Genomic DNA, 56,652 nt, shown 5'->3' with positions numbered 1-56,652 from the left:
GCCTCATCGAGCGCCTCTGCGAGCCGGAGCGTCAGATCATCTTCCGCGTCCCGTGGATCGACGATGACAACAACGTGCGCGTCAACCGCGGCTTCCGTGTCCAGTTCAACTCTGCACTTGGCCCCTACAAGGGCGGTCTGCGATTCCACCCGAGCGTGAACCTGGGCATCATCAAATTCCTTGGCTTTGAACAGATCTTCAAAAACTCGCTCACCGGTCTGCCCATCGGCGGCGGCAAAGGCGGGTCCGACTTCGACCCGAAGGGCAAGTCCGACGCCGAAATCATGCGCTTCTGCCAATCCTTCATGACTGAACTGTGGCGCCACATCGGCGAATACCGCGACGTCCCCGCGGGTGACATCGGCGTGGGTGGGCGCGAAATCGGCTTCCTGTTTGGCCAGTACCGCCGCCTGGTGGACCAGCACGAGTCGGGCGTGCTCACCGGTAAGGGGCTGACATGGGGTGGCTCCCTCGTGCGCAAGGAAGCCACGGGGTACGGCGCTGTGTACTTCACCGACGAAATGATGCGTACCAACGGCGAATCCATTGACGGTGCACGCGTGATTGTCTCTGGCTCCGGCAACGTTGCCACCTATGCGATCAAGAAGGCGCAGGCGCTTGGTGCAACTGTCGTTGGCTTCTCCGACTCCTCCGGTTGGGTGGAGACCCCGAATGGGGTTGATACTGAGCTCCTGATCGACATCAAGGAAAACCGTCGCGGACGCGTTTCCGACTATGTCGCAGAAGCCACCGGGGCGACCTACCACACCGACGGCTCCATTTGGGACCTCGAAGCTGACGTGGCGTTGCCGTGCGCAACCCAAAATGAGCTCAACGGCGAGCATGCCCAACGCCTCGTCGACAACGGTGTGAAGTACGTCGCGGAGGGCGCCAATATGCCGTCCACGCACGAAGCGACCGAGGTCTTCCGGGCTAATAAGGTCTCTTTCGGCCCAGGTAAAGCGGCTAACGCCGGTGGTGTTGCTACCTCTGCGCTGGAGATGCAGCAAAACGCTTCCCGTGACTCCTGGTCCTTCGAATACACCGACGACCGTCTGCAGCGCATCATGTCCAACATTTTCAAGACCGCTGCACGAACCGCGGAAGAATATGACCGCGCGGGCGACTATGTTGTGGGCGCAAATATCGCTGGGTTTAAAAAGGTTGCCGACGCGATGCTGGCGCAAGGCGTGATTTAGAGCTTCATCCAGTACGCTGTGCAACTATGTACCGCGTTTTTGAAGCCCTCGATGAGTTAGTGCAGACGATGGAGCAGGCCTACGGCGTGCCGATGACCTCCAACTGCATGGTGCCCCGCAATGAGATGCTCGCTCTTCTCGACGACCTCCGCAACGCCCTGCCCGGCGATCTAGACGATGCCCAGGACGTTCTGGACAAGCAGGACGAAATCCTGCGCGGGGCCCAGGAACGCGCCGACGTTCTCGTTGGCGACGCCGAAGAGGACGCCCGTCGCATCGTTTCCGACGCCCAAGCCGAATCGGAGACGGTGCTGTCGGACGCCCAGGACCACGCAACTCGACTCGTCTCGGGCGCCGAGGAAGAGTCGAACATGATGATCACCCGCGCTCGCGACATTGCAGAAACCACCATCAACAGTGCTCAGCGCGAAGCCGATCACCTTGTGGAAACCGGCAACGAGGAATACCAGCGCTCCGTCGACCAGGGCCTGAAGGAGCAGAAGCGCTTGATCTCCGAGTCTGAGGTCATGCGTCGCGCAGACGAAGAGGCACATCGCCTCGTCGAAGACGCACACGCTGAATCCTCCCGCCTGCGCGCAGAGTGCGACGACTATGTCGACTCCAAGCTCGCAGAGTTCGAGGAGACCCTCAACACCGTGCTGCGCACTGTCTCCACCGACCGCTCCGCGCTGCGTCGTGGGGCGGGCGTCTCCGGTGCAGACCGCGCTCGCCGTGGCCAGGGTGAAGCCGACGAGTACTAGCAAGGGAAGCGATTCGTTGTAGTCTGAAAGGGCTATGGCTAACAATCCTTTCGTATTTGATGTTTCCGGCGTCCTCAAAGGCGACGGACTGCCGGAAACCCTGACGCAGACGGGGCCATCCCCGTCGCGTATCGGCCCGGAAATGATCGCTATTCCTGAAGGCCGAGAGGTCAAGATAGAAGCCACCCTGACCCCACTTGGCTCCGGCATCATGGTCGATGCGACCCTGACTGCCGAATTTGTAGGCCAGTGTGTGCGCTGCCTTAAAGATCTGACCCCCACCGAAACGCTCCAGATCTCCGAAGTGTTTTCCACTTCAGATGATTTCATCACCGGAGACGCAGAGGAAGAAGAAGACCGTGGCTCGGGGGACGAAATTGCCCGTGTCGAAGGCGATACTGTCGACCTAGAGCAAGGGTTTGTGAACGAAGCTGGGCTTAACCTGCCGTTCAACCCGTCCTGCCAGCCAGAATGCGCCGGAGATACCGACGTTCCCGTGCCGGACGGTGTATCGGGTGAAGAAAACAACCTCGTCGACCCGCGTTGGGCAGATCTGGAGAAGTTCCTGTGAGCCGTTCACGCAGGAAACCCGCCAACGCCGAACAAGCATGGGAAGACGCCTATGGGGCAGTAGACCATGCGCCACTGCTGGAAAAACTGGGCGTCAACATCGAGCGCGACAATCTCAAACTTGCGCTGACTCACCGCTCGTTCGCCAACGAACACAACCAACTGCCCAACAACGAGCGACTCGAGTTCGTCGGCGACGCCATCTTAGGTCTGACCGTGGCAACTAAGCTCTTTGAGCTTTACCCGTCGCGTCCCGAGTCCGATCTTTCTCCAATGCGCGCAGCGATTGTGTCGCGTTACGGCTTGTCCGACATCGCCCGTGAGATCAACCTCGGCCAGCACGTTCTCATTGGCAAAGGTGAAGAACTGACTGGTGGGCGCGATAAAGAGTCGATTCTTGCCGACACAACAGAGGCTGTGCTCGGCGCGATATATCTCGAGCATGGATTCGCGACTGCCCGCGACGTGATCCTGCGGCTTTTTGACGAGAAACTGCGTCACGCCACGGTAAGCAAAAAGAACAAGGACTGGAAGACCGCACTGCAAGTTCGTGTGGCAGAACTGAAGCTCCCTGTTGCAGAGTATCGCTCTGAGGCGACCGGTCCGGACCACGAGCAAACCTTCCACGCCGAAACGCTGATCAACGGTGTCGTGCGAGGTAAGGGCGTGGGGCCGAACAAGAAACTCGCGGAACAGGAAGCAGCGCAACAGGCACTGGTATACCTGCGCGACCACGCTGCCGAGGCCACCCTGGGACATGCCTGAACAGCCAGAAGTAGAGGTGGTCCGCCGAGGGCTCCAACAACACATAGTCGGCCTCACGTTCGGCCGCGTCGAAGTGCTTCACCCACGTGCATCGCGTGGCAACGAAGTTGATCTTGAGCGAGTGCTGCCGGGACGTACCGTCGTGGATACGGGCCGACGGGGCAAGTACTTGTGGCTACTGCTGGACAATGGGGCAGCGGTGCTGGTGCATTTGAGGATGAGCGGGCAGATGCTCGTCGCAAAGCATGGCGAAGTGACATCGCCGCATTTACGAATTTGCGCAGACATGGGCACATGCGAGCTGTGTTTCGTCGACCAGCGCACGTTCGGATTCTGGCAATACACCGACCTTGTCGACGGGGTGCCATGTCCTGCGGGCCATATTGCGCCGGACCCTTTCGAGGATGCATTTGATGTGCGAGAGACAGCGCGCGCGATGCGCCGAAAAAACTCGGCTCTGAAAACGGTGCTGCTCAACCAAGAAATCGTCAGTGGAATCGGCTCGATCTACGCCGATGAAGCAATGTGGTCTGCAAACCTCAAACCCTGGCGTAAAGCGCGCACCATGCGACAACGCGACGCCGAAGCAGTGCTTGAGGCATCGCGTGACGTAATGGCCCGGGCGCTCGAGCAAGGCGGAACGAGCTTCGATGCCCTCTATGTCAACGTCAACGGAGCCTCCGGATACTTCGCACGCTCTCTCAATGCATACGGTCAAGCCGGAAAACCCTGTGCGCGATGCGGAACGGAGATCGCCCGCACCGTGATCAACGGCCGTTCCAGTTATTACTGCCCGGTTTGCCAAGTGCTCTAGGTTAGAAGACATGGTTGATCAGCAGACGTTCAAAGTCGCGATGTCCCAGGTTGCCGCTGCAGTTGCCATTGTGACGACAGGGACGCAAGCATCGGCACACGGCACAACGGTCAGCGCATTCATGTCACTTTCTCTCGAACCACCGATGGTGCTGGTCTCGCTAGACCAGAAGTCATCGCTGCTCGCGAGGTTGGAGATCGGCTCACCGATCGGTATCAACGTGCTGTCCACCGAACAGAACGAGTTGGCGCGCAGGTTCGCTGACAAGCTCGAGGATCGTTTCGCGGGGGTGGATTGGCGCATTGCCGACGGCGCACCGAAACTTGCCGGCGACCACACCTGGATCGCCGGCAACGTTAGCCGCATCATCGAAGCAGGGGACCACTTCCTCGTCTTGGTTGACGTCACTGCCACCGAAGTTACCGCAAACTGCCCGCTGCTGTACTGGCAACGCGAGTTTGGCACCCACGGGCCAATCCAACCCGGAGAGGTACAGACCAAATCCATAGAGGGGTAGTGCGCTCGATCACGTTGGGTAATTGAGACAACCCAGGGATAAGCTGCCCGCCATGGATTCAGCTACCTCATTTGTCGAGGGATCGCTCAATGGCGTGATTTGGAGCCTCGTACCGTGGTTCCTCGTTGCTGCCGGCATCTACTTCGGCTTGCGCACATTATTCGTTCAAATCCGCATGTTCCCGGACATGCTCAAAGCCGTTGCAGAAACCCCGAAGGGCAAAGACCGCGAAGGTCGAGACCTCGATGAAGAGTACGGTGGCTTGTCGGCCTTCAAGGCTTTCACCATCTCTGCCGCCTCTCGTGTCGGCACCGGCAACATCGCCGGTGTCGCACTGGCAATCTCCATCGGTGGCCCGGGTGCCGTGTTCTGGATGTGGATGCTCGCCTTGCTCGGTGGTGCGACCGCATTCGTCGAATCCACGCTGGCCCAGCTGTGGAAAACCAAGGACAGCGACGGCAACTACCACGGCGGTCCGGCCTACTACATGACCCGGGGCCTCGGATGGAAGCCACTCGCGGTGCTGTTCTCTGCCTTCCTCGCCATCACTTACGGCTTTGTATACAACGCCATCCAAACCAACTCGATTGCTGAAGCGGTTTCCGGTTCGTTGGGCAACGACTCTGTCGCTGTGAAAACCATCGTGGCGGGTGTCGTCGCCGCACTCACCGCGCTCATCATCTTCGGTGGCGTTACCCGCATTGCATCTTGGACCCAGGTGATCGTTCCGTTCATGGCCGGTGCCTACATCTTGATTGGCCTCGCGGTGCTGGTGATCAATTGGCGCGAGATCCCAGGCATGTTCGAACTCATCGTTGGCCACGCTCTCGGCCTCAAGCAGGTTGCGGGCGCGACCGTTGGCGCAGCCTTCGCACACGGTATGCGTCGTGGTTTGTTCTCCAACGAGGCAGGCATGGGTTCGGCACCAAATGCTGCCGCGACTGCGACCGTGTCTCACCCCGTTAAGCAGGGACTTGTGCAGGCCCTCGGCGTGTACTTTGACACCCTGCTCGTGTGCTCCATCACCGCGTTTGTTGTGCTGCTCGGCCCCGCAATCACCTATGGCCGCGATGACATCCAGGGTGCCTCGCTGACGCAGTCTGCACTCGCCGATTCTGTCGGCGCCTGGGGCGCACACGCCATCACGTTCATCCTGTTCTTCCTGGCGTTTTCTTCCGTGATCGGTAACTACTACTTGGCGCAAGCTAATTTGCAGTACCTCACCGACTCCAAGTCCGCGTTGACCACGTTCCGCATTGTTGTTCTCGGCTTCGTCATCTTCGGTGCGTTCGGATCTGTGCCGCTCGTTTGGGCCCTCGGCGACACGATGGCCGGTCTTCTGGCGCTTTTCAACATCATCGCAATCGTTCCGCTCGGCGGGGTAGCGCTGAAGCTGCTGAAGAACTACAACGAACAGCGTCGCCGAGGAGAAGACCCTGTCTTCCACCGCGACATGCTGCCGGAAGTCAAGAACGTTGAGTTCTGGGACGGCTCCGACCCCGTCACCCGACGCAGCGCAGACGACCGCATCTAAGTTGTATTCTCGGGCGGTATGGCTGAGAAACGCATGACCGCCCACGTCCACGGCGAAGTCCAGGGGGTTGGGTTTCGCTGGTGGACACGCTCCCGCGCCCTCGAACTTGGGCTTGCGGGATACGCCAAGAACCTTGCAGATGGCCGCGTTGAAGTGGTTGCGGAGGGGGAGCAGGGTGGCGTCGAAAAGCTTGAAACGCTCTTGCGGGAAACACCCTCTGGTTCGGGGCGCCCTGGGCGCGTGAACCATGTGCAAGCCCAGTACAGCGCACCGAAGGGTGCGGTAGGGTTCGACGAACGCTAAAAGCCGCGCCCGAGCGGGTAATATTGCGCGAATGCACCTGAAATCGCTGACGCTCAAAGGATTTAAGTCTTTCGCGTCCGCGACAACCATGAAATTCGAACCGGGCATTTGCGCCGTCGTCGGGCCGAACGGCTCGGGAAAATCCAACGTCGTCGATGCACTCGCGTGGGTGATGGGCGAGCAAGGTGCGAAAAACCTGCGTGGCGGGAAGATGGAAGACGTCATCTTCGCCGGTGCCGGCGGGCGCAAACCACTCGGACGTGCCGAAGTCACGCTTACTTTCGACAACACCGACAAACGATTGCCCATCGACTACACCGATGTAGCAATCACTCGCCGCATGTTCCGCGACGGTGCGTCCGAATACGAAATCAACGGCTCCAAAGCACGTCTCATGGACATTCAGGAGCTGCTGTCCGACTCCGGTATCGGCCGCGAAATGCACATCATTGTCGGCCAGGGCAAACTCTCCGAAATCCTTGATTCGCGCCCTGAAGAACGTCGCGCGTTTATCGAAGAAGCCGCTGGTGTACTGAAGCACCGTCGTCGTAAAGAGAAGGCACAGCGCAAACTTGTCGGCATGCAGGCGAACCTGGATCGCCTCACCGACCTCACCGACGAACTGGGCAAGCAACTCAAACCGTTGGCGCGGCAGGCAGAAGCCGCGAAGCGTGGGGCGGCGGTGCAGGCCGAACTGCGCGACGCCAAACTCAAACTCGCAGGTGACCAAGTCGTGCGTTTGCGAGCGAAGCTTTCCGACGCCGCCCGCGCCGCCGAACTCCTCGAAGAACAGGTAGAAACCGTTACCGCGCAACTCGAGGAATACACCGAAGCGCAGGAGAGCATCGAAGCACAGCAGCAGGAAGTACAGCCCAAAGCACAAGAAGCACAGCAGGTGTGGTTTGCGCTATCGACGCTGGCGGAACGGGCGAGTGCTACGGAACGCATCGCATCGGAGCGTGCTCGGAGCCACAACGCCGATGTTGCCTATGCCGGGCAAGACCCGGAAGACCTCGAAGCACGGGCACGGATTGCCGACGAACGCTACGCGGAAGCCGTCGAAGCAGCCGAAGAAGCAGCAGAACAGCTGGAAACGGTACGAGAAGAAGTCGCGGAACGACAGGAAGCTTTCGATGAAGCTGAGCGCGAACACATGGCGCAGGTGCGTGCGATCGCGGACCGTCGCGAAGGCGTAGTGCGACTGCTTGCTCAAGAAGAATCGCAGGCGCAAGCGGTTGAAGCTGCTGAGGAGGAGATTCGGCGTTTCGACGAGACGCTTCAAGAAACCCGTGAACGTGCACGCCAAGCTGACGCTGAGGTTGTGTCCGTTGAGGAACGCATCGCGGCGTTTCAGGCGGAACGCGCTCCACTCGACGCCGCATTCGCCCGCGCCCACACCGAATCTGACGCTGCAGAGAAGCGCCTAGAGCAACTTCGTGCTGAGCAGCGCGAACACGAACGCAACGTAGCAACGCTTGAATCGCGCATTGCAACGCTGTCTGAGCAGACGCCGAAAATGGATGCCGCCGAATTGCTCGACGGTTTCTCACCGCTAGCGGGTTTGCTGACTACAGAGGCAGGTTTGGAAACAGCGCTTGCGGCGGCCCTCGGCGACTATGCCGAAGCGCTCGCAGGTGATGTGTCCGACGAGACCGTGTCGCGGTTGGGGAATGCGAGTCGTACGGTGGTCGTCGATAAGCGAGGCGGCTCCACATGGCGCCTGGAGACCGACGTTGAGGTGGACTGGCTGCTCGACCACGTCACGCTGGACGATGCAGTGGCTGGTCCGGTGACACGTTTGCTCGCTGACACTGTGGTCGCAAAAAATGTTGAGCTGGCTCGTGCCGTCGTCGAACAAGACCCGAGATTACGAGCCGTCACACACGACGGCGTACTTGTCGGCGAAGGCTGGATCGCAGCCGGCTCCGGGCATACAACCACGGTTGAAGTCTCCGCCCGCATCGAGGCTGCTCGCGTGGAACTTGAAACGGCCCGCCAACAACTCAGCGAACTCGCAGGCACGTTTGAAGGTGCGAAGGTTGCGGCGGAAGAAGCCCGAGTCAACGCCGCGTCGGCGCGTGCGTCTCTTCGAGAACACGACACCGAACTCGAAGCCTGGCGACGCGATCGCACCCGCTTGGTCAAGCAAGCTGAAGCGAACAAGTCGGAGCACGAACGAGCTGCGCAGCGCGCCAACGAAGCTGACGCACGGCTTGCGCAACGCCGCACCGAACTGGAAGAAACTCGCGACCGCCTCACCCGAGTGGACACGGACGTATCCGCCTCACCCGAGGAGCCGTCATCTGCCGAACGCGACGCTGCCCGAAACGCGCTAAACCACATCAAATCCATGGAAATGGAGGCCGTTCTCGCCGCGCGTACTGCACAACAGCGGGCAGAGGCGGAAGTGGGCAAGGGAGACGCGCTACGCCGCCAAGCCGAGCAAGAACGTCAGGCGAAAGCCCGCCATGACGCTGCGATGGCAAGGCGTCGAGCAGAGGCAGAGCTAGCGGGGGTCGTCGAGAAGCACGCGCGCGACCTTGCCGCCCGAATCGAGGACGCGTTGGCACGCGCGACGGCGCAACGCGATGAGCTCTCCGCCCAGACGGCGAGCCTGCAGGGACAGTTGCAGCAAGCTCGTCAGCAGGTCAATGCCACGCGCCAACAATTGTCTCGATTGACCGACAACGCACACGCATCCGATATTGCCCGCTCGCAAGCACAGGTGCGTATCGACGAAGCCGAAGCCAACATCACCTCCACCCTGGGCATCGCCGTAGCCGATCTGCTTGATGGGTACACCCCAGGTGAGGACTTTGACCGCGAAGCAGAAGAGAAACGTCTCAAGCGGGCAGAAAAGGATCTGCGCGCGCTGGGTAAGGTCAACCCGCTGGCCTTGGAGGAATACAAGGCGTTGGAGGAGCGGTATTCGTTTCTTTCTACGCAGCTTGATGATGTTATTCAGGCGCGCAAAGACCTCACTGGTGTGATCGAGGACGTTGACGCACAGATCTTGCAGTTGTTCACCGATGCCTGGACGGATGTGGAGGCCGAGTTCCCGCGAGTGTTCCAGACGCTCTTCCCGGGTGGTGAGGCGCGCTTGGTGCTCACCGAGCCAGACGACATGTTGGCCACCGGCATTGAAATTGAGGCCCGGCCACCGGGGAAGCGTGTCAAGCGGCTTTCGCTGCTTTCCGGTGGTGAAAAATCGCTGACAGCCTTGGCGTTTCTGGTCGCTATCTTCCGTGCGCGTCCAAGTCCGTTTTATGTGCTCGACGAAGTTGAGGCGGCGCTCGACGACGTCAACCTGCGCCGGCTCATTGCCCTTCTGGAGGAACTCCGTCAGGATTCGCAGCTCATTGTGATCACGCACCAGAAACCAACGATGGATGTTGCGAACGTGCTTTATGGCGTGACTATGCGTGGCGATGGCGTCACTCGAGTGCTGTCTCAACGCATGCAACCTGCCGGTGCAGCGCCTGGGGTGTAGCATCTGGGGCGTAGCACAGCGCAAGATGGCTACCCGGTGTCCGGTGCGAACAGGGGTGGATCTGTTCCCGGTAGTTCTTGGTCGTCGAAACTTGGGTGTTTGTCCCGAATTTTTCGTTTATGCCGCTGACCGGGTGACTGTTCGAACTGCCATGTGCTGGTCGTGGTCGGTGGCCCGCCGTCGGCTGGATGGTGGGTGATGTCCCAGGTGTCGGGGTCTTTTTCGAAGTGTCCCTTACCACCGGCTCCGTCTCTGTTGTCGTTGTTGCATCTGTGGTGTTCGCGACATAGCAGTATCAGGTTATTGAGGTCAGTGACACCTCCGTGGAGGTAGGACTGCAGGTGGTGGGCTTCGAGTTCGACGCCAGGTTTGGTGCACCCGTTCCAGGCGCAGACACCTTGGGTAGCGAGTAGGACGAGGCGCTGTTCAATCGACGCGAGGCGGGCGCGTCCGAGTGATAGTGGCACACCGGTTGCAGAGTCGAGTTGGAGAGCAAAAGTGTCTCCTGCTAAGCCCAGGTGAAGAATGTCGAGGGCAGTGAGATCCACACTGGTATTGGTGGAAAAGCGTGTTTGCCAATCAGCACCGACCAGATCTTCCAGGGTCAGTGTCACCACAACGGTTCCGATGCCGCGGTCGCGCGTGATACGTGCCTGGGAGTAGTTATCCAGGATGTGCATGAGTTGGTCGAAGCGGCGTTGTTGTTTCGTGCGGGTGTCTTTGGAGCCGTCGGGTAGGTGAGAGCCAGGGGCTTCTCCGGCGGCGAGGGCTGCTTCGAATTTTGCGCGTGATGCGGCGTCGAGGTAGAGCCGGGCGTAGGAGCCGCCGTCTGCATCGGTGGGTCCGAAGGAGATGCCTCGTTTTTTAAACGCGGCTAGGGGGTCCTTTTTCTTTTCGTAGTCCAGCCCCGCGCGGTTGGCTTTGCGGACGAGGTCGGTGACGAACTTCCGGAGCTCTTCGGGGGTCATGCGTGCTGCGGCTTCCATGGCTTGGGAGTAGCACTCGAGGTAGCCCGGGTTGGCGTGTTCGTTGAGGTCCTTGAGCGCGTTGGAGATAATGCGCTTCTTTTCTTCGGAGGCTTTCTTTTCTCGTGCAGCCTTGCGGGCGCGTTCCTGGGCTTTCTTTTCTTGTTCTTTGCGTCGTTGTGCTTCTTCTTCTGCGGCGCGCTTTTCCTCTTCGGTTTGTTCCGGGTTAGTTGGTGGGGCTGGGATATCGGGCTCGCCGAAGAGGCGCTTGCCGTGGTTGAGGAGGTCGAACGCCTGAGCACGGGAGAGGCCGAGGCGTTGCGTGAGGTATTCCACGGGATGGTTGGCGCCGACCAGGGATCCGGCGTTGTCCCTTGTGCAGAGATGTGCGAAGGCGGCGTTGACGTTTCCGAGCAGTGGCAATGAGCCGTGTAGCCGCTCTATTGCTTGGTGGGTGCCGAGGAGGTGGAGGGAGTCGGGTTCCATCATGAGGTTGGATAGCGCTTCTAGTCCAGCGGTGATCTGGTTGACGTGTTGGTCGATGATGGTTGTCATGGGTCCCCCTCTCGGCTACGTGTGCTGCTAACTGAGTTGAAAATGAAGCTACAGACCAGGCCGACACGATCGCCACGCATTCGAACACCCGTTCGTATGGATGGGCCTGACCTGCAGCGTTGATTCGTCGATAAGCAATGTGTCTATTGCTGTTCCACCTTGTGTCGTGGCGGCTGGCACACTAGAACGCATGAATACCACTGAGTTGATGAACTCCCCGGCCCTTTGGGTGGCGGTTGCGGTCGTCGTTGCCGTGCTGATCATCGTGGGCATCGTCGTTGCGGGGAAGAAGCGCAAGGAGTCGAAGACCGTTTCGTTTGAGAAGCCGGAGGAGCCGAAGGAGCTCACTCAGCAGGAGAAATCCGGCAATTATCAGGCGAAGGGCGGTTTCAATTTCGCACCGGCGGATGCTCAGCCGAAGCAGCCGGAGCCGATTCGTCGTGACCAGCCGGTTCTGCCGGTAGTCGAGCCTGAAAAGGCCGAGCAGGAGCCGAAGACTGTTATCGAGAAAGCAGTTGCGCCTGATGAAGAGCCATTGCTTGTCGACGACACCACCAGCACGGAGGTAGATCAGCCAGAGCCGTCCGAGCGGCCTGTGGAGGAGCCTGTCGTTGAAGAATGTGCCGTGCCAGAACCGGAGCCGGCACCAGAACCTGAGCCGGTAGCAGAGCCGAAGCCAGCTCCAGAGCCGGTGGAGGAACCCGTCGCAGAGTCGGCGCCAGCTCCAGAACCGGAGCCGGAACCTGCTGTCGATGAGGCAGAAACCCCTGAGGCCGAATCGGAAACGCCCGATGCGCCAGCCACACCAGACACGGCGGAGGCAGAGGAGGCTGCTGCGGCTGCTGTAGTGGCTCAAGAGGGTGCTGAAGAGGCGCTCCAGGATGGCGCTGAGGTTTCCGATGAGGCTGTCGTTGTTGAGGCCCCCGCGAGCGAACCGATCGATGACATCGCTCCAGCAGCAGGTCGCATGGGCAAGCTTCGTGGCCGCCTTTCCCGTTCTCAGAACGCCATCGGCCAGGGTCTGCTTGGCATTCTTTCCGCTGGCGATCTGGACGAGGACGCGTGGGAGGAGATTGAAGACACGCTGATCTTGGCCGATATCGGTGCGGGTCTGACGATGAAGATCACGGACAACCTGCGCGAGAAGATCGCTGAGCGTGGTGTGGAAAACGAAGCGCAGGCTCGTGGGATGCTGCGCGAAACTCTGATTGAGGCTGCCCGTCCGGAGCTCGACCGTTCGATTAAGGCGATGCCGAATGACGGCAAACCGGCCGTGATCTTGGTTGTCGGTGTCAACGGCACCGGTAAGACGACGACTACCGGCAAGCTTGCTCGTGTGCTCGTGTCTATGGGGCACTCGGTGGTGCTTGGTGCTGCGGATACGTTCCGCGCGGCGGCTGCGGACCAGTTGGAGACCTGGGGCAAGCGCGTCGGCGCTTCCACGGTTCGTGGCAAGGAGGGTGCGGACCCGGCTTCGGTGGCCTTCGATGCTGTGGCAACTGGTGTTGACGAGGGTGCTGATGTGGTGCTCGTCGATACGGCGGGCCGCCTGCACACCTCCACGGGTCTGATGGATCAGCTGGGCAAGGTCAAGCGCGTCGTGGAGAAGAAGAGCAACGTCGATGAGGTGTTGCTGGTGCTCGACGCGACGGTGGGGCAGAACGGCATTGCGCAGGCGCGTGTCTTCCGTGAGGTTGTTGACATCACGGGTGTGGTGCTGACCAAGCTCGACGGCACCGCCAAGGGCGGTATCGTTTTCCAGGTTCAGGAGGAACTTGGTGTGCCGGTAAAGCTGGTTGGTCTTGGTGAGGGCGCGGACGATCTTGCGCCGTTTGAGGTTGAGAGTTTCGTCGACGCTCTTCTCGGCTAAGCGCTTGCTTGTCGACGACCCCGCGCCCCCGGTGATGTGCCCATCACCCGGGGCGCGCGCTAGTCTTGTGGGGATTCTTTTCCGCTAGAAGCAAAAGGGAGCGTGCACACCGTGTTCGAGTCACTGTCCGACCGCCTCCAATCAGCCCTGGGTGGTCTGCGAGGCAAGGGCAAGCTCACCGAGGAGGATATTAACGCCACGGCTCGCGAGATTCGTATCGCGTTGCTGGAGGCGGACGTGTCGCTTCCGGTTGTGCGTGCGTTTATTAAGCGCGTCAAGGAGCGTGCCCTCGGTGCCGATGTTTCGGCAGCGCTGAATCCGGCGCAGCAGGTCATCAAGATTGTTGATGAGGAACTGACAAACATTCTCGGCGGTGAGACTCGCCGGTTGAATTTGGCGAAGAACCCGCCGACCGTGATTATGCTCGCCGGTCTGCAAGGTGCTGGTAAGACCACCCTGGCAGGTAAGTTGGCTAAGCACTTGGCTAAGCAGGGCCACACCCCGATGTTGGTGGCGTGTGACTTGCAGCGTCCGGGTGCGGTGCAGCAGCTTCAGATTGTTGGTGAGCGCGCTGGTGTGCCGACGTTTGCCCCGGATCCGGGTACGTCCATCGACTCGTATGAGCACGAGATGGGCACCTCGCACGGTGATCCGGTTGCGGTGGCGCAGCAGGGTATTGAGCACGCCAAGCAGAACAAAAACGATGTGGTCATCATCGATACTGCGGGCCGCCTCGGTATCGATGAGACCCTGATGACTCAGGCCCGCAACATCCGTGATGCAGTGAATCCGGATGAGGTCATTTTCGTTATTGATGCGATGATCGGTCAGGATGCGGTGTCTACCGCCGAGGCGTTCGCTGCTGGCGTCGACTTCACTGGTGTTGCACTGACCAAACTTGATGGCGACGCCCGTGGCGGTGCCGCGCTGTCCATCCGTGAGGTCACGGGCAAGCCGATTCTGTTTGCGTCGTCTGGCGAGAAGCTCGACGACTTCGACGTGTTCCACCCGGACCGCATGTCCAGCCGTATTCTCGGCATGGGTGATCTGCTGTCGCTGATTGAGCAGGCTGAGCAGACTTATAACGAGCAGGACGCTGAGGCAGCCGCAACCAAGTTGGCTTCCGGCGAACTCACACTGGAGGACTTCCTCGACCAGTTGCTCATGATTCGTCGCATGGGGCCGATTGGCAACCTGCTCAAGATGATGCCTGGCGGCAAGCAGATGAACCAGATGGCGGACATGGTCGACGAGAAGCAGCTCGACCGTATCCAGGCCATCATTCGCGGTATGACTCCTCAGGAGCGCCAGGATCCGAAGATTTTGAACGCATCGCGCCGCAAGCGCATCGCTAACGGTTCCGGTGTGAAGGTCTCGGATGTGAACCAGTTGGTGGAGCGCTTCTTCGAGGCGAAGAAGATGATGGGGCAGATGGCCAGCCAGTTCGGCTTGCCGGGTATGCCTGGCATGGGCCGAAGCGCTACCAAGAAGAAGCCGAAGGGGCGCCGGGGCAAGAACGGCAAGCGCAAGCCGGTGAAGCGCGGTGGAAATCAGGGCATGCCGAAGATGCCAGGGATGCCAGGAATGCCAGGAATGCCGGGCATGGGTGGCGGTATGCCGGATATGAAGGATTTGGAAAAGTTGCAGAGCCAGCTTCCTGCGGGCATGCAGGGCATGGATCTCAACAACCTCGATTTCAACGAGGCGATGAAGCGTATGCAGAAGGGGAAGTTCTTCTAGCGCGCAGCGCGCCGCAGCGCGAACGCTTCACAGATCAAAGGGGGGAGAGGCCAGCACTTTAGAGGGTGTTGGCCTCTTCGCCATCTTGGGCAGAGTCGGTGGCGGTTTCGGGGGCCAGCGTGGTGTCGTCGATAAGCCCAAGCTTGTTGAAGATCGGGGTGAGCTCTTCCCACATCAATGGGGCGAGCGATTCGGCGTACGCGTTGGAGATGTGATTCTGGTCGCGGTAGATGTAAATGTTGCCGATCTGTGGCGGGCAGATGCCGTCGATGCAGTACCAGCTGGCGGTGTCGATTTCCCACTGGTTGTAGCCGCCGTCGAGGAAGTACTTCGCAGGGTCTTCAGGGGAGTAGACCACGTGTGCGTCCATGGAGCAGTCGGCTTCGGAGTATCCGGCTACGAGGCACAGGTTGGGGTCCATTGGGTCGCCGTCGGGGTCGAACATCCATGGGTTGTCGCGCAGGCCGACGAATGGGATGCCGTATTCAGCGAGGCGTTGCCAGAAGTTTGCGTATGCGTCAGGCACGTAGTCCTGAGAGGCGATGCCACCGCCTGCGTGACCTGCGGGGCGTGTGGAGGTGGAGATCACCATGGCAGGGTTGAGTTCGACGAGTTCTGCGAACGCGTTCTCGCCCCATTCTGCGCATTCTGGCGAGACAATGTCGGCGTTGGCGGGGTCCCAGGGGCCTCCGACGACGAGTGGGCATTCTTGGCGCACGAATGTTGCAACTTTGAAGCCGTGGCGTTTGCCAAGGATGTCCAGTGGGATGCCGAATGGTTCGATGTGGGAGCCGCCGACCAGTGCGATGGTGGTGTCGGCTTCCAGGTCACCGTATACGCAGTGAGGTCCCGGCATGATGTCTGGGCCTTCGGGGAGGAAGACCATGCAGTTGTCCAGCCCGATTGGTGGGTAGATGCCTGCAACCAGGTTCGGGTCTGGTCGGGCTTCGACGTCGGGGACTTCGGCGCCGGCGAGTGCGAGTGCGCCTGGGTAGATGGCGGGGTCGAGGGGTTTGTCGGCGTCGTCGATACGATCGTTCCAGATTGGCTGGATGGCAAGTGCTGCGGCAAACAAAGCGGCGGTGAGCACACCACCCGTTGCGCGGAATTTTCCGGGCCACGTGCGTAGCGACGACCCCGCGTCGCGCACCGGCGTATCCATGGCACGCGGGCGCGCACGATGCTGGCGTAGTGGATCTTCCACCAGCATGTGGGTGATGTGTGCGAGGGCGAGGGACACGGCGATGACACATGCGCCGAGCCATGCTGGGGGAACGGCGTATCCGCCGAGGGCGGTGACGATGATCAAAAGCGGCCAGTGCCAAAGGTAGAGCGAGTAAGCGATCTTGCCCAGCCAGGTCATGGGTGCAGATGCCAGCACGCCGGAGACAGCGTTGCTGTTGCCTGACAGGATGACCAGTGCGGCACCGGTCAGTGGCAGCAGTGTGAGGGGGGCGGGGAATGCGAGCGACGTTGGGATAACGATGCCGGTGATGGTGATCATTGCGACGCCGAGTAGCGCAGTGAACCAGGCGAAACGCTGTGGGAAGAATCGCTCGGCTGGTACGAAGGCGAGCAGTGCGCCGAGGGAGAGTTCCCATGCGCGAGAGAACGTGGAGTAGTAGTTGGCGCCGGTGCCGACGAAACCGAAGCGGGAGGCCCAGGCGAAGGAGGCGATAGTGATGAGCGCCAGCACCCCGATAGCTACGCGCCGTGCCCAGACAGGGTTGGCTTTGAGCTTCGATACTGCAACAGCCAATAGGGTGCCCATGAGGATGCCGAAGATGTAGAACTGGCCCTGGACCGACATTGACCACAGGTGCTGTAGCGGGGATGTTTCCTGGCTTGCTGCAGCGTAGTCGGCATTTTGGGCGATGAGTTCCCAGTTTTGGTAGTACAGCATCGACGCTGTGACTTGGCTCGCGAGCTGCTGGCTCATCAGTTCTGGCGTAAACGCGAGAACGAGAAGGACAACGCTAACGATGACAAGTGCGAGCGCCGGTACGAGTCGGCGGATGGTGCGCCACAGAGGCCACCACGGGTTCAGGTTTGGGTTCGGACGCAGGGCGTATCGCAGTTGCCCGCCAAGGAAAAAGTAACCGGACAGCAGCAGGAAGACGTCGACGCCACCAGAGACACGTCCGACGAAGACGTGGAACAGGACGACGAGTGCGATGGCGTATCCACGCAGCCCATCGAGGTCGACGCGGTATGCGGTCGAGCCTTTTGTCGACTGTGCCGATTGTCCTGCCATCGTGTCCAACCTTGTCAACTACTTCTATTTCGTTACAGGCGACGTGTATTGCAGCTGGCAATGCGCGTCGCAATCGGTAAAGACCATACAGTCTGAACTTTGCATGACCGAACCAGCCACACCGGGGCATTGCAAGGCATTGCCGTGTGGGAGTTTGGTGTCTTGGGGTTTTAGCCCGTAAGGTGTCAAAGGTTGTCTGACGTCATTGTTGGCGTTTGGCACGACAAGTCTATAACTGCGTACGCGCCGGATCCGTCTGGATCCTTCCCAGGTTGCCTGGGAGGGGATGGTCGACCGGCCAGGCACGCGCAGGGTAAATAAGAAGGGTTGAACCGGCTCGTCGAGAAGCGGCGGGTGTCTGCACTGCCCAGTGACCTAAAGGAAGTACACCATGGCTGTCAAGATCAAGCTGCAGCGCGTTGGCAAGATCCGCAACGCTCAGTACCGTGTCGTCATCGCTGATGCTCGCACCCGTCGTGACGGTGCTGTCATCGAGAACATCGGCATCTACCACCCGAAGGAAGAGCCGTCGCTCATCCGCATCGATTCCGAGCGCGCTCAGTACTGGCTGGGTGTCGGCGCACAGCCGACCGAGCCGGTGCTCGCGCTGCTGAAGGTGACCGGCGACTGGCAGAAGCACAAGGGCCTCGACGGTGCTGAGGGCACCCTCAAGGTTGCTGAGGAGAAGCCGTCCAAGCTCGACCTGTTCAACCAGGCTCTGGAAGAGGCTAAGAACGGCCCGACCGCTGAGGCGATCACCGAGAAGCGCAAGAAGGCTAAGGAAGACGCTGAGGCTAAGGCAGCTGCTGAGGCTGCAGCTGCCGCAGAGGCCGAGGCTGCAGAGGCTGAGGGCGAGGCTGCAGAGGCTGAGTCTGAGGAGGCTCCGGCCGAGGAGGCATAAGCCTTTCGCTTATCGACGACACCCCGCACCGCACACATTTCGTGCCGGTGCGGGGTTTTTCGTGCTGCGACTTTGTAAAACTTGCGTACGGTTGGGCATGCAGACATTTCCTAATCGAAAGGGGAGCGGATCATGGCTCGTACGTTTTTGGTGACTGGTGGCGCGGGCGGCATTGGCAAGGCCACTGCGGAGTTGCTTACCTCTCGCGGTCACAAGGTGATTACTGCCGATATTGCGAATGCGGATATCAATGCGGATCTGACCACCGCAGAGGGCCGTCAGGCGCTTGTCGAGGAGGCCACCAAACTTTCTGATGGCAAGCTCGATGGCGTCATTGCGAATGCCGGTATGCAGGCGCCGACCCCGAAGACCGCACAGGTGAATTACTTCGGTGCGGTTGCGACGCTTGAGGGGCTTCGTCCGCTGCTGGAGAAGTCGGATGCGCCGCGCGCTGTGGTGACGGCGTCGATCGCATCACTGCAGCCGGCGGATGACCAGTTGATTGAAGCGATGCTTGCTGGTGATGAGGAAGCCACCGTCAAGCGTGGTCAGGAACTTGCTGACCAGGGCCCCGAGGTTGCATACCTTAACTACTCGTCCTCTAAGCAGGCCATTGCTCGTTGGGTGCGCAAGAACGCGATCTCCGAGGAGTGGGCTGGCAAGGGCATTGCGCTCAACGCTATTGCGCCGGCCGTCGTGATTTCCCCGATGACTGAAGAGCTGCGCAACACCGACGAGGGTCGTGCACAGTTGGCGCAGGTGCCGATGCCGCTGAACGGTTGGATGCCGGCAGAGGCCGCGGCCAGTTTATTGCATGGCTGACCAGTGAGGAGAATACCCACCTGTGCGGCCAGGTTGTCTTTATCGACGGCGGCTTCGACGCCACGGTTCGTGGCGACAAGGTCTGGTAGGCCGACAAGGGCAATTTGTGGGGCTGCTACCGTAGCCGATTATGGAGCTCAATATTGGCCGCGTCGTGAAGTCGCACGGCGTGAAGGGTGAGGTAGCAGTCGAGCTCCTCGCCGACGAGTCTGAAGACCACATTGTTGTCGGCGAGGTGCTCACCGGCCGCCAGGCTGGCAAGGAACAGCACTTGACTGTGAAGACGGTTCGGCCTCATCAGAAGCGCCTCCTCGTCAGTTTTGAGGAGGTGCCAGACCGCACCGCTGCGGACAGTCTGCGTGGCATGAAGTTTTTTGCAGAACCTCTGGAGCGCGACGAGGATTCCGACGAGTACTACAACCACGAACTCATCGGGTTGAAGGTCCGCCATGACGGCGATGAAGTTGGCGCTGTTACTGGCGTGATGGATGCGCCGAATCGCAAGATTCTGGAGATCGACTATCACGGCAAGGAAGTCCTCGTGCCCTTCGTTATGGAGTTTGTGCCGGATATTGACCTCGCTGATGGCTACCTGGTGATTACCCCGCCGGAGGGACTGCTTGATGTCTAACCCGAAGCCGGTGCTTCGCCTCGATGTCGTCACCATTTTCCCGGAGTACTTGGACCCGTTGCGCCACGCGCTGCTGGGCAAGGCGATTGAGCAGGGCATCCTCAACGTCGGTGTGCATGACCTGCGTGATTGGGCGACGGGTAACCACAAGTCGGTAGACGCGCCCCCTCTGGGCGGTGGTCCTGGCATGGTGATGAAGCCGGAAGTGTGGGGGCCGGCGCTCGACGATATCGCTGCGGGACGCACAGGCACGGAGCTGGACTCGGCGGCCAAGCACCGGAATGACAAGTTGCGTCACGACGATGTCGCAAACGTTGCACCACGCCCTTACGAATCCCCAGTGGCAGGCGATGACGCCTCAAAGCCGCTGTTGCTCGTTCCCACTCCGGCAGGTAAACCATTTACGCAGGCGGATGCCCGTGCCTGGTCGCGCGAGGAACACATTGTGTTCGCTTGCGGGCGCTACGAGGGAATCGACCAGCGTGTCTTCGAGGATGCGAAGCAGCGCTACCGGGTGCGTGAGGTGTCCATTGGTGACTATGTACTCATTGGTGGCGAGGTCGCCGTACTGGTCATCGCGGAGGCAGTCACCCGGTTGATCCCCGGAGTGCTTGGCAACACTGAAAGCCACGAGGAGGACAGCTTCTCGGATGGGTTGCTTGAGGGCCCGAGTTATACAAAACACGAGTATGGCGGGGGATCGAGGCTCCGGAGGTGCTTACCTCTGGCGACCACAAGAAGGTTGAAGCGTGGCGCCGTGAGCAGTCGCTGAAACGCACCCGTGCCGTCAGGCCCGAATTGCTCGAACAGGTGGAGCTCAGTGAAGAGGACCGGTTCATGCTGGATTCGCGTGAGGTTGTGTCGGTGTTCGAGGTGGGCGGACAGCGGGTCGTCGCAAAGCAACTGCGACGGGCGCTGAAACAGGCAGGCTACCGCGCGGAGACGATCGAGCGGAACGAAACGACGCTTACGGTAAAAGGGCGAACCGCGCTGTCGCTGGAGGATGCGACGCAAGCGGTTGCGGATGCGTTGCCGAAGGGCACGCAGTGGAGCGGGTACACGGCAGGGTAATGCCTGCTGAGGTGGTGAAAATCACCCCACAATAATTTAAAGGTCAGATCATTGTTCGCTTAGAGTTGGGTGTGTTACACGCGTTGCAAAACGAAAGGACACCCATGCTCGCGTCAGTGCTCGACCCCACCTCGGGGCTCGCAATTGTCCTTCAAATCGCCATCATTCTTGGTGCCCTGCTGCTCGGCACACGGTACGGGGGCCTTGGGCTCGGTCTGATCTCTGGCATCGGCCTTATGCTCATGGTCTTCGTCTTCGGTCTGGAGCCGGGCGAACCACCGGTGGGCGTTATGCTCACCATCATCGCAGTCATCGGCTGTGCGGCGACCCTCCAACAATCGCGCGGATTGGAGGTGATGATGCAGCAAGCCGAGAAGCTCCTTCGCGCCCACCCCGAACGGATCACCCTGCTGGCTCCGGTGACCACATGGTTCCTCACCGTGCTGTGCGGTACCGGCCACGTGGTGTACACCATGTTCCCGATTATCGAGGACATTGCGGTGAAGAAAGGGATTCGCCCAGAGCGTCCTATGGCGGTGGCTTCCACTTCTGCGCAGATGGGTATTACAGCCTCGCCGGTGTCGGTGGCCACTGTGTCGCTTGCGTCGATTTTGGCGGAACACGCCGGTGTCATCGATAAGGCGTACTCGATCCCGCAGATTCTTATGGTTGCCATTCCGGCTTCGCTTTCCGGCGTGATCTTGGCCGCGCTGTGGTCGCTGCGTCGTGGCAAGGACCTGGACAAAGACCCGGCGTTCCAGGAGCGCATGCAGGACCCGGCGTTTGCAGAGTCCATCAACCAGTCCAGCCACTCGCTTCTGGACGAAGTCTTTCCAAAGTCCGCCCGCAACGCGGTGTGGGTCTTTCTTGCCGCGATCGCGTTCGTGGTTGTTCTCGGCGCGTTTGAGGGCCTGCGTCCCACGTTCGACGACGGCGATGGTGGCATGAAGCCCCTGTCGATGAACCTCGCCATCCAGATGGTGATGCTCTTTGCTGGTGCGATCATCTTGCTGTTCTGCAAGGTGGATCACAAGAAGATTGCTTCGACCCCGGTGTTCAAGGCGGGCATGACCGCGGTGTTCTCCGTATTTGGCGTGGCCTGGATGGCGGATACGTTTTTCGCGGCGCACATTGACCAGTTGGAGGACAGCCTCGGCTCGGTTGTGGAGGCTGCCCCGTGGGCGTACGCCATCGTGTTGCTGATTGTGTCCAAGTTGGTGAACTCCCAGGCTGCGGCGCTGGTCGCCATCGCCCCGATCGGGCTTGCCTTGGGCATCGACCCGAAGGTCATTGTCGGCTTCTACGGCGCGGCGTATGGCTACTGGATCCTGCCCACCTACCCGTCCGACCTGGCTTGCATCGGCTTCGACCGCACTGGCACCACCCGAATTGGCAAGTTCGTGATCAACCACTCGTTCCTGATTCCGGGTGCGATCTCGGTGTTCACTTCGTGCGTGGTGGGCTCGATTCTGGCGCAGGTGCTGCTGTAAAGCTCCCGTGAGTACGGCGCGACTAAGATCGCCCGAATGACATCAATCGCAGTCACCATCGCGAACGAACTCAACATTCGGGAATCTCAGGTCGAGCAGGCGCTGAAACTGCTCGCCGAGGGCAACACCGTGCCGTTCATTTCCCGCTACCGCAAGGAAGCCACCGGTGGGCTCGACGACGGGCAGTTGCGCCACATTGAGGAGCGCAACATCTACCTCGTCGAGCTCGCTGAGCGCAAGACCGCGGTGCTCGAAAGTATTGAGGAGCAGGGCAAACTTACCGACGATCTCAAACGCGAGATTCTCGCAGCCGATACGAAGGCGCGCGTTGAGGACCTGTACTTGCCCTACAAGAAGCGTCGCAAGACTAAGGCGGATATCGCCCGCGAGGCGGGTCTTGAGGATTTGACGCAATTGCTTATCGACGACCCCACCGCCACCCCCGAAACCCTCGCCGAGAGGTACCTCTCCGAAGGCTTCCCGGATGCCAAGGCTGCACTCGACGGTGCTCGTTCGATTTTGGTGGACCGGTTCGCCACCGACGCCGACCTTGTTGGAGCCGTGCGCGACCGCGTGTACGAGCAGGGCACCATGCGCTCCTCGGTTGTTGAGGGCAAGGAGCAGGAAGGCGCGAAGTTCGCGGACTACTTCGATTTCTCGGAGCCGTTCGACAAACTGCCCAGCCACCGCATTCTGGCGTTGCTGCGTGGTGAGAACGAGGGCGTGCTCACGCTCAACCTCGACCCGGGAGACGAGGCCGTCTTTGAGGGCATGATCGCGGATCGTTTTGATCTGCCGGTGAAGGATTCCGCGTGGTTGGCCAAGGCGGTGCAGTGGGGTTGGCGCACGAAACTGCAGGTGTCGGCCAACCTGGATACCCGCATGCGGTTGAAGGAAAAGGCCGAGGAGGGCGCGCTGCAGGTGTTCAAGACCAACCTGCGCGACGTGCTGCTCGCCGCCCCCGCAGGTCAGCGCGCAACGCTCGCGCTTGACCCGGGCTATCGCAACGGTGTGAAGTGCGCGGTTGTGGACGGCACCGGCAAGGTGCTGGCCACGACAATCGTCTACCCGCACCAGCCGCAGAACCGTTGGGACGCGTCGCGCGCCGAGTTAGCGTCGCTGGCTGCCCAGCACGGAGTCGAGCTCATCGCTATTGGCAACGGCACCGCTTCGCGCGAATCGGAAAAGCTCGCCGGCGAGGTAGCGGACCTCATCGCACAGGCTGGCGGCAAGCGCCCGACTCCGGTGGTTGTGTCCGAATCAGGCGCGTCGGTCTATTCGGCAAGCCCGATCGCAGCCGAAGAGTTCCCAGACATGGATGTCTCGCTGCGCTCCGCAGTGTCCATTGCGCGCCGCCTGCAGGACCCTTTGGCGGAACTGGTCAAGGTTGACCCGAAGTCGATCGGCGTAGGCCAGTACCAGCACGACGTGAATCAAACGGCGCTCGCACAGACGTTGGACGCTGTGGTGGAGGATGCGGTGAACTCAGTTGGCGTGGACGTCAATACCGCTTCGGCACCGCTGCTTGAGCGTGTCGCTGGTCTGTCCGGCACGGTGGCGAAGAACATCGTGGCGTACCGCGACGAGCACGGCAGTTTTGCTACCCGCAAGGAGTTGGGCAAGGTTCCGCGTCTGGGGCCGAAGGCATTCGAGCAGGCCGCTGGCTTCCTGCGTATCCAGGGCGGGACGAACCCGCTCGATGGCTCAGCGGTACACCCGGAGGCTTACCCGGTGGTGGAGCGCGTCGCCCAGGCGACGGGTCTGAACACCGAGCAACTCATTGGCAACACGGCGGTACTCACCAAACTCAAGCCGGCGGATTTCGCTGACGACACCTTCGGTGTGCCTACCGTGACCGACATTCTCGCCGAGCTGGACAAGCCGGGGCGCGACCCGCGCCCTGAGTTTAAAACTGCGGAGTTCAAGGAAGGCGTCAACGAGGTCAAGGATCTCAAGCCCGGCATGATCCTCGAGGGAACCGTGACCAATGTTGCGGCTTTTGGCGCGTTCGTGGATGTGGGTGTGCACCAGGATGGTCTGGTTCACGTCTCCGCGATGAGCCACAAGTTTGTCTCTGACCCGCACGAGGTGGTGCGCTCCGGCGAGGTGGTCAAGGTCAAGGTGATGGATGTGGATGTCGCTCGCAACCGCATCGGGTTGAGCCTGCGGCTTGACGACGAGCCCGGCCAGCCCGGCCAGCCCGGCCAGACCACCAGCCAGAAACAGCGCAGTGGCCAGAACCGTGGCCAGAACCGTGGCGGTCAGAAGCAGCGCCAGGGGCGAAACCAGAACCGGGGCGGTGATCGTCGTCAAGCATCTGGCTCGATGGCGGACGCGCTCAAGCGTGCCGGATTTGGGAAGTGACCGGGCAGTATGTAGAATGCTGCAGGTTGTTGTAATCGACACGAACCGGCCGAGCGCCCTGATTAGGGAAGTGCCGCCAGGGTCCTCTGTCCGAAAACGAAAAGGATTGCTTTCATGAGCAACGGCATTATTGATCTGGTTGACGCAGGCCAGCTCCGTGACGATATCCCGGACTTCCGCCCGGGCGATACCCTCGACGTTCACGTTAAGGTTATCGAGGGTTCTGTGACCCGTACTCAGGTGTTCACTGGCTTCGTTGTGCGTCGCCAGGGCAGCGGTATCCGCGAGACCTTCACCGTCCGCAAGGTTTCCTTCGGCATCGGCGTTGAGCGTACCTTCCCGGTGCACTCCCCGAACCTGGAGAAGATTGAGGTCGTCCGCAAGGGTGACGTCCGTCGTGCGAAGCTGTACTACATGCGCGATCTGCGCGGTAAGGCTGCTCGTATTAAGGAGCGTCGCTAGTTTTAGCCGCACCACGTGCCCCGTCCGAGTTTCTCGGGCGGGGCACGTTGCGTTCTCAGGGTGTCGGGGTGCGGTGCTAACCTATCCGGCGTGACCAACGCGAATGTGCCCGCCAACGGGCAGCCCCAGACCCCTAAGCCGCACAACCCGTACGCTGCCGAGGATGCATCGTATGAGGTGAACGCTGCAGACCGCCCTACAAACGGCGCTGCAAATGGCGCTGACAGCAGCGACGAGAAGCAGAACCTTCCCTGGTACGTCGAGATCCCGGTGGTAGTTGTGCTCACGTTGGTGATCATGTTCGTGCTGCAAACGTTTATCGGCCGGCTGTATGTCATTCCGTCGGCGTCGATGGAGCCAACGCTGCACGGCGAGGACGGTTCGGGCGACCGCATCTTTGTAGAGAAGGTCAGCTATTACTTCTCGGACCCTGAGCCGGGTGATGTCATCGTGTTCGCCGGTACGGATTCGTGGAACACGGGTTTTTCCTCCAACCGTTCTTCGAACCCTGCGATTCGTGGGCTGCAGGAGGTGGGTTCCTGGGTTGGTTTGGTGCCCAAGGATGAAAACACGTTGGTCAAGCGCATCATCGCTACCGGCGGACAGACTGTCTCGTGTCAGGCGGGCGACCCGGCGGTCATGGTTGATGGTAAGCCGATCGATCAGTCGTACATCTTGCAGCCGAACTTCTACCCGGTGGATGAGGAGACCGGTTCGGATGCGTGTGGTGGTCCGTACTTCGGCCCGGTGACGGTGCCGGAAGGTCACTACTTCATGATGGGCGATAACCGCACCAACTCGCTGGACTCTCGCTACCACTTGGGGGATCAGTTCCAGGGAACTATTCCGGAGGAGAATATCCGCGGCAAGGTGCAGGCGGTTGTCTTCCCGCTGAACCGCCTTCAGGGTGTGTCGGACCCGGACATTCAGCAGTAGGGTAGTGCGCCGTCTTAAGCAGTTACGCACCTACGAGGTCGCGTTGGGCAAGGCCGGGCTGGGGCCGGTGGCGGGGGTCGATGAGGCTGGCCGGGGTGCGTGCTTTGGCCCTGTAACCATCGCTGCGTGCGTCTTGCCCATCAAGCCGATTGCTGCGCTTGAGGGGTTGACGGATTCGAAGAAACTCTCGGCGAAAAAGCGCGAGTTGCTTTTCGACGAAATCCGCAACGTCGCCGTCTCCTACCACGTCATTCATATCCCCGCGGCAGAGATTGATCGGCGCGGGATCCAACACGCCAACCTTGATGGGGCCCGGCGCGCCGTCGCAGGCTTGGATGTCGATCCGGGTTACGTGCTCGTGGACGCGTTTCGTGTGCCGGGGCTTCGCGCACCGCAACTGCCAGTTGTCGGCGGTGACTACACCGCGCGTTGTATCGCTGCGGCGAGTGTGCTGGCAAAGGTGAGCCGCGACAGGCTCGTTGTGGAGATGGCTCGGGACTATCCGCAGTACGGGTTGGAGGGCCACAAGGGCTATTCAACAAAGGTGCATATGGATGCGGTGCGCCGCCACGGGGCGAGCCCGGAACATCGTTATAGTTATGCGAACGTCAGGGACGCTGACAGGTTTCACACTGAGCTAAGGGGTCATGTATGAGCGCCGAGGATCTTGACAACTACGAGGCAGAAGTTGAGCTGTCCCTGTACCGCGAGTACCGCGACGTGGCGAGCCAGTTCTCCTACGTTGTGGAGACGGACCGCCGCTTCTACCTGGCTAATGCGGTGAAGCTGATTCCGCACACGGAGGGTGGCGACGTCTACTACGAGGTCCTCATGTCGGATGCGTGGGTGTGGGACATGTACCGTGCGGTGCGCTTTGTGCGTTACGTGCGTGTGATCACCTACAAGGACGTCAACATTGAAGAGTTGGATAAACCTGAGCTGACATTCCCGGAGTAGGGAACCGGGGCGTGCATTTGCCCGTCTAATAGGCACCAGATGTTTTGGTCCTAAAAGACAATAAGGGGGAATGTATGCACGCCAGGTATGCGGCCCAACAGGAGTTGGGCGTATTGGGGGAACGTGCTGCGGCTCGCTGGTACGCGGAGCAAGGGTATACCGTCCTTGGTCAGCGAGAACGCGTTGCTGCGGGGGAGATTGACGCAGTCGTTGAAGACGAAGACGGCACGATTGTGTTCGTCGAGGTGAAGTCGCGCAGGGGTGGCGCGTTCGGTGCCGCGGAGGCGGTCACTGCGAAGAAGTTGCGCACGATGCGTCGTTGCGCTGCGCAGTGGATGCGAGAGCATCCTGCGTTGGGGGTTCGCGCTATCCGTTTCGACGTCGTGGAGTGCGTCACCGATGGCGATGATTTCGTCCTTCGTCGTTACTTGGGGGTGGAAGATGCCGCTTGCTAGCACGATCAGCGCAACAGTTGAGGGCATCACGGCTCGGCTTGTCACTGTGGAGGCCAACGTCGGCCCGGGTCTTCCGGGGATCCACATGGTGGGGTTGGGCGATGCGGCGGTGAAAGAGTCGCGCGACCGGATTCGCACTGCGATCTCCAACTCGCAGCTTCCTTGGCCACGTACGAAGATCATGGTGTCGTTGTCGCCGGCGCATTTGCCGAAGACGGGCTCGCACTTCGACTTACCGATTGCAGCTGCCGTCTTGGGCAGTTTGGATCCGCGGGTGCAGCGCAGACTAGAGAGCACAATGCTGCTCGGAGAGCTGGCGTTGGATGGTTCGTTGCGCCGAGTGGACGGCGTGTTGCCGATGCTGATTGCAATGCTTCACGACGACTCCACCACCGGACCCGACATCGTCGTCGTTCCACGAGAGAACGCCGCAGAAGCCTCACTGCTCGGCATGAAGAACATCCTTGTGGCAGATTCGCTGGCGCAGGTGTGGCAGTGGCTCATCGGGGAGACAACGCTGGATACCGTCGGCGAGCCGGAGGTCCAACACGCTGCAGCGGTCGCGGACTTCAGTGACATCGCCGGAATGACTGTGGAGCGCGAGGCCCTCGAGGTCGCCGCAGCCGGTGGGCACCACGTGATGATGATCGGCCCGCCTGGCTCCGGCAAGTCGATGCTGGCAGAGCGGCTGCCTTCTATCTTGCCGCCGCTGAACATCGAGGAGATGGTGGAAGTCACGGCGCTGCACTCGGCTGCGGGAATTTCCAGTGGCGGCATTGTGTCCAACCGGCCGTTTATCGCCCCACATCCGTCGTTGACCAGGGCGGCGCTCATCGGCGGCGGTTCAGGAGTGCCTCGCCCCGGGGTGGTCAGCCAGGCCCACCATGGGGTGCTGTTCCTCGACGAAGCCTCGGAGATTTCTGCGCACGTTCTCGACGCGCTTCGGATCCCGCTAGAAAAGCGTGAGGTGCGCCTGACGCGCTCGCGCCGGGAAGTTGTCTACCCGGCTGATACGCAAATCGTTCTGGCTGCGAACCCGTGTGCGTGCCAGCGGGTCAACGGCAATTGCACGTGTCGGGTGGCTGAGCGGGCCCGGCACTTATCCAACGTTTCCGGCCCGTTGCTCGACCGGCTGGATGTGTTCATCCAGACCTCAGCGGATTCCACGGTGGTTACCCCGGGTGACGCGGAGTCGTCGGCAGTCATCGCCGAGCGTGTCATGCAGGCGCGCGAGCGTGCCCAAGAGCGCTGGTCGCAGGCTGGTATCGACGAGTCCGTCAACGCTCGCGTTGCCCCAACTTTGATCCGCAAGCAATTTCCCGCGGACGAAGCAGCGATGGCCTACCTGTCCTCGCTGCTGCGCACCGGAAGTATCACGCAGCGTGGCGTGGATCGGAGCCTGAAGGTGGCGTGGACGCTTGCGGATCTGGAAGGCGTGGCGCAACCGGATATCGACCATGTGGCTCGCGCCGTCGATATGCGCACCGCACCAGAGGAGGTGGCGGCATGAGGAATGTAAGTTCGCCAGAATCCTGGGCGTATCTCAGCCGTGTTGTCGAGGGACCCTCGATCCACATTCAGGAGTTCATTGCCAACGGGCGAAGCGCAGACGAGATTGCCCACGGTGTGCGCACACGCGCGAGTTGGATCGGTGCCCTAGGGCCGCAGACACAGAACCGCTACACGTGGGACCAGCCAGAAAAGGACCTCGCGCGCGCCAGGGCCGCCGGATATACGTTGCTGACCCCCGATTCGCCAGGCTGGCCTGGAGAGAACATCAAGCCGACCTATCACGTGAAGTATCCGGATGACGGCCGAAAACTTTCCCTGAACGAAGACGCGGTTGCGCCACACGCGCTGTGGGTAAAAGGTGAAGCAGACCTTGCGAAGCTACTTGCACAGTCGGTCGGCGTTGTCGGTACACGAACAGCAACGCAGTATGGACGTCACGCTACCGATGACCTTGTGCGGGGTTTGGCAAAACACCAGTACACGATCGTCTCTGGTGGTGCACTGGGCATCGACACGATCGCACACCAGGCGGCCCTCGACTGCGGCGCACCCACCATCGTGGTCGCTGCCTGCGGGCCGGGGTACGTCTACCCGCTGAGCAACGAGCCACTCTTCGATCGGGTTGTGCGCGCCGGGGGAGCCATTGTCACCGAGTACCCACCCGGCACGACCCCGGACCGGCACAGGTTCCTCACCCGTAACCGTCTCGTAGCAGGGCTGACCCAGGGCACCCTGCTGGTGGAAGCGGCGTTTCGCTCAGGTGCGTTAAACACGCTGAAGTGGGCCAATGCAATGAATAAACAAACGATGGCAGTGCCGGGCCCCATTACTGCAACGGAGTCGCTCGGCACGAACCTCGCCATTCAGAACAAGCAGGCGGCGATGGTGCTCAACGCCGACCAGATTCACGAGCACATCGTGCATACGGGGGATTTCGATGCGGGCGAGCAGATGGAAATGAAGTACCCGCCGACATTGACGCAGCAACTCAGCCACAACGAACTACGCATTTACGACGCACTGCCACGAGCAGGCGAAGGATCGCGAACGGCTGAAGAGATCGCGGCAGACGCTGGCCTTTCCATCGGACTGGCGGTGCATATCCTGATGGATCTCGCTAAACGGGGAGTGGTGCAGCGCGAGCGGAAGGAATGGTCCCGCACCGAGTGAATAACCAAGTGAATATTGGTTAGCGAGTAAACTCCTGCGACATGAGTGAAAGCGTAGGGCAAGTGCAGGCTGCTGTCGACGACTTCGCCGACTACGCCTCGCTTGTCCTCGGGCGCTCCCCGAACACAGTGAAGGGATACGCCTCCGATCTGGCAACACTGCACGGGTACGCAGACACCTTCGACGCGTTCACCCTGGAGGCGCTTCGCACCTGGCTGGCCGACGCACTGACCGCCGGGCGCAGCCGAGCCACCCTTGCGCGCCGTACCGCAGCCGCGCGCGCATTCTCTACCTGGGCGTACCGCCAGGGCTACATCGACCACGACGCAGCAGCCCGCCTCAAAGCACCAAAAGTGAATCGCGCGCTGCCAAACGTCGTGCGAGGAGAGCGTGCCACAGAACTCGTCGAGGCGGATACCGCCGACGACGCCCACCCCGCCGAACACCTCCGTGACCGAGCCATGCTCGAGCTGCTCTACGCCACCGGCATGCGTGTTGGCGAACTCACCGGTCTCAACCTCGCCGACATTGACCTGGCTCGCGGGCTTGCCCGCGTGACCGGCAAAGGCAACAAACAACGCGTGGTCCCATTCGGGCGCGAAGCAACACTGGCGCTCAACGAGTGGCTCGAGTTCGGGCGCTCCGAACTGGCCAATGGCAAAGCAGAGGATGCGGTATTCGTCGGATCCCGTGGCGGGCGCATCGACCAACGCCAAGTGCGCCGCGTTGTCGAGCGCGCCGGGCAACGTGCCGGTGTCAGCGACATCAGTCCGCACACCCTTCGCCACACGGCCGCGACGCACATGCTCGAAGGCGGAGCGGATCTGCGTGTTGTGCAGGAAATGCTTGGGCACTCAAGCCTGCAAACCACGCAAATCTACACGCACGTCTCGGCGCAGCGGCTCAAAAACGTCTACGACCAGGCGCATCCACGGGCTTAAGTCGTATTCTCGGTGGCTCCAGCAGTGTGAGCGGATCGATGTACTTGTCAGGTCCTGTAAGCGCACCCCAGTGCAGTCCGTCGTGTTCGCCAGCAAAGTGGCTTGTGGCGCGCGCAAGTCTGCCAATGATGTGGCCTTCCGTAACGTTGTCGCCAGCCTTGAGGTCTGAGCGCACTGGCTGGTAGGTCGTGCGAATGCCCCCTGGGTGGTCAATCGAGATAACAGGAGTGCCCGCGACAGTGCCGACGAACGCCACAACCCCGTCGCCCGCAGCGAGCACAGGCGCGTTGAGCTTCAAAGGCAGATCCACGCCACGGTGGCCAGGCTTCCAATTTTCCTCCGGGATTGACGCAGGACGGGATACCGCGCGGGGATACGGTGTGCCTGCCGCGGGATCGACCCAGGCAAGGGCGGTGGCGGGGGAGCACCACAGTAGGGCTCCGAGCAGGATGGTGGCTGTGGTGGTGCGTGGCGTCGTCGATAGGCAATGCATGCTCTCAAAGGACCATTGCGGCGCGGAAAAAACCAGGGTTCGCGCAAAATCTGTGGATAACGGGAGTGGTTAGTGTGACTCTAGGGGAAGTTATCCACAACGTCGCAGATGAGTTTAGGTTTTTAGGGCTCATGCGGGTAAGGTTGCCGGGGCAGTTTGTGCAGCACCGTAGAGCGCCGCATAAATTGACTACGCGCGCCGAACAATGGCTGCTCAGCAACGGTCCCTCTCACAGGGGTGCGGGGCAGGCACGGTGCCAGGGTGAGGGATAAAAACCCGCACGTGAGACTTATAAGTAACCGAACTACTTTCTCCGAAGGAGACATTCCCATGGCAGTTGTAACCATGCGTGAACTCCTCGACGCAGGTGTCCACTTTGGTCACCAGACGCGTCGCTGGAACCCGAAGATGCGTCGCTTCATCTTCACGGAGCGCAACGGCATCTACATCATCGACCTGCAGCAGACGCTGACCTACATCGATGAGGCATACGAGTTTGTCAAGGAAACCGTCGCACACGGCGGCACCATCCTGTTCGTCGGCACCAAGAAGCAGGCACAGGAACCGATCCAGGAAGAGGCGCAGCGCGTCGGCATGCCGTACGTCACGCACCGCTGGCTGGGTGGCATGCTCACCAACTTCCAGACCGTATCCAAGCGTATCGGTCGCATGAAGGAACTTCAGGCGATGGACGCAGCCGAGGACGGCTACGCAGGTCGCGGCAAGAAGGAAATCCTCATGCTGACCCGCGAGCGCGTGAAGCTCGAGCGTGTCCTGGGTGGCATCTCCGAGATGACCAAGGCTCCGTCCGCTCTGTGGATCGTGGACACCAACAAGGAGCACATCGCCGTCAACGAGGCGCAGAAGCTCCGCATCCCGGTCGTCGCTGTTCTGGACACGAACTGCGACCCGGATGTTGTCGATTTCCCGATCCCGGGCAACGACGACGCCATCGGCGCTGTCAAGCTGCTCACCCACGTCGTGGGCGAGGCTGTCATCGCTGGTAAGCAGCAGCGCGAAGAGCGTCAGCTCGCAGCTGCACGTGACGCTGCAGGCGACACCGACGCGAAGCGTCAGGCTGAGGCAGCCGAGGCTGCTGCACAGGCCGCCGCTTCCGACGAGGTTTCCGCAGCCGATGCTGCTAAGGCCGCTGTTGCTGCAGAGACCGCTGCTCCGCAGGAAGTTGCAGAGGTCGAGCAGCCGGCAGCCGTCCGCGCTGCTGAGCAGGCTGAGGGCAAGGACGCCTAAGTCTCAAGGACACTGCAAGTCCGCAACCCAGGCGTAAGCCGCCTGGCTTCGGCCAGGATTCACGCACACCCCGCGTTCCGCTCACGTCCGCCGATTACCGGCCGGGACGCGGCGGACCGGGGTGTTCGTATTTTCCACACGTGGCAAGTCATGCCGCCGGCCAGATCGTCGGCTACGCTTGAAACGGTTGAATACCTTTACGTAAAACTTTCACGAGGAGGATCGCCCAATATGGCGAACTACACTGCTGCTGACGTCAAGAAGCTCCGCGAGATCACCGGCTCCGGCATGCTCGACTGTAAGAAGGCACTCGAGGAAACCGACGGCGACTTCGACAAGGCCGTTGAGAACCTCCGCATCAAGGGTGCGAAGGACGTGGGCAAGCGCGCTGAGCGCAACGCCCTCGAGGGCCTCGTTGCTGTTTCCGGCAACACCATCGTGGAGATCAACTCCGAGACCGACTTCGTGGCGAAGAACCAGGAGTTCAAGGACATCGCCAGCCAGATCGCTGAGGCTGCTGCTGCAGTGAAGGCGAACTCCCAGGAGGAGCTGGCAAAGGCCGACGTTAACGGTGAGACCGCACACGAGGTGCTGGAGCGCCTCTCCGCAAAGATCGGCGAGAAGCTCGAGCTGCGTCGCGCTGCCACCATCGAAGGCGACAACATTGCCAAGTACCTGCACCAGAAGGCTGCTGACCTTCCGCCGGCAGTTGGCGTACTCGTTGCCTACAACGGTGACAACGCTGAGGCTGCACACCAGGTGGCTCTGCAGATCGCTGCAATGAAGGCTCGTTACCTCAACAAGGAGGCTGTCCCGGCCGACGTTGTTGAGAAGGAGCGTGCGGTTCAGGAAGAGATCACCCGCAACGAGGGCAAGCCGGAAGCTGCCATCGAGAAGATCGTCGAGGGCCGCATGGGTGGCTTCTTCAAGGACGTCGTCCTGCTCGACCAGCCGTCCCTGGCTGACTCCAAGAAGACCGTGAAGCAGTTCGCTGACGAGAACGGCATCGAGATCACCGACTTCGTCCGCTTCGAGGTCGGCCAGGCATAAGCCAGGCGAGAGGTTTCATAGCCTCACACGCGGTGCAACCCCGTACTGTCTGTCCCGATTAGGGGGACGGGTGGTGCGGGGTTGTCGTCGTTAAGCAAGCAGTTCTGAACTCAACGCGTTGCGTGGCTAAGATCGGTTCCGAACATTTTGCAATTGGCTGATCCGCGCAAAGGAGCGTTTTCGGTGACTGACCTCAACCCCAACCGCACAGGTTTCAAGCGAGTCATGCTGAAGCTGGGGGGTGAGATGTTCGGCGGCGGCAAGGTTGGCATCGACCCCGACGTAGTCGAGTCCGTCGCCCGCCAGATCGCAGATGTCGCGCGCTCCGGCACCGAGGTCGCTGTCGTGATCGGTGGCGGCAACTTCTTCCGCGGCGCTCAGCTGCAGCAGCGCGGCATGGACCGTGCGCGCTCGGACTACATGGGCATGCTCGGCACTGTCATGAACTGCCTTGCGCTGCAGGACTTCTTGCAGCAGATGGGCATCGATTGCCGCGTCCAAACTTCGATCAACATGGCGCAGATTGCAGAGCCGTACCTGCCACTGCGTGCAGCACGCCACCTGGAGAAGGGCCGCGTGGTCATCTTCGGTGCGGGTATGGGTATGCCGTACTTCTCCACGGACACCACGGCCGCGCAGCGTGCGCTGGAGATCGGCTGCGAGGTGCTGCTCATGGCTAAGGGTGTGGACGGTGTCTACGACTCCGACCCGCGCGAGAACCCCGATGCGAAGCTCTACTCCGAGATTTCCCCTCGCGAGGTCATTGAACTTGGCCTCAAGGTTGCGGATGCCACCGCATTTAGTCTCTGTATGGACAACAACATGCCGATCCTGGTGTTTAATCTGCTCAAGGAAGGAAACATCGCCCGCGCGGTTGGCGGCGAGCAGGTAGGTACGCTAGTCGCCTAACAGCGTCTCAATATGCTGCGCCACCGTGAGCAGTTCCGGCCCGGTGAGCGTAAGGCTGCCAAGGTGCACCCCGCCGAGTGCAATCGCAGGGGTGCCGAGCATGTTGTACAGCGAGCACCACGGTGACCATTCGGTTTGCGCGTGGAAGCTCGCTTCTGGCGTGAGAGAGGGGAAATAGCCGATCCGGGGTGGTGCGAATGCGAGCGTGGGGGAGAGCACTACATCGACGTCCCATTGGGAGGCGATGAGGTGAGGCAAATCCCGGCGGTGTTGCTCGGCGGCGTCAAGGTCGCTGTTGGTCAGCTTGTGGGATTGCTCGACGAGCCAGCCGATGTATCCGCTGTCGAGCGGATCCGTCAGGTTGAAACTCGCGGTGATTGTGGTCGTGAAGTGGGCGTAGGTTTCCAGCGATTCGCGATACGGCTTGAGCTGCACCACTTCAAAGTCGAGAGCACTCGCAAGCTTTTCGACGAGCGCACCTCGCCGATCCTCCACATCCGGCCGCGCGAAGATACCGTCGGTAAGCACACCGATTCGGAGCCGCTTGCCTTTGATGCGGCGGTGCCAACCCCACAACGTGAATTGATCCGCGACGTCTTGGGTGAGAAACCCATGTGCGGCGATACCTTTGCTTGCGGGTTTGAAGCCGACGATCTCGCACGCTGCAGCTGGCACGCGTATGGATCCGCCGGCATCGGTGCCGTGTGCGGCGCGAACGGTGCCGTCGGCCACCACAACTGCGGCGCCAGTAGAAGAGCCACCTGGGGTGCAGCCGGGGTAGGCCGGCGACTCGAGCACGGGAACGTCAGGGCGCTCTGCGTAGCAGGTCGCGCCCAGCTCCGAGGTCAGCGTCTTGCCGTGGATGGCGACGCCCTGCGCCAAAAGATTGGAGATAAACGGATCGGTTGCTGTTGCGGTGTAGGCGCGTGCAGGGCTGCCGTGGGTAGTGGTCATGCCAGCAACGTCGGTGCCGTCTTTGACCGGAATCTGCCAACCAGCCAGACGTCCAACGTTTGGGCGCGGCCGCGTGTGTGTGCTTGGGGGCAACGTGAACGCGGGATGCAGCATGGCGCCAGTGTAGGTGCCAGTCGCGCTGGTAGGTTAGTAGGGACGCCGAATAGAGAAAAGGTAGGGTTTTCCCCATGATTGATGACGTTTTGCTGGATGCCGAAGAGCGCATGACCGCCTCTGTTGAGCACGCTCGTGACGAGTTGGCCACGATTCGTACCGGACGTGCGAACCCGGCGATGTTCAACGGTGTGATGGCTGACTTCTACGGTGCACCGACGCCGATTAACCAGATGGCGACGATTTCCGTGCCGGAGCCGCGCATGCTGCTGATCAAGCCGTACGACATGTCCACCATGGGTGAGATCGAGAACGCAATCCGTAACTCTGATCTCGGTGTGAACCCGACGGATGACGGCCAGGTCATCCGTGTGTCTATCCCGCAGCTCACCGAGGAACGCCGCCGTGACCTGGTCAAGCAGGCGAAGCAGAAGGGCGAGGACGGCAAGATTGCCATCCGTAATATCCGTCGCCAGGGCATGGAAGCGCTGAAGAAGATTCAGAAAGACGGCGACGCTGGTGAGGATGAGGTCGTAACCGCCGAGAAGGCGCTGGACAAGACCACCCAGTCCTACGTTGCTCAGGTCGATGAGATCGTTCAGCGTAAGGAAGCCGAACTGCTGGAGGTCTAGCGTGCCTGCTGCTGATCAGGAGGAGCGCGCCACGCCGAGCCGCTGGACGGTGCATGCGCCGAAGCCGAAGAACAACCCGGGGCGTGATCTGCCGACCGCCATTACGACCGGTGTTGTGCTCGGCGCGATTGTCATTGCCGCCGTATGGGTGGGGCCCAAAGCCTGGTACCCACTTGTCGCCGTCGCTGTAGCAGGAGCGATGTGGGAGGTGATGACCCGGCTGCGGGAAGCTGGTTACCAGCAGCCGCGCACACTGCTGATCATCATGGCCCAACTCATGCTGTGGTCCTCCGTGCCGTATGGCACTACAGGGCTCGTGGCGGGTTTTGCCTTCACCGTTCTCGTTGTCATGTTCTGGGGGATGTTCCACCAGGGCAGGAACAAGCGACCAGAGAACTACCTGCGCGACACGGCAGTGAGTCTGTTCGTGCTTGCGTGGATTCCGCTGTTTGGCACGTTCGCCGCAATGATTTCCTTGATTAGCCAAGGTGGGGTGGATGGTTCCGCCTACATTGTGGCGTTCATGCTGTGCGTTGTTGCCAGTGATGTGGGTGGTTTTGCTGCAGGCGTGATGTTTGGCTCGCACCCGATGGCGCCGGCAATTAGCCCGAACAAGTCCTGGGAAGGCTTCGCTGGGTCGATCGTTGCCGGAAGTATTACCGGCATCTTGGTGGTCACGCTGCTCATTCACGGCCCGTGGTGGATGGGCGTTGTGCTCGGCATCGCTTTAGTGATTTGCGCAACGATGGGAGATTTGGTGGAAAGCCAGTTCAAGCGTGAACTGGGCATCAAAGACATGTCCAACCTGCTGCCAGGGCATGGTGGCATCATGGATCGACTTGACGGGATGCTTCCCGCAGCAGCGGCGACCTACATCTTGCTCACGACCATCACGCTTATGAGCGCCTAAGCACAGACCTAGTAATTCGAAAACATTCGTGCGACATGCAAAGATGGGGCGCACTATGAGTGATTTTCCCGAGATCAAACTGCTCGCCCCAAAGCGTGGCATGCCGCCAAAGCACTTCGCTGATCTGTCGGCACAGGAGCGAATCGACGCGTTGAAGGAACTCGGGCTGCCGAAGTTCCGTGCTGATCAGATCGCGCGTCACTATTACGGCAAGTTTGAGGCAGATCCGCTGACGATGACGGATCTGCCCGAGAACCAGCGTCAGCTTGTCAAGGACGCACTTTTTCCCACGTTGTTGACCCCCGTGCGCACCGTGGAGACCGACAACGGTGATACCACGAAGACGCTGTGGCGTCTGCACGATGGCATCTTGCTGGAGTCGGTGCTGATGCGTTACCCAGGTCGCGCGACGTTGTGCATCTCCTCGCAGGCTGGCTGCGGCATGGCATGCCCGTTCTGTGCGACCGGTCAGGGTGGCCTGGACCGTAACCTGTCCACCGCGGAGATCGTGGACCAGGTGCGCGCTGCGGCCGCAATGATGGAGGCAGAAGGCTCCCGCCTATCCAACATTGTGTTTATGGGGATGGGGGAGCCACTGGCTAACTACAAGCGTGTGGTCTCTGCTGTTCGCCAGATTACGCAGCCGTCGCCTGCTGGCTTCGGCATCTCCCAGCGCAACGTGACGGTATCCACTGTCGGACTTGCACCGCAGATTCGTATGCTCGCGGATGAAGGGCTGTCCTGCACACTCGCAGTGAGTCTGCACACACCGGACGATGAATTGCGCGACGAGTTGGTCCCGATCAACAACCGCTTCGAGGTAGCCGAAGTGCTTGATGCGGCCCGCTACTACGCGGACCAGACGGGGCGCCGTGTCTCCATTGAGTACGCCTTGATTCGCGACATGAACGATCAGAACTTCCGCGCTGACATGTTGGGCAAGAAGCTTCACAGCGCGTTGGGTTCGCTGGTGCACGTCAATCTCATTCCGCTCAACCCGACACCGGGATCGAAGTGGGATGCGTCGCCGAAGGATCGGCAGGACGAGTTCGTCCGCCGTGTGATCGCCCAAGGCGTGCCTTGCACGGTGCGCGACACCAAGGGCCAGGAGATCGCGGCTGCCTGCGGGCAGTTGGCAGCCGACGAAAAAACTGGCTAGTCCGCTCAGGCAGACGGCATGAAAATACCGCCGCACCTTCGTTGGAAGGTGCGGCGGTATTTCGTCGAAAAGAATTTAGAGGGCGTGCTTGCCGGTCTTGGACTCGACCTCGATGACCTCTACGTTTTCGCGTGCCTGTGCCGGTGCGGCGTTGCGCAGGTGTGCAACACGGCTCGGCTCGATGTTGAGGGCGCGCAGCTGGCTATCGGTCAGCGACTCGTAGACATCGCCGGAGAGGGTGGCCTGGTCGTAGGTCCAGTCACGCTCCACGTAGCCGACCGGCTTGTTGTGTGACGTCACGGTACGCACCTGGTTGAGCTTCGGCTTGGTAGCCAGAAGGATCAGGGCGAGAGCAATGAGGACGGCCAGTGCGATGAGCCAAATGGTCTCAACGTGGCCCTGGTGGTTGCCAAAGTTGTAGGCGACGAGGAACGCGACGGAAATCCAACCTGCCAGCTGGATAGCGCGGTCGCTCAGCGCACTCCAACCAAATTTGGCGGACGGGACGTCAGCCTCGGATACACCGTTGTACACCTGGGGTGCGCTTTCCTTTGCGTGGGCCACTGCAACGCTCCTTGTTAACACGGGATCGATCGCAAACACGATCACCTGGAAATGATGAAACTATCGCTGCCCATCATCGCACACAGAGCGCGAAAAAGGTGACAATAGCCCCCAATGTGTTCAAACTTTCGCACCACCTCGGGGGTTTAATCCTGTTCAAGTGCCGAAATGAATCAAAACGTGTCACAATGGTTGCGTGCGAAACGTTGTAATTTTAGGTTCGACCGGTTCCATTGGCTCACAGGCTGTGGAGGTGATCCGCGAAAACCGCGACAAGTTCAACATTGTCGGGATTGCCATTGGTGGCGCCAATCCTAAGAGTGCCATTGAGCAGGCGCAGGAGTTTGGCCTGAGCGCCGACCAGATTGCCGTGCGCAATATTGAGGGTGCGAAGGAAGTCTCCCGTGCGCTTGGTGGTTACGTGATCACTGGCGAGAACTCCGCTGCTGCGCTCGTTGAGTCGCAGGAGGCCGACGTGGTGCTCAACGCACTCGTTGGTGCCTCGGGCCTGCCGGCAACCATGGCTGCGCTGCGCTCGGATGCGACACTTGCGTTGGCTAACAAAGAATCGCTTGTGGCTGGTGGCCGTATCGTGCTCGATGCTGCAAAGCCGGGTCAGATTGTTCCGGTTGATTCGGAGCACTCGGCAATGGCGCAGTGCATGCGCGGCACTCGCCGTAGCGAAATCGCTCGCCTTGTTCTTACCGCATCGGGTGGTCCGTTCCGTGGCTGGGAGCGCGAGGGTCTCATGGAGGTGACCACGGAAGAAGCCGTGGTACACCCGACCTGGTCGATGGGAACGATGAACACCATTAACTCTTCGACTCTGGTGAACAAGGGCCTTGAGCTGATTGAGGCGGCCATGTTGTTCGACATGGATCCGGACAAGATCGACGTCACGATTCACCCGCAGTCCGTGATTCACTCGTTGGTCACGTTTACGGACGGTGCAACGCTTGCGCAGGCTTCGCCGCCGTCGATGAAGCTGCCTATCGCGCACGCGCTGGATTGGCCGAACCGTGTGCCGGATGTGCAGGAGCCGTTGGACTTCTCGCAGGCATTCTCGTGGGAGTTTGAGCCGCTGGACAACGAGGTGTTCCCTGCTGTGCGTCTGGCCCGTGAGGTGACCAAGAAGGGTGATCCGTACCCGGCTATTTACAACGCTGCTAACGAAGCAGCGGTAGAGGCGTTCTTCGCGGGTCGCATTAAGTTCCCGGAGATCGTGGACATTATCGGGGAGGTCCTGGACGAGGCCGACGAGTTCGCCGCAGTCCCGAGCGATGTGTTTGATGTGATGCGGGTTGAATCCCGTACGCGTGAGCGAGTCGCCGCGGCGATTGCGCGCATTGAGCGTTAGACCCTTGAGGTGCGGGCGGTGTGCCCGCACCTCTTCGCTGTGTGTGCTGTGGGGTGACGCGCGATGAGTGTGTTGGGGATTGTGCTTTTCGCGCTTGCAATCACTGCTTCGATTGCGCTGCACGAAGCAGGCCACATGTTCACTGCGTGTGCGTTTGGCATGCGAGTGCGCCGGTTTTTCGTCGGTTTCGGGCCAACGTTGTGGTCGGTGAAACGGGGCGGCACAGAGTATGGGGTTGCTGCGCTGCCGTTCGGTGGGTTCTGTGACATTGCCGGGATGACGGCGATGGATCCGGTCACCGAGGAGGAAGCGCCACACGCGATGGTGAAAAAGCCTGCGTCGCAGCGTATTGCGGTGCTCTCCGGCGGGATCGTGATGAACATCTTGATCGGCGTCGTGATCATTTTTGGGGTTGCTGTCTCATCAGGTATCCGGAACCCGTACGCGGATTTCACCCCGAAGGTGGGCCAGGTCGTCTGTGTTGCCGACCAGGTGGATGAGAAAACTCTGGCGGAGTGCAGCGGGCCTGGTCCTGCGGGCCAAGCGGGTGTTCGCATCGGCGACACTTTGGTGGCGGTCGACGACGAACCAATCGAGACATTCGCGGACCTGCGTACTTATGTTGCGCAGCGTCCGGGGGAGACGGTCGCGCTTGAGGTGGAGCGCGGTGGGTCGTCGCAAAGCATTGATGTCCCCGTGGCGCGGGTCGAGCGCATCGATCCTTCGACGGGCGAGCGTATCGACGTCGGCGCGGTGGGCATCGCCGCAGCTCCGGTCAAGGATGCGGTAAAGCAATTCGGGCCTGTCGAGGCGGTGCCGGCGACGGCCAAGTTCACCGGTCAGATGCTTCGAGCATCTGTTGACGGGTTGATGGCGTTTCCGGGGAAGATCCCGGGGGTTGTCGCGTCGATCTTTGGCGGGGAGCGCGACATTGAGGGCCCCATCAGTGTGATTGGGGCCTCGCGCACCGGCGGTGAGCTGGTGGAACGCGACCAGTGGCCGGCGTTTTGGATGATGCTGGCCAGCCTGAACTTCTTTCTGGCGTTGTTTAATCTCGTGCCGCTTCCACCGCTTGATGGTGGGCATATTGCGGTGGTGATTTACGAGAAGATTCGCAATGCTTTGCGACGACTCCGTGGCCTGCCACCAGCCGGCCCGGCAAACTACGAGAAGCTGATGCCACTGACCTATTTCATGGCGGCGCTGCTGCTTGTTGTCGGTGTGTTGGTGATGGCGGCAGACGTGGTCAACCCCGTCAATCTTTTTGGGTGACGGTGCTAGAGTTATCCACCATGAGTACCCCCATCGGATTAGGCATCCCTGAAGGTCCGGCACCCACCCTGGCCCCACGTCGTAAGACCCGCCAACTGATGGTTGGAGGTGTCGGTGTTGGCTCCGATCACCCGATCACGGTGCAGTCGATGACCACGACGAAGACGCACGACATCAACGCCACCTTGCAGCAGATTGCGCAGTTGACCACGGCTGGCTGCGACATTGTGCGTGTCGCATGCCCGAAGACGGTCGATGCGGAAGCGTTGCCAGCAATTGCTGCAAAGTCGCCGATCCCGGTGATCGCCGATATTCACTTCCAGCCGAAGTACATCTTCGCTGCAATCGACGCCGGTTGCGCAGCTGTGCGTGTGAACCCGGGCAACATCAAGGAGTTCGACGGCCGCGTCAAGGAGGTTGCGAAGGCAGCCGGTGACGCAGGCATCCCGATCCGTATCGGCGTCAACGGTGGCTCGCTGGATAAGCGTCTGCTGGAGAAGTACGGCAAGGCCACGCCAGAAGCGCTGGTGGAGTCCGCGATCTACGAGGCTGGCTTGTTCGAAGAGTACGGCTACGGCGATATTGCGATTTCCGTAAAGCACTCGGACCCGGTGCTGATGGTCGAGGCGTACCGCCAGTTGGCAGAGAAGACGGATTACCCGTTGCACCTCGGTGTGACGGAAGCTGGTCCGAAGTTCATGGGCACGATTAAGTCGTCCGTCGCCTTCGGTGCCCTGTTGTCGCAGGGTATCGGCGACACGATTCGTGTGTCGCTTTCCGCTGATCCGGTGGAAGAGATCAAGGTCGGTGACCAGATTCTGCAGTCGATGAACTTGCGTCCGCGCAAGTTAGAGATCGTTTCCTGCCCGTCCTGTGGTCGCGCCCAGGTGGACGTGTACAAGTTGGCCGAGGAGGTCACCGCTGGCCTGGATGGCATGGAGTTCCCGCTGCGTGTGGCCGTCATGGGCTGTGTTGTCAACGGTCCGGGCGAGGCACGCGACGCTGACCTTGGTGTAGCTTCCGGTAACGGTAAGGGCCAGATCTTTGTCAAGGGCGAGGTTGTGGAGACCGTGCCGGAGTCGAAGATTGTGGAAACGCTGATTGCTCACGCGCTGCGTATTGCTGAGGAGCAGGGCCTCGAGGAGGTCGCTGGCGCCAAGGCTGAGGTCAAGGTCACCCGCTAGTATGCGTCGTGTCGTCGCAGTTGTTGCCGGGGTGGTGCTTGCGTCGTCGATAAGCGCATGCACCCCGCGCCCCAATGATGCTGAGCCAGCAGCGAGTGCGTTTTTGGAGGCGCTGGAGCGTCGCGACGTCGAGTCGTCTGCGATTGACAATCCGACGTCCGCGGCTGATTCCACGAACGCGACCTGGGATGGTTTGCAGGCAGAAGACGTCACGGCGACGCTGAAAGATGTGCGCCAGGAGGAGAATCTAGCCACCGCGACGTACGAGTTGGCGTGGCAATTGCCGCGTGACCGTGAGTTGAAGTACGACGCGCAGATGACGCTGACACAATCTGGCGAGAAGTGGACTGTGCGCTGGCAGCCGTCGGTGTTGCACCCGCGTCTGGGTGCGCACCAGCATTTGGAGCTGCGCGCGATCGCTCCCGCACAGGCGAGTGTCGTGTCCTCTGATGGGGTGGAGTTGTTAAAGCCCGGCATCGCGTATCGGGTGTTGGTGGATACCAACGAGATGCGCACCGCCGGTGCTGCGGCATCTGCGATCAGCGGTGCTCTCGCCCGGGCGCACGAGCAGGACCGTGGCGTGCCGCTCCGCGATGCAGACACGTTGAAGGACGAGCTCGAGCGCGCCTCCGGTGTGTATTCGGTGGCGGTGGTGCCGGCAGCAGCGCGAGATGCTGTTGAAGCAGCGCTTAGCGACGAACCCGGTGTCCGGCTCAACGAAGAAGCCGCCATGGTCAACGCAAAGCCGGGTTTCGCGCCCGACATTATGGCGCGCGTGGGCGAGTTGGTGCGCGATGATCTGGTTGGTGATTCCGGCTGGAGCGTCGACATTGTCAACGAAAATGGTGCGTCGTACGAGGAGATCACCCGTCAGGATCCCGCACCGGCGCCGGCGGTGCACATCAGCTTGGATCACCGCGTCCAGGAAGCCGCTGAGCGTGCGCTCGAACCCGTTGCCGGGCAGCAGGCCATGATTGTGGCCATCAGGCCGTCTACGGGTGGGATTCTGGCTATTGCGCAGACCCCGGCTGCGGATGCGCAAGGCAATCTGGCGACGATGGGCCAGTACCCGCCTGGCTCGACATTTAAGATCATCACCGCAGCGGCGGGGCTTGCACGGCAGGGGCTCACACCAGGTTCGCCGGTACCGTGTCCGGGCACGATGAACCTGTATGGGCGCATCGTGACCAACTACGCAGGCTTCAGCCTCGGCACCGTGCCGTTGGAAACAGCCTTTGCGCGTTCGTGCAACACCACGTTTGCGGACATGTCGACGCGCCTAGGACCAGGTGAGCTGCAGGACGTGGGCAAGCAGTTTGGTCTCGGGCTCGATATGCAGATTCCAGGGGTAGAGACAATCACTGGTTCGATCCCGGTCGGGGAGGAACCCCTCGACCGAACTGAGGCCGGCTACGGCCAGGGCCTCGACCTTGCCAGCCCGTTCGGCATGGCTCTCGTTTCTGCAACGGCCGCGCGTGGATCCTTGCCGGTGCCGTACTTGGTACAGGGTGAGGAAACGAAACTCAGCGAGGACGTGCAGCCTCTTCCGCCGGAAGCGATTGATCAGCTCCGCCAGATCATGGCTGCCGTGACCGGGCCAGGCGGTACCGCAGGCGGAATGAGTGCCGGTGGCGATATTCGCGGCAAGACCGGCGAGGCCGAAATCAACGGTGGGTCCCACTCCTGGTTCACCGGCTACCGCGTGGAAGACGACATCGCGTTTGCAACCCTGGTGGTCCTCGGCGGTGGTTCTGAAGCGGCAGTCGCGCTGACGAACACGATGCTTGCCAACTTGCCGCTGGGGTAGATCAGAAAGCTGGCTAGCTGCCGCAGGGCCAATTTGCTCGCGGTACTACCATGGCGTTTATGAATCCAAGAGGACTACTTACACCAGGTAAACCGACCCCAGTGCGTAAGGTCCCGGACCACATTGAGCGTCCGGAATACGCCTGGAAAGACGACGTCCAAGAAAACGTCGGCGAACCGGTCATCCAAACGCCCGAGACGATCGAGGCGATGCGCGAGGCATCCAAGATCGCCGCGAACGCCCTTGCCCTTGCCGGTGCGGCGGTTGCTCCGGGCAAAACCACAGATGAGATCGACGGCATCGTGCATGACTACCTCATCGAACACGGTGCGTACCCCTCCACGCTTGGATACCGCGGCTTTACAAAGTCTTCCTGTGTGTCCCTGAACGAGATCGTGTGCCACGGCATCCCGGATACGACGGTGATCCGGGAGGGCGACATCGTCAACATTGACGTCACTGCTTACAAGAACGGTGTGCACGGCGACACCAACGCCACGTTCTTCGCGGGCGAGGTCGCCCAGGAGCACAAGGATCTTGTGGACCGTACCTACCAGGCTATGATGCGCGGCATTAAGGCTGCAAAGCCGGGCCGTGAGATCAACGTCATCGGACGCGTGATCGAGGCGTACGCGAAGCGTTTCGGCTACAACGTGGTCACCGACTTCACCGGACACGGTGTGGGTACGACGTTCCACAACGGTCTCGTCGTCCTGCACTATGACTCGGATGCATACACGGATGTTCTCGAGCCGGGAATGACGCTGACCGTCGAGCCAATGATCAACTTGGGTGAGTTGCCGTACACCGTGTGGGACGACGGCTGGACGGTACAGAACGTCGATGGTGAGTACACCGCGCAGTTCGAGCACACCATCGTGATCACTGACGATGGCAACGAGATCCTGACTATCCCTGATGCTGATGTAGCAGCAGGCCAGCACATGCTGGGGGAGTAGGCATTGCACCTGTAGATGCAAATGCGCCCCGCGGGAATGATCCCTGCGGGGCACATTTTTGTAGGTTGCAAGGCAGACACTGACCAAAGCAAAAACCCGCTGCCGAAGCAGCGGGTTTCTATCGTCCTACGACGAAGTTGACTTAGAACTTCGGCAGCTGGATGAAGCCGTTGTAGGAAGCGAAGTTGATGCCAGCGATCACGAGGCCGACGAGAGCACCGATACCAGCGACGATGGTGCCGTCGATCCAGTAGCGTGCCCACTGCGGAACAGCCTCAGGGTTGGTCTTCTTGCCGAAAGCATCGGTCGGGTAGAAATCGCGCTTGGTGTCCTTCTCGTCGAAGTACTTGGAGGAACCCTTGCCGTTGAACAGGCCCGCGGTGCCGTCCTTGACAACGTCGCCGAAGGACTTGTCGCCCTCCTGCTTGCCAGCGAAGATGACCTGCTTGTCCTTGTCGGACTTCTTCTCTTCCGGCTTCTTGGTGTCGTCCTGGCCGTTCTGCTCGGCAGTAGCGGTGGTCTCCGGATCCTTGTTTTCCTCAGCGGAAGCGATAGCGGTGCCGCCAACGAAGACGGTCAGAGCGGTTGCGGAAGCAACTGCAGCGGTGCGGAAGTTACGCATCTTTTTCCTTCTTTCGAAATGTGAATTGGAAGTGGTTAGCGGAAATCCGCGTTATTAGAACTTGACCGGGCCGTGAACGATGAAGTTGTACAGCGGGCCAACAATGAGGCCGATGACTGCGGAAACAGTGGCGAAGATGGTTGCACCGTACGCCAGGCGTGCGTAACGCGGCTGCTCACCGAAGTTATCCTTCTTGCTGCCGAAGATCTCCTCGCCGTCGGTGCCGCGCAGGTTGCCGTCCTTGTCGCGGAACTCGAGCCACTCGGACTGGACGATCTTGTTGGAGGAAGCCGGCTCAACGCCGTCCTTGCGGTCCTTGTCTGCGACCGGACGGGACGGTGCGACGTAGGTGTTCTCTGCCGCGGTGTTGTCCTCAGTGGTCTCGGCGGTTGCGACTGCGGTGGAGCCGAATGCCACAGCGACGGCGGTTGCGCCGGCGAGGGCTGCCTTACGGAAATTACGCATGAAACGAAATCCTTCTCTGATAGTTCTTGCACGACGTCCGGGTGGAATTCAAAGAAGTCCAGGGGCATTGAGCTCCTAGGACCGATAGCAAGCCTTAGAGGCTCGGTCCCGGTGTCTGCAACGACAATAGCCGATCGTTTCCAGCATCGTGCAAGTTTGGTGTGCGATTTGATGCAAAGATCATCAAAAGGTTGGAGTCTCTGTGTGTCCGCTGGGAATGATTGCGGGTTGATAACAATCGCAACGTGCGCTTTTCGCTTCTTGGGCAGTTGTCCCAGCGGCTTTGTTGAATGGCCCCCAAATTAGGGGGTAAAGGATAGGTTTAGACTTCTTTGAAAGTCAGATCAAGGCCCAGGATCGCGTTTTCCGTCACTTCGGCCAGTGCTGGGTGGATCCAGTATTGGCTGCGTGGGAACTCTCGAAGGTCAAGGTCGTAGGCCATAACGGTGATCATTTGCTGTATCAGGGTGGAAGCCTGTGGGCCCATATAGTGCGCGCCAAGCAGTTTGCCGGTGGTGCGGTCGGCGATGAGCTTCACCAGTCCGGTGCTGTCCTCCAGCGCCCAGCCGTATGCAACGTCGCCATAGTTCTGGACCTTGACGGTGACATCGTGGCCGGCCTCGATTGCTTGCTGCTCGGTCAGGCCGACGGTGGCGATCTGCGGGTGAGTGAAGATCGCCGACGGCACGTGGTCGTGCGGCATTGGGACGAGCGCGCCGTTGCCGCGCCACGTGGCAAGCACGTTGTGGGTCACCGCGCGCATCTCGGCGTTGGCAACGTGCTTGAGTTGGTAGGGGGAGGAGAGATCGCCAAGCGACCACACACCCTCAGCGGTCGTGCGGCCGAACTCGTCGACCTTTACGCGGCCGTCGTCATGCGTTTCGATGCCACCCGTAGCAACGTTGAGGGTGTCACTGTTCGGGATGCGACCGGTGGCGATGAGGAGGGCGTCGGAGGTGACCTGAGTGTCGTCGTCAAGCGTGAGCGTCACCTGGCCGCCATTCTCGGTGGCTGATGCGACCGTGCGGCCGATGTGGGTGGTGTAGCGCTGTGTGGCGATCTCGTTGAACGGATCGCGCAGATCCTCGTCGAGCGGACGCAGCAGGGGAGAGCGGCTGATGATGGTTACGTCGGTGCCCAGGGCATCGAAGACGTGAGCAAACTCCATCGCGATAAAGCCGCCGCCGACGATGGTCATCGACTTTGGCAGTTTGTCGAGGCGCATGACGTCCTCGTTGGTGTGATAGGTGACGCCCTTGGCCCACTCGGGGATAAACGGACGCGCACCGGCGGCGAGAATGATCGTGTCTGCGGTAATCGTTTCCTCTACGCCGCCGCGACCCGTCTTTAGGGTCTTCGGCCCGACAAAGGAGGCCTCCATGTCGTAGACGGTGACGTTGTCGCACTCGTTGCGACGGTAGTTTTCGCCGCCCTTGGCGATGAGGTCGATCCGGTTATCAAAGACACGTTCCTTGATGGCATCCCAGTCGGCGCCATGGAACTCAAGATCAACACCGAGTTTGCCGGCCTCTCGTGCGGCCAAGGCGTGCTCGGCGGCCAGGACGTACATCTTCGTCGGGATGCAACCCACGTTCAGGCACGTTCCACCAAATTTGCCCTTTTCGACGATAGCGACCTTCTTGTCATCGAAGTCCGGGGTCAGGATCGAGTTGCCGGAACCGGTGCCCACGATAATGAGGTCGTAGTGGGTGGAATTTGTCGCCACAGCAGACATGCTCGTCTCCTCTATATATATGTATGGATTGGGTTTAGACGTTACTGCGCCCCGGTGAGATCGTCTAGCCACGTAAACGTCGCCTTGAACGCGGACTCGCGGGCATGGCGTTCGGAGAGGAAAACGTCGTGGCGGGCGCCGTCGATAACTCGCACTTGTGAATCTTTCCCAAGTGTCGGGGCCCAACGCTGGATCTGGTCGACATCAAGCACGGTATCGGCCGTGTCGGCAGCGGGGGAGTACTCCTTGCCCAGGTATGAGTGCGAAGAGCACAGGGTCAGCGTTGGCACGCCGGTATCAACGTTGCCCTTGTGGATTTGTTCCTGTCCTTTAAGTACTGCCCGGATCCAGCCGAAGTACTTGCGGTGACCGACCAGCGGTTTCCAGGTGGTGTTGAAGCTCCATTCGCCGTGTTTGCTCTCGTGGATAGAGGTGCCATAGGTGCCCAGCCCGCCGCCCGGCAGTGGGATAGACGGGAAAATGGCTCCAAGCGTGTTCAGTACTGGGCGCAGGAGCTTCACCTGCCAGGTCGGGTACTGCAGGTCCAACCACGGGCTGTTGAGCGCGATTCCTTGAAGCAGTGCATGATCCGCGGGCGATTCTCGTCGTAAATGATCCGCCCACAGCGGAACAATCAACCCGCCAGTGGAGTGTGCGAGCACAACGACCGAGCCATGCTCGCGCGCGATGAGCCGCAGCGCCGTCGTGAGTTCCTCGAAGTAACGACGCATATCCAGCGTGAAGTGGAAGCGCTGGCCCTTCGTGTGCGCGCGGCCACAACGGCGCAGATCCAGCGCGTAAAAGGGGTAACCGCGTTCCACGAACTCGTCGGCAACATGGTTGTGGAAGAAGTAGTCCGACATGCCGTGGACCCACAGCACCGCGGGCTTATTGCTTGTCGACGACCTCACGTCCCGGACCAACACCGCCTCCGGTGCATGTCCCGTGTCGGGGTCCTTATCTAATTGCAGACGCGCATGCTCGTAATTTTTACCGAGCACGTCCGGTTTCCAGGTAAGTGTGTCGAGGGATGCTTCTTCTGTTTGATTCATGGGGCTGATGATACTGACCCGAAAGCGGGTGTGGGCCGTGTCATAATTCGGGCCTATGCACGTTCCGGTGCAGATAGACGTAGAATGTCTGTACTCCAAAAATTGTCGAAACACTATAAGGATGACTACGCATGTCTGACAACGGTGGTAATAAGTACGCGGACGAGGTGGACATCCTGCACGTTGGCGCTGGCATTATGAGCGCCACCCTGTGCTCGATGTTGCACGAACTGGAGCCCGAGTGGAGCCAGGTGATCTTCGAGCGCCTCGATGGTCCCGCCGAGGAATCCTCGTACGCGTTCAACAACGCTGGTACGGGTCACTCCGCTCTCTGCGAACTGAACTACACCCCGGAAAAGAACGGTCGAATCGACGTCTCTAAGGCGATGGCGATCAACGAGAAGTTCCAGGTCGCCCGCCAGTTTTGGTCCCACCAGGTAGAAAACGGTGTGATCAAGGACCCGCGCGCCTTTATCAACCCGGTGCCGCACGTTTCCTTCGCCCAGGGCGAAGACCAGATTGCATACCTGCGTAAGCGCTACGACAAGCTTTCTGCGAACCACATGTTCCCGGAGATGCAGTTCACCGATGACCGCGAGAAGTTCGCTGAGAAGCTGCCGCTGATGGCGCAAGGCCGCGACTTCGACGCTGAGCCGGTCGCAATTTCCTGGACTGATGCCGGCACTGACATCAACTACGGTTCCCTGACCAAGCAGTTCCTGGAGTCCGCTCAGGAAAGCGGCACCAAGATCCGCTACGGCCACGAAGTGCTCAACCTCAAGCGTGAGGGCAACTTCTGGAAGGTCACCGTGAAGAACGTTCGCACCGGTGACAAGCAGGTCGTCCGTGCACGCTTCGTGTTTATCGGCGCTGGTGGCTACGCCCTGGACCTGCTGCGCAAGGCAGGCGTTCCAGAGGTTCACGGCTACGCGGGCTTCCCGATCTCCGGTTTGTGGCTCAAGACCACCAACCCGGAACTCGTCCAGCAGCACAAGGCAAAGGTGTATGGCAAGGCCAAGGTCGGTGCTCCGCCGATGTCCGTTCCGCACCTGGACCTGCGCGTTGTCGATGGCGAAGAGTCCCTGCTCTTCGGCCCATACGGCGGCTGGACCCCGAAGTTCTTGAAGGAAGGCTCCTACCTGGACCTGTTCAAGTCCATCCGTCTGGACAACATCCCGTCCTACCTCGGTGTCGCGGCAACCAATATCGGCCTGGTCAAGTACCTGGTTGAAGAGGTTTTCCGTAACTTCGACGGCAAGATGGACGTGCTGCACGAGTACTACCCGATGGCAGACGGCAAGGACTGGGACGTTGTCGTCGCCGGCCAGCGCGTGCAGGTGATCAAGCCGGCAGCATTCCCGCGTTTCGGCACCTTGGAGTTCGGTACCGCTCTGGTCAACGACCAGAACGGCACCATCGCGGGCATCCTCGGCGCATCCCCGGGCGCGTCGATTACCCCGGCTGCGATGCTCGAGCTGTTGGAGCGTTGCTTCGGCGAGCGCATGATCGAGTGGGCTGACAAGCTCCACGAGATGTTCCCCACGTACGGCAAGTCGCTCAAGCACGACCAGAAGGCGTACGAGGAGCAGTGGGCATGGACCCAGAAGACGCTGAAGCTCGAGGATTAATCCCCGCGCTCAACTGAACTAGCTGCCCTACGTCCCGCAGAAGGTGACGTAGGGCAGTTGTCCTTCCGGCCGGGCCATCCATTCGGGCCCGGCCTGCTCGTTGTACGGGTCGGATACTGCCGCGAGCAGTTCGTTGTAATTCGCGTAATCACCGTGCAACTCAGCGGCGTCTATCGCGTCCTGCAGCATGTGGTTGCGCGGGACGAAGATCGGTCCTGGATCGCCGTTGATGCCGTGTTCGCGGTTGTAGGTGGTGATGTCGGTGGCGTTGTTGAGCCCCTCGTGGTCGTCGCCGATCCAACGCTGCCACGCCTCGTCCCAGGTTGGCTGGACTGTTTTGATGTAGGCGTCAACATAATCCTGGCCCAGTAAGGGGTAAAGCGCCTCTGCCAGGCGAGCCATGTTCCAGGCGATGATGCTCGGTTGGTTGCCAAAGGCGTAGCGGCCTTGCCTGTCGATAGATGAAAACGACGCTGCGGCATCGAAGCGCTCAGTGAACGCGCATGGCCCGTAGTCGATCGTTTCGCCTGAGAGTGTCACGTTGTCGGTGTTCATTACCCCGTGGACGAAACCGATGCGCATCCAGTGCGCAACCAGGTTGAAGTGGCGGCGGGTGACGGTTTCGAGCAGGTCGGCTGCATTGTCGAAACCGGCAGCGGTGACGATCTGGCGTACAAGGTCCTCGGATTGCGTTGCCGCGTACTGGACGCTGCCGACACGAAGATGGCTTTTCGCCACGCGGACCACGATGCCGCCGGGTACGGCGCCGTTTTGGCGGATCACCTTTTCGCCGGTGGTAAGTACTGCGAGGGAACGTGTCGTCGGTACGCCGACGGCGTGCATGAACGTAGAGACGAGGTGTTCGCGCAACATCGGGCCGATCGCACCGACGCCGTCAGATCCACGCCGTGAAAACACTGTCAGGCCGGATCCTTTGAGTTGGATCTCGTGGCCGGCGATGTTGCCGAGCAGCAACGCGCGGCCGTCGCCAAGCAATGGCACAAACTGACCGAACTGATGGCCCGCATATGCCAATGCGTGCCCGCCCTGGGCGCCGGTAAGCCAGGCGAGGCCGTCGCTGCTACGCAACCAAGCGACATCGAGCCCAAGTTCTTGTGCGAGAGGCTCGTTGAGAGCAACCATCTGCGGGTTCTCAAACCTTCTGCCTGGTTCAGCGTGGGCGAGCTCGGGCAGGTTCTCGGCGAATGTGTGGTCGAGCTGGGGTCGTGTCATGGTGCCACCCTAGACTGTGTCGCTATGACGAAAGGCCACATCACTCTTGTCGGCGGCGGCCCAGGCGCATGGGACCTGCTCACCATCCGAGGCTTGCGCGCGCTGGAAGCAGCGGACGTAATCCTTGCGGATCACCTTGGGCCGGCCGCGGAGCTTGAGGATTTTCTGGATCTGACCGGCAAAGAAGTCGTGGACGTGGCCAAGTTGCCCTACGCGCGCCAGGTCGCGCAGGAGCGTATCAACGAGATGCTGGTGTCCTATGCGCGTGAGGGCAAGCAGGTCGTGCGGCTCAAAGGCGGCGACCCGTACGTGTTCGGTCGCGGCTTTGAGGAGCTGCAGGCATGCGCGGCTGCCGGTCTTGAGTGCTCGGTAATCCCGGGCGTGACGTCCGCGGTGTCCGTTCCTGCGGCGGCAAACGTGCCCGTGACGCAACGCGGGGTGACGCATGCGTTCACCGTGGTGTCGGGACACTTGCCGCCGGAGCATCCCAAGTCGCTCGTGGATTGGTCCGCGCTTGCACAGGTCGGCGGCACCATCGTGGTGGTGATGGGGGTGCGCAACGTGCGTGCGATCGTCGAGAAGCTGCTGGAGGCATCGCTGTCCCCGGATACGCCCGCAGCGGTGATCCAGGAAGGCGAAACCGACGCGCAGCGCGTGTTCTTCGCTACCGCGGCCACCCTGCCGGATGTGATGGAGAACAACGATGTGACCTCACCTGCCGTGTACGTGTTTGGGGAGGTCGCAGGCCTTGCGCACACTGGATAGTCTGATTTGGGACACGGCCGATGTTGCTCAGGCTGAGACAGTCCTCGTGTGCAACGACCCGACACTCGATCTCACCCGCACCGCACTCGCTGCTGGGGCGAAGGTTGTGTTTTTGGACTCCGACTACTCACGCTGCCAGGAAGCAGCGTCGCTCGGTGCGGAGATTGCGGGCGATATGCGTATCGACGACTACCTTGCCGGTTCTTCAGGCACAGCCGTTGCCATTGGGGAGATGCCGAAGTCCCTGGCGCGGCTGGACTACCTGGCACGCTCGATTGCGGGAGCTGGGTTTGCTTCGGCGCGAGTGGTGTTCGGCGCGAACAATAAACACTTGTCTCGTGGCATGAATGTGGTGCTGGGCGAATCGTTCGACCAGGTGGCGGCCTCCCGTGGGCGCGGGAAGTTTCGCTGTCTTGTGGCGTCTGGGCCGCGCGAGGTGTCCTATGAGCCCGTACGCGGCGATGGACTTGTCGCCATCGGAGGCGTGTTCTCAGGGGCGAAGCCCGACCGTGGTGGGGAACTGCTGCGCTCCTGCCTGCCGGCAGAGCCTGGACGACTGTTGGACCTGGGGTGCGGCAACGGCTCTGTCACGCGTGGCTTGGAGGCAGTGGCCACAGACGCTGACGCAGACGCGGTGCTCTCCGCCCGCGCCATCGGCCTGAATGCGACCTGGGATGATGCAGGCTCACAGTTCCCGGACGGCTCCTTCGACACCATTGCGCTCAACCCACCGTTCCACGACGGGACCACCGTCGACGCAACCCTCGTCCAGCACCTCCTCGACGCCTCCAAGCGACTACTCGCGCCGGGCGGCACGCTCTACCTGGTCCACAATTCGCACCTGCGTTACCGCGGCGAGGTGGAGCAAAGGTTCGGCGCCGTGGAGCAGGTCACCCGCGATAAGACCTTCACGGTCCTGCGTGCTTCACTCTAGAGTGTGGTACCGTATTGCGGTACCACTCGGAGGAGGTTGTGATGTCTATCAGTGCATCTGAAGCGCGGCGCACGCTATATCCGCTCATCGAGCGTGTGAACAATGATCGCGATCCCGTTGAAATCGTGTCGCGTCACGGTAATGCAGTATTGATGGCTGCAGATGACTACGCGGCATGGGTTGAGACTGCCTACCTGTTTAAGTCGCCAGAGAATGCTCGACGCCTGACTCAGGCCTACGAGGAAGCACTCAACGGGGCGGTGGCCGAACACGACATCGACCTGGACGCGTAATGCGGCTTGTGTGGACCACCAACGCGTGGGAGGACTACCTGTACTGGCAGGGCAACGACAAGAAAACGCTGAGACGAGTCAACCAGCTTCTGCGCGACACCTTAAGGGATCCGTTTGAAGGCATAGGGAAACCCGAACCGCTGAAGTACGGAGCTGAAGGGGCGTGGTCGAGGAGGATCACGCAAGAACACCGCTTGGTCTATACGGTCGCTGGGACAGATTTGGTGATTCTCCAAGCCCGGTACCACTACTAACCCAGCAGCTTCGGCAGGGCGTTGGCGGCGGTGTCCTCGATGACCACGTCGGCGATATGCGACAGGTCCGTGCGCATCGGGGTGACCTCAATGATGGGGATTTCGCGCGCGTGCGCCATTAGAGGCAGGCCAGCGGCGGGGTAGACCACGCCAGAAGTGCCGACGATGATCAACGCGTCAGCGGTGCGCATGCGACGCTCCGCCTCCTTCCACTCAGCTTGGGGCAACATCTCGCCGAACCACACCACGCCGGGACGCACCGGCCCGCCACATAACGGGCACTGGGGCGGAGTGATCGTCGGGACAGGCTCCTCGGGCAGTGGGATTGGGTCGGTGTAGGGCTCGTCGCAAAGCGAACAGCGAAACGCGAAGAGCGAGCCGTGCAGGTGGACGACATTGTCGCTGCCAGCACGCTCGTGAAGGTTGTCGATGTTTTGCGTGGTTACCGTCGTCTTCGGCGATTGCGCGATGGCGAGATGTCCTGCATTTGGCTCGGCGCGCTGGGCGAGTTGGGCGCGCCAGAGGTACCAGGCGAGCATTGTGTCCGGGTCGGTGTGCCAGGCGTCGATAGACGCCATGGCCTGCGGGTCCACGTTCTCCCACAACCCGGTTTGTGCGTCGCGATAGGTCACAAGGCCACTGTCGGCGCTCATGCCGGCGCCGGTGAAGACCTCGATACGGCTGGCGTCGGTGAGTAGTGCGCGGGCGTTGTCGATTGTGGTCATGGTTTAAACGCTACCGGGAGAAGCAAAGGAGCGTGTTCTTTGTCACAAACCGTGTGCGCGCTTTAGACTCTTCGAGATCGACAGACATCTAACAGAGAGGTGGCCGCCGATGGCGATTGAATTCAACATGATCCAAACCATCGGCTTCGCCGTGCTCCTGCTCGTCGTTGGACGCTGGCTGCGCAACAACGTGGCGTTCTTTGAGCGCTTCGCCATCCCAGCGCCGGTGATCGGCGGGTTCCTTTTCGCCCTGTTCAACCTGGTGTTCAAACTCACCGGTTGGGTGGACATCACCTTCGACACCACCCTGCAGGGCTTCTTCATGACGATGTTCTTCACCACCGTCGGCTTCGGCGCCAGTGTCGCGCTTCTTGGCAAAGCCGGCAAAATGGTCACCCGCTTCCTTCTCGTCGCCTCTGTGCTGGTGGTGCTACAGAACCTTCTTGCGGTGCTGCTCGCGCCGATTGTGGACATTCCCTCCGCGCTCGCGCTGATGACCGGATCCGTTTCCATGACCGGCGGCCACGGTGTTTCCGGTGGTATGGCCCCGCTCGTGGAGGCGCAGGGTGTGGAGCGCGCAGAAACCGTCGCCTACACCGCAGCAACGTTCGGCCTGCTGATGGGCTCGCTCATAGGCGGGCCTGTCGGCGACCGTCTGATCAAACGCAACCGCCTTCAATCCAGCGGCACCCGCAATGTCGACGTGGACGATAGTTTGCTCACTGCGTATCGACGAGACCTGCGCAGCGACCAGGTCATGCAAGCCTTCATCGTCATCCTCATCGCGATGTTTATCGGCACCTACATCACCGACGGCATCAACTGGATCATCAGCCAGTTCACCGACAAAGCCGCCTTCCCGAACTACCTGGGTGCCATGCTCGTCGGCATTCTGTTCCGCTACATCTCAGACACGCGCAACCAGCGCCAGTACCACGAGTTTGTGCCCACACAAGAGGTGGAGATCATCGGCAGTGTTGCGCTCGCACTTTTCCTCGCGCAAGCACTGATGACGATCAAACTGTGGGAACTGGCAGACCTTGCCATCCCGCTTGTCATTCTGCTCATCGCCCAGACCGTGCTGATGCTCCTCTTCGCCCGCTTTGTCACATTCCGAGCGATGGGCAGCGACTACGACGCCGCCGTCCTGTCCGCCGGCCACTGCGGTTTTGGCATGGGCGCAACCCCCAACGGTGTGGCCAACATGGAGTCGGTGGTGCAGAAGTACTCGCCGTCGCGCCTAGCGTTTTTCGTTTTACCAATCGTCGGCGGGATGTTCATCGAC

The 56,652-nt window shown here is 60.7% G+C and carries 52 protein-coding genes and 1 pseudogene (2 of these 53 only partly in view); 42 read left to right on the top strand and 11 right to left on the bottom strand.

Going from position 1 to position 56,652, the window contains the following annotated elements:
• The 9 genes in view from gdhA to smc are tightly spaced (at most 52 nt apart) and all read left to right on the top strand, a layout consistent with a single transcriptional unit that may run on beyond the window.
• Positions 1 to 1,199: the 3' portion of an NADP-specific glutamate dehydrogenase gene (gene gdhA, locus HMPREF2736_RS05715; RefSeq protein ID WP_070422239.1), read on the top strand. It extends 148 nt beyond the left edge of the window; only the last 1,199 of its 1,347 coding nucleotides appear in the window; its start codon lies beyond the left edge, outside the window; its stop codon occupies positions 1,197 to 1,199.
• Between the two features lie 26 nt (positions 1,200 to 1,225).
• Complete coding sequence (locus tag HMPREF2736_RS05710) at positions 1,226 to 1,960, top strand: DivIVA domain-containing protein (RefSeq protein WP_070422240.1); 735 nt, start codon at positions 1,226 to 1,228, stop codon at positions 1,958 to 1,960.
• Between the two features lie 34 nt (positions 1,961 to 1,994).
• A complete protein-coding gene (locus HMPREF2736_RS05705) occupies positions 1,995 to 2,531 on the top strand; it encodes a YceD family protein (protein WP_070570036.1) in 537 nt (178 codons plus the stop codon).
• Entirely contained in the window at positions 2,528 to 3,295 is a 768-nt protein-coding gene (gene rnc, locus HMPREF2736_RS05700; RefSeq protein ID WP_070450962.1) for a ribonuclease III, read from the top strand. Before HMPREF2736_RS05705 ends, rnc begins: the two co-directional genes overlap by 4 nt.
• Positions 3,288 to 4,109 carry a bifunctional DNA-formamidopyrimidine glycosylase/DNA-(apurinic or apyrimidinic site) lyase gene (gene mutM, locus HMPREF2736_RS05695; RefSeq protein WP_070829067.1) on the top strand — a complete coding sequence of 274 codons (822 nt, stop codon included), beginning with the start codon at positions 3,288 to 3,290 and terminating at the stop codon, positions 4,107 to 4,109. The genes rnc and mutM overlap by 8 nt, the downstream gene beginning before the upstream one ends.
• A gap of 10 nt (positions 4,110 to 4,119) precedes the next feature.
• The gene (locus HMPREF2736_RS05690; protein WP_070422244.1) at positions 4,120 to 4,626 is read left to right on the top strand and encodes a flavin reductase family protein; all 507 of its coding nucleotides are present in this window, start codon (positions 4,120 to 4,122) and stop codon (positions 4,624 to 4,626) included.
• A gap of 52 nt (positions 4,627 to 4,678) precedes the next feature.
• Entirely contained in the window at positions 4,679 to 6,160 is a 1,482-nt protein-coding gene (locus tag HMPREF2736_RS05685; protein ID WP_070570032.1) for an alanine/glycine:cation symporter family protein, read from the top strand.
• A gap of 18 nt (positions 6,161 to 6,178) precedes the next feature.
• Positions 6,179 to 6,463 carry an acylphosphatase gene (locus HMPREF2736_RS05680; RefSeq protein ID WP_070829065.1) on the top strand — a complete coding sequence of 95 codons (285 nt, stop codon included), beginning with the start codon at positions 6,179 to 6,181 and terminating at the stop codon, positions 6,461 to 6,463.
• Between the two features lie 31 nt (positions 6,464 to 6,494).
• Positions 6,495 to 9,953, top strand: a complete 3,459-nt coding sequence (gene smc, locus HMPREF2736_RS05675) for a chromosome segregation protein SMC (RefSeq protein ID WP_070829064.1) — start codon at positions 6,495 to 6,497, stop codon at positions 9,951 to 9,953.
• Between the two features lie 29 nt (positions 9,954 to 9,982).
• Here smc and HMPREF2736_RS05670 read toward each other — a convergent pair whose 3' ends face one another.
• A complete protein-coding gene (locus HMPREF2736_RS05670; protein ID WP_070422248.1) occupies positions 9,983 to 11,473 on the bottom strand; it encodes an HNH endonuclease signature motif containing protein in 1,491 nt (496 codons plus the stop codon).
• Between the two features lie 190 nt (positions 11,474 to 11,663).
• On the opposite strand from HMPREF2736_RS05670, the gene ftsY reads away from it, so the two are divergent.
• Both ftsY and ffh read left to right on the top strand, forming a co-directional pair.
• Positions 11,664 to 13,343, top strand: a complete 1,680-nt coding sequence (ftsY, locus tag HMPREF2736_RS05665) for a signal recognition particle-docking protein FtsY (protein WP_246822064.1) — start codon at positions 11,664 to 11,666, stop codon at positions 13,341 to 13,343.
• Positions 13,344 to 13,454: 111 nt separating this feature from the next.
• On the top strand, positions 13,455 to 15,083 hold the full coding sequence (ffh, locus tag HMPREF2736_RS05660; RefSeq protein WP_070422388.1) for a signal recognition particle protein: 1,629 nt from the start codon (positions 13,455 to 13,457) through the stop codon (positions 15,081 to 15,083).
• 58 nt (positions 15,084 to 15,141) lie between these two features.
• Here the strand turns inward: ffh and HMPREF2736_RS05655 are convergent, their stop codons facing one another.
• On the bottom strand, positions 15,142 to 17,337 hold the full coding sequence (locus HMPREF2736_RS05655; protein WP_070829063.1) for an acyltransferase family protein: 2,196 nt from the start codon (positions 17,335 to 17,337) through the stop codon (positions 15,142 to 15,144).
• A 391-nt stretch (positions 17,338 to 17,728) separates the two neighbouring features.
• Here HMPREF2736_RS05655 and rpsP point away from each other — a divergent pair, with 391 nt between their 5' ends.
• The 14 genes and pseudogenes from rpsP to HMPREF2736_RS05585 all read left to right on the top strand — a co-directional run bounded on the left by rpsP (position 17,729) and on the right by HMPREF2736_RS05585 (position 31,049).
• The gene (gene rpsP, locus HMPREF2736_RS05650; RefSeq protein ID WP_070483912.1) at positions 17,729 to 18,238 is read left to right on the top strand and encodes a 30S ribosomal protein S16; all 510 of its coding nucleotides are present in this window, start codon (positions 17,729 to 17,731) and stop codon (positions 18,236 to 18,238) included.
• Positions 18,239 to 18,370: 132 nt separating this feature from the next.
• Entirely contained in the window at positions 18,371 to 19,060 is a 690-nt protein-coding gene (locus tag HMPREF2736_RS05645; protein WP_246822062.1) for an SDR family NAD(P)-dependent oxidoreductase, read from the top strand.
• A gap of 130 nt (positions 19,061 to 19,190) precedes the next feature.
• Positions 19,191 to 19,691: a ribosome maturation factor RimM gene (gene rimM, locus HMPREF2736_RS05640; RefSeq protein WP_070450978.1), complete on the top strand. Its 501-nt coding sequence runs from the start codon at positions 19,191 to 19,193 to the stop codon at positions 19,689 to 19,691.
• A pseudogene (gene trmD, locus HMPREF2736_RS05635) lies at positions 19,684 to 20,534 on the top strand (tRNA (guanosine(37)-N1)-methyltransferase TrmD); the annotation flags it as partial. The gene rimM and the pseudogene trmD, both read left to right, overlap by 8 nt.
• Positions 20,535 to 20,866: 332 nt before the next feature.
• On the top strand, positions 20,867 to 22,252 hold the full coding sequence (locus HMPREF2736_RS05630) for an anaerobic C4-dicarboxylate transporter (RefSeq protein WP_070829062.1): 1,386 nt from the start codon (positions 20,867 to 20,869) through the stop codon (positions 22,250 to 22,252).
• A 36-nt stretch (positions 22,253 to 22,288) separates the two neighbouring features.
• On the top strand, positions 22,289 to 24,616 hold the full coding sequence (locus tag HMPREF2736_RS05625; RefSeq protein WP_070829061.1) for a Tex family protein: 2,328 nt from the start codon (positions 22,289 to 22,291) through the stop codon (positions 24,614 to 24,616).
• A 114-nt stretch (positions 24,617 to 24,730) separates the two neighbouring features.
• Positions 24,731 to 25,078 carry a 50S ribosomal protein L19 gene (rplS, locus tag HMPREF2736_RS05620; protein ID WP_070422256.1) on the top strand — a complete coding sequence of 116 codons (348 nt, stop codon included), beginning with the start codon at positions 24,731 to 24,733 and terminating at the stop codon, positions 25,076 to 25,078.
• A gap of 105 nt (positions 25,079 to 25,183) precedes the next feature.
• Positions 25,184 to 26,014: a signal peptidase I gene (gene lepB / locus HMPREF2736_RS05615; RefSeq protein ID WP_371326413.1), complete on the top strand. Its 831-nt coding sequence runs from the start codon at positions 25,184 to 25,186 to the stop codon at positions 26,012 to 26,014.
• Between the two features lie 4 nt (positions 26,015 to 26,018).
• Positions 26,019 to 26,669 carry a ribonuclease HII gene (locus HMPREF2736_RS05610; RefSeq protein WP_070829060.1) on the top strand — a complete coding sequence of 217 codons (651 nt, stop codon included), beginning with the start codon at positions 26,019 to 26,021 and terminating at the stop codon, positions 26,667 to 26,669.
• Positions 26,666 to 26,971: a DUF2469 domain-containing protein gene (locus HMPREF2736_RS05605; protein ID WP_070422258.1), complete on the top strand. Its 306-nt coding sequence runs from the start codon at positions 26,666 to 26,668 to the stop codon at positions 26,969 to 26,971. Before HMPREF2736_RS05610 ends, HMPREF2736_RS05605 begins: the two co-directional genes overlap by 4 nt.
• Before the next feature lie 74 nt (positions 26,972 to 27,045).
• On the top strand, positions 27,046 to 27,426 hold the full coding sequence (locus HMPREF2736_RS05600; RefSeq protein ID WP_070422259.1) for a YraN family protein: 381 nt from the start codon (positions 27,046 to 27,048) through the stop codon (positions 27,424 to 27,426).
• Positions 27,413 to 28,936: a YifB family Mg chelatase-like AAA ATPase gene (locus tag HMPREF2736_RS05595; protein ID WP_070483901.1), complete on the top strand. Its 1,524-nt coding sequence runs from the start codon at positions 27,413 to 27,415 to the stop codon at positions 28,934 to 28,936. Before HMPREF2736_RS05600 ends, HMPREF2736_RS05595 begins: the two co-directional genes overlap by 14 nt.
• Positions 28,933 to 30,108, top strand: coding sequence for a DNA-processing protein DprA (gene dprA, locus HMPREF2736_RS05590; protein ID WP_070829059.1), 1,176 nt, complete (start codon positions 28,933 to 28,935; stop codon positions 30,106 to 30,108). The genes HMPREF2736_RS05595 and dprA overlap by 4 nt, the downstream gene beginning before the upstream one ends.
• A gap of 41 nt (positions 30,109 to 30,149) precedes the next feature.
• Positions 30,150 to 31,049 carry a tyrosine recombinase XerC gene (locus HMPREF2736_RS05585; RefSeq protein WP_070829058.1) on the top strand — a complete coding sequence of 300 codons (900 nt, stop codon included), beginning with the start codon at positions 30,150 to 30,152 and terminating at the stop codon, positions 31,047 to 31,049.
• Here HMPREF2736_RS05585 and HMPREF2736_RS05580 read toward each other — a convergent pair.
• Positions 31,012 to 31,542, bottom strand: coding sequence for a M23 family metallopeptidase (locus HMPREF2736_RS05580; RefSeq protein ID WP_083279399.1), 531 nt, complete (start codon positions 31,540 to 31,542; stop codon positions 31,012 to 31,014). The two genes, HMPREF2736_RS05585 and HMPREF2736_RS05580, sit on opposite strands and share 38 nt — an antisense overlap.
• 330 nt (positions 31,543 to 31,872) lie before the next feature.
• On the opposite strand from HMPREF2736_RS05580, the gene rpsB reads away from it, so the two are divergent.
• From rpsB to pyrH, 3 genes are all read left to right on the top strand, one after another.
• Entirely contained in the window at positions 31,873 to 32,790 is a 918-nt protein-coding gene (gene rpsB, locus HMPREF2736_RS05575) for a 30S ribosomal protein S2 (protein ID WP_070422264.1), read from the top strand.
• 231 nt (positions 32,791 to 33,021) lie between these two features.
• The gene (tsf, locus tag HMPREF2736_RS05570; RefSeq protein ID WP_070450990.1) at positions 33,022 to 33,840 is read left to right on the top strand and encodes a translation elongation factor Ts; all 819 of its coding nucleotides are present in this window, start codon (positions 33,022 to 33,024) and stop codon (positions 33,838 to 33,840) included.
• Positions 33,841 to 34,065: 225 nt separating this feature from the next.
• Positions 34,066 to 34,749 (top strand): UMP kinase, encoded by a 684-nt coding sequence (pyrH, locus tag HMPREF2736_RS05565; protein ID WP_070422390.1) that lies wholly within the window; start codon positions 34,066 to 34,068, stop codon positions 34,747 to 34,749.
• Here the strand turns inward: pyrH and HMPREF2736_RS05560 are convergent.
• Positions 34,738 to 35,817 (bottom strand): amidase family protein, encoded by a 1,080-nt coding sequence (locus tag HMPREF2736_RS05560; protein WP_092100213.1) that lies wholly within the window; start codon positions 35,815 to 35,817, stop codon positions 34,738 to 34,740. The two genes, pyrH and HMPREF2736_RS05560, sit on opposite strands and share 12 nt — an antisense overlap.
• Before the next feature lie 74 nt (positions 35,818 to 35,891).
• Here HMPREF2736_RS05560 and frr point away from each other — a divergent pair, with 74 nt between their 5' ends.
• The 3 genes from frr to rlmN are packed head-to-tail and all read left to right on the top strand — an operon-like array spanning position 35,892 to position 38,518.
• The gene (frr, locus tag HMPREF2736_RS05555; RefSeq protein WP_070422266.1) at positions 35,892 to 36,449 is read left to right on the top strand and encodes a ribosome recycling factor; all 558 of its coding nucleotides are present in this window, start codon (positions 35,892 to 35,894) and stop codon (positions 36,447 to 36,449) included.
• 1 nt (position 36,450) lies between these two features.
• Complete coding sequence (locus HMPREF2736_RS05550; RefSeq protein ID WP_246822060.1) at positions 36,451 to 37,359, top strand: phosphatidate cytidylyltransferase; 909 nt, start codon at positions 36,451 to 36,453, stop codon at positions 37,357 to 37,359.
• A gap of 55 nt (positions 37,360 to 37,414) precedes the next feature.
• Positions 37,415 to 38,518, top strand: a complete 1,104-nt coding sequence (gene rlmN, locus HMPREF2736_RS05545; RefSeq protein ID WP_070450991.1) for a dual-specificity RNA methyltransferase RlmN — start codon at positions 37,415 to 37,417, stop codon at positions 38,516 to 38,518.
• Positions 38,519 to 38,593: 75 nt separating this feature from the next.
• Here the strand turns inward: rlmN and HMPREF2736_RS05540 are convergent, their stop codons facing one another.
• The gene (locus HMPREF2736_RS05540) at positions 38,594 to 39,082 is read right to left on the bottom strand and encodes a DUF2631 domain-containing protein (RefSeq protein WP_083279402.1); all 489 of its coding nucleotides are present in this window, start codon (positions 39,080 to 39,082) and stop codon (positions 38,594 to 38,596) included.
• A gap of 196 nt (positions 39,083 to 39,278) precedes the next feature.
• Between HMPREF2736_RS05540 and dxr the strand changes: the two genes are divergently transcribed.
• The 5 genes from dxr to map all read left to right on the top strand — a co-directional run bounded on the left by dxr (position 39,279) and on the right by map (position 45,661).
• Positions 39,279 to 40,439: a 1-deoxy-D-xylulose-5-phosphate reductoisomerase gene (gene dxr / locus HMPREF2736_RS05535; RefSeq protein ID WP_070422269.1), complete on the top strand. Its 1,161-nt coding sequence runs from the start codon at positions 39,279 to 39,281 to the stop codon at positions 40,437 to 40,439.
• A 63-nt stretch (positions 40,440 to 40,502) separates the two neighbouring features.
• The gene (locus HMPREF2736_RS05530; protein ID WP_070829057.1) at positions 40,503 to 41,711 is read left to right on the top strand and encodes a M50 family metallopeptidase; all 1,209 of its coding nucleotides are present in this window, start codon (positions 40,503 to 40,505) and stop codon (positions 41,709 to 41,711) included.
• 20 nt (positions 41,712 to 41,731) lie between these two features.
• Positions 41,732 to 42,895, top strand: coding sequence for a flavodoxin-dependent (E)-4-hydroxy-3-methylbut-2-enyl-diphosphate synthase (gene ispG / locus HMPREF2736_RS05525; RefSeq protein WP_070422393.1), 1,164 nt, complete (start codon positions 41,732 to 41,734; stop codon positions 42,893 to 42,895).
• Position 42,896: 1 nt separating this feature from the next.
• Positions 42,897 to 44,702: a penicillin-binding transpeptidase domain-containing protein gene (locus HMPREF2736_RS05520; RefSeq protein WP_070829056.1), complete on the top strand. Its 1,806-nt coding sequence runs from the start codon at positions 42,897 to 42,899 to the stop codon at positions 44,700 to 44,702.
• A gap of 59 nt (positions 44,703 to 44,761) precedes the next feature.
• Positions 44,762 to 45,661, top strand: a complete 900-nt coding sequence (gene map, locus HMPREF2736_RS05515; protein WP_168167622.1) for a type I methionyl aminopeptidase — start codon at positions 44,762 to 44,764, stop codon at positions 45,659 to 45,661.
• 142 nt (positions 45,662 to 45,803) lie between these two features.
• Here the strand turns inward: map and HMPREF2736_RS05510 are convergent, their stop codons facing one another.
• The 4 genes from HMPREF2736_RS05510 to HMPREF2736_RS05495 form a co-directional block, all read right to left on the bottom strand.
• Positions 45,804 to 46,283 carry a hypothetical protein gene (locus HMPREF2736_RS05510; RefSeq protein ID WP_070829054.1) on the bottom strand — a complete coding sequence of 160 codons (480 nt, stop codon included), beginning with the start codon at positions 46,281 to 46,283 and terminating at the stop codon, positions 45,804 to 45,806.
• A gap of 54 nt (positions 46,284 to 46,337) precedes the next feature.
• Positions 46,338 to 46,748: a hypothetical protein gene (locus HMPREF2736_RS05505; RefSeq protein WP_070829053.1), complete on the bottom strand. Its 411-nt coding sequence runs from the start codon at positions 46,746 to 46,748 to the stop codon at positions 46,338 to 46,340.
• Positions 46,749 to 47,070: 322 nt separating this feature from the next.
• Entirely contained in the window at positions 47,071 to 48,483 is a 1,413-nt protein-coding gene (gene mtr, locus HMPREF2736_RS05500) for a mycothione reductase (RefSeq protein WP_070829052.1), read from the bottom strand.
• A gap of 41 nt (positions 48,484 to 48,524) precedes the next feature.
• A complete protein-coding gene (locus HMPREF2736_RS05495; RefSeq protein WP_070816292.1) occupies positions 48,525 to 49,535 on the bottom strand; it encodes an alpha/beta hydrolase in 1,011 nt (336 codons plus the stop codon).
• Between the two features lie 131 nt (positions 49,536 to 49,666).
• Between HMPREF2736_RS05495 and mqo the strand changes: the two genes are divergently transcribed.
• Positions 49,667 to 51,163, top strand: coding sequence for a malate dehydrogenase (quinone) (gene mqo, locus HMPREF2736_RS05490; protein WP_070422277.1), 1,497 nt, complete (start codon positions 49,667 to 49,669; stop codon positions 51,161 to 51,163).
• A gap of 27 nt (positions 51,164 to 51,190) precedes the next feature.
• On the opposite strand, the gene HMPREF2736_RS05485 is transcribed toward mqo, so the two are convergent.
• Entirely contained in the window at positions 51,191 to 52,396 is a 1,206-nt protein-coding gene (locus HMPREF2736_RS05485) for a protein adenylyltransferase SelO family protein (protein ID WP_070829051.1), read from the bottom strand.
• Between the two features lie 24 nt (positions 52,397 to 52,420).
• Between HMPREF2736_RS05485 and cobA the strand changes: the two genes are divergently transcribed.
• The 4 genes from cobA to HMPREF2736_RS05465 are packed head-to-tail and all read left to right on the top strand — an operon-like array spanning position 52,421 to position 54,642.
• Complete coding sequence (cobA, locus tag HMPREF2736_RS05480) at positions 52,421 to 53,161, top strand: uroporphyrinogen-III C-methyltransferase (RefSeq protein ID WP_070771436.1); 741 nt, start codon at positions 52,421 to 52,423, stop codon at positions 53,159 to 53,161.
• On the top strand, positions 53,145 to 54,095 hold the full coding sequence (locus HMPREF2736_RS05475) for a class I SAM-dependent methyltransferase (protein WP_070829050.1): 951 nt from the start codon (positions 53,145 to 53,147) through the stop codon (positions 54,093 to 54,095). Before cobA ends, HMPREF2736_RS05475 begins: the two co-directional genes overlap by 17 nt.
• Before the next feature lie 41 nt (positions 54,096 to 54,136).
• The gene (locus HMPREF2736_RS05470; RefSeq protein ID WP_070422281.1) at positions 54,137 to 54,388 is read left to right on the top strand and encodes a type II toxin-antitoxin system Phd/YefM family antitoxin; all 252 of its coding nucleotides are present in this window, start codon (positions 54,137 to 54,139) and stop codon (positions 54,386 to 54,388) included.
• The gene (locus HMPREF2736_RS05465; protein WP_070422282.1) at positions 54,388 to 54,642 is read left to right on the top strand and encodes a Txe/YoeB family addiction module toxin; all 255 of its coding nucleotides are present in this window, start codon (positions 54,388 to 54,390) and stop codon (positions 54,640 to 54,642) included. The genes HMPREF2736_RS05470 and HMPREF2736_RS05465 overlap by 1 nt, the downstream gene beginning before the upstream one ends.
• On the opposite strand, the gene HMPREF2736_RS05460 is transcribed toward HMPREF2736_RS05465, so the two are convergent.
• Entirely contained in the window at positions 54,639 to 55,367 is a 729-nt protein-coding gene (locus HMPREF2736_RS05460) for an NAD-dependent deacylase (RefSeq protein ID WP_070829049.1), read from the bottom strand. The genes HMPREF2736_RS05465 and HMPREF2736_RS05460 overlap by 4 nt on opposite strands.
• A 109-nt stretch (positions 55,368 to 55,476) precedes the next feature.
• On the opposite strand from HMPREF2736_RS05460, the gene gltS reads away from it, so the two are divergent.
• On the top strand, positions 55,477 to 56,652 hold the 5' portion of the coding sequence (gene gltS / locus HMPREF2736_RS05455) for a sodium/glutamate symporter (protein ID WP_070422284.1). 45 nt of this gene lie beyond the right edge of the window; only the first 1,176 of its 1,221 coding nucleotides appear in the window; its start codon is at positions 55,477 to 55,479; its stop codon lies off the right edge, out of view.

This window comes from Corynebacterium sp. HMSC036E10 (assembly GCF_001836265.1).
Taxonomy (GTDB): Bacteria; Actinomycetota; Actinomycetes; order Mycobacteriales; family Mycobacteriaceae; genus Corynebacterium; species Corynebacterium coyleae.
Note: the sequence above shows the minus strand (reverse complement) of the source record. Positions and strands in the feature narration are given on the sequence as shown.

Bases quoted from the DNA above. Each gene is read 5' to 3' on its own strand.
- HMPREF2736_RS05710 (WP_070422240.1), top strand. From the start codon at position 1,226: ATGTACCGCGTTTTTGAAGCCCTCGATGAGTTAGTGCAGACGATGGAG.
- HMPREF2736_RS05705 (WP_070570036.1), top strand. From the start codon at position 1,995: ATGGCTAACAATCCTTTCGTATTTGATGTTTCCGGCGTCCTCAAAGGC.
- mutM (WP_070829067.1), top strand. From the start codon at position 3,288: ATGCCTGAACAGCCAGAAGTAGAGGTGGTCCGCCGAGGGCTCCAACAA.
- HMPREF2736_RS05690 (WP_070422244.1), top strand. From the start codon at position 4,120: ATGGTTGATCAGCAGACGTTCAAAGTCGCGATGTCCCAGGTTGCCGCT.
- HMPREF2736_RS05685 (WP_070570032.1), top strand. From the start codon at position 4,679: ATGGATTCAGCTACCTCATTTGTCGAGGGATCGCTCAATGGCGTGATT.
- HMPREF2736_RS05680 (WP_070829065.1), top strand. From the start codon at position 6,179: ATGGCTGAGAAACGCATGACCGCCCACGTCCACGGCGAAGTCCAGGGG.
- smc (WP_070829064.1), top strand. From the start codon at position 6,495: ATGCACCTGAAATCGCTGACGCTCAAAGGATTTAAGTCTTTCGCGTCC.
- HMPREF2736_RS05670 (WP_070422248.1), bottom strand. From the start codon at position 11,473: ATGACAACCATCATCGACCAACACGTCAACCAGATCACCGCTGGACTA.
- ftsY (WP_246822064.1), top strand. From the start codon at position 11,664: ATGAATACCACTGAGTTGATGAACTCCCCGGCCCTTTGGGTGGCGGTT.
- HMPREF2736_RS05655 (WP_070829063.1), bottom strand. From the start codon at position 17,337: ATGGCAGGACAATCGGCACAGTCGACAAAAGGCTCGACCGCATACCGC.
- rpsP (WP_070483912.1), top strand. From the start codon at position 17,729: ATGGCTGTCAAGATCAAGCTGCAGCGCGTTGGCAAGATCCGCAACGCT.
- HMPREF2736_RS05645 (WP_246822062.1), top strand. From the start codon at position 18,371: ATGGCTCGTACGTTTTTGGTGACTGGTGGCGCGGGCGGCATTGGCAAG.
- rimM (WP_070450978.1), top strand. From the start codon at position 19,191: ATGGAGCTCAATATTGGCCGCGTCGTGAAGTCGCACGGCGTGAAGGGT.
- HMPREF2736_RS05630 (WP_070829062.1), top strand. From the start codon at position 20,867: ATGCTCGCGTCAGTGCTCGACCCCACCTCGGGGCTCGCAATTGTCCTT.
- HMPREF2736_RS05625 (WP_070829061.1), top strand. From the start codon at position 22,289: ATGACATCAATCGCAGTCACCATCGCGAACGAACTCAACATTCGGGAA.
- rplS (WP_070422256.1), top strand. From the start codon at position 24,731: ATGAGCAACGGCATTATTGATCTGGTTGACGCAGGCCAGCTCCGTGAC.
- HMPREF2736_RS05605 (WP_070422258.1), top strand. From the start codon at position 26,666: ATGAGCGCCGAGGATCTTGACAACTACGAGGCAGAAGTTGAGCTGTCC.
- HMPREF2736_RS05600 (WP_070422259.1), top strand. From the start codon at position 27,046: ATGCACGCCAGGTATGCGGCCCAACAGGAGTTGGGCGTATTGGGGGAA.
- HMPREF2736_RS05595 (WP_070483901.1), top strand. From the start codon at position 27,413: ATGCCGCTTGCTAGCACGATCAGCGCAACAGTTGAGGGCATCACGGCT.
- dprA (WP_070829059.1), top strand. From the start codon at position 28,933: ATGAGGAATGTAAGTTCGCCAGAATCCTGGGCGTATCTCAGCCGTGTT.
- HMPREF2736_RS05585 (WP_070829058.1), top strand. From the start codon at position 30,150: ATGAGTGAAAGCGTAGGGCAAGTGCAGGCTGCTGTCGACGACTTCGCC.
- HMPREF2736_RS05580 (WP_083279399.1), bottom strand. From the start codon at position 31,542: ATGCATTGCCTATCGACGACGCCACGCACCACCACAGCCACCATCCTG.
- rpsB (WP_070422264.1), top strand. From the start codon at position 31,873: ATGGCAGTTGTAACCATGCGTGAACTCCTCGACGCAGGTGTCCACTTT.
- tsf (WP_070450990.1), top strand. From the start codon at position 33,022: ATGGCGAACTACACTGCTGCTGACGTCAAGAAGCTCCGCGAGATCACC.
- pyrH (WP_070422390.1), top strand. From the start codon at position 34,066: ATGCTGAAGCTGGGGGGTGAGATGTTCGGCGGCGGCAAGGTTGGCATC.
- HMPREF2736_RS05560 (WP_092100213.1), bottom strand. From the start codon at position 35,817: ATGCTGCATCCCGCGTTCACGTTGCCCCCAAGCACACACACGCGGCCG.
- frr (WP_070422266.1), top strand. From the start codon at position 35,892: ATGATTGATGACGTTTTGCTGGATGCCGAAGAGCGCATGACCGCCTCT.
- rlmN (WP_070450991.1), top strand. From the start codon at position 37,415: ATGAGTGATTTTCCCGAGATCAAACTGCTCGCCCCAAAGCGTGGCATG.
- HMPREF2736_RS05530 (WP_070829057.1), top strand. From the start codon at position 40,503: ATGAGTGTGTTGGGGATTGTGCTTTTCGCGCTTGCAATCACTGCTTCG.
- ispG (WP_070422393.1), top strand. From the start codon at position 41,732: ATGAGTACCCCCATCGGATTAGGCATCCCTGAAGGTCCGGCACCCACC.
- HMPREF2736_RS05520 (WP_070829056.1), top strand. From the start codon at position 42,897: ATGCGTCGTGTCGTCGCAGTTGTTGCCGGGGTGGTGCTTGCGTCGTCG.
- map (WP_168167622.1), top strand. From the start codon at position 44,762: ATGAATCCAAGAGGACTACTTACACCAGGTAAACCGACCCCAGTGCGT.
- HMPREF2736_RS05510 (WP_070829054.1), bottom strand. From the start codon at position 46,283: ATGCGTAACTTCCGCACCGCTGCAGTTGCTTCCGCAACCGCTCTGACC.
- HMPREF2736_RS05505 (WP_070829053.1), bottom strand. From the start codon at position 46,748: ATGCGTAATTTCCGTAAGGCAGCCCTCGCCGGCGCAACCGCCGTCGCT.
- mtr (WP_070829052.1), bottom strand. From the start codon at position 48,483: ATGTCTGCTGTGGCGACAAATTCCACCCACTACGACCTCATTATCGTG.
- HMPREF2736_RS05495 (WP_070816292.1), bottom strand. From the start codon at position 49,535: ATGAATCAAACAGAAGAAGCATCCCTCGACACACTTACCTGGAAACCG.
- mqo (WP_070422277.1), top strand. From the start codon at position 49,667: ATGTCTGACAACGGTGGTAATAAGTACGCGGACGAGGTGGACATCCTG.
- HMPREF2736_RS05485 (WP_070829051.1), bottom strand. From the start codon at position 52,396: ATGACACGACCCCAGCTCGACCACACATTCGCCGAGAACCTGCCCGAG.
- cobA (WP_070771436.1), top strand. From the start codon at position 52,421: ATGACGAAAGGCCACATCACTCTTGTCGGCGGCGGCCCAGGCGCATGG.
- HMPREF2736_RS05470 (WP_070422281.1), top strand. From the start codon at position 54,137: ATGTCTATCAGTGCATCTGAAGCGCGGCGCACGCTATATCCGCTCATC.
- HMPREF2736_RS05465 (WP_070422282.1), top strand. From the start codon at position 54,388: ATGCGGCTTGTGTGGACCACCAACGCGTGGGAGGACTACCTGTACTGG.
- HMPREF2736_RS05460 (WP_070829049.1), bottom strand. From the start codon at position 55,367: ATGACCACAATCGACAACGCCCGCGCACTACTCACCGACGCCAGCCGT.